Below are 56,739 nucleotides of genomic sequence, written 5' to 3'. Positions count from 1 at the left end.
CGCATTCATTATCCTTCCGAAGCTCTGATTAACCCAGAAACTGGTGTCCGTCGGCCGCGCCGCCACTACGGTGGCACAGCACTGAAAGGTGCCGTGCGTCCTGCTTGCATCGCTCGGCGGTAGCCTTCGCGCATGGCCGATCAGTCAACGCAGTCGATCTCCGTGGATGCGCCGCCGTCAGCAGTGATGGCGGTCATCGCAGATTTTGCCAGCTATCCGCAATGGGCGGGTTCGGTCAAGTCGGCGATCGTTACAGTTGCCGGCCCCGAAGGACGGGCACAGCAGGTCGCCTTCAAGATCGATGCTGGAGCGATTCGGGACGAATACGAACTTGCCTACACGTGGGACGGCGACCGTCAGGTTTCATGGACGCTGGTCAAAGGACAGATGCAGAAGGCACAGGACGGTTCCTATAGTTTAGCGGCCAACGGCGACCAGACTGAGGTCACCTACAGCCTGACCGTGGATCTGAGTATCCCGATGCTCGGCATGCTCAAGAGGAAGGCGGAGAAAGTCATCATGGACACCGCCCTGAAAGAGCTAAAAAAGCGTGTCGAAGGCCGTGGGTAGCCGAGTGGTGATGCTGAGGCGACCGCGGGTGAGCATCGACCGAGCGCTAGCGAGGGAGGAGCGGAGGCCGTGGGTAGCCGAGTGGTGATGCTGAGGCGACCTCGGGTGAGCATCGACCGAGCGCCAGCGAGGGCGCATGCGAATCATTCTCTTCACTGGTAAGGGCGGTGTGGGTAAGACCACCACCTCAGCCGCTACGGGTCTGCGCCTGGCCGATCGAGGCATGAAGACCTTGCTCGTCTCGACAGACGGCGCTCACTCGCTTTCGGATGCCCTCGGCGTTGGTCTATCTCGGGAGCCAACCGAGGTCGCACCAGGCCTGAAGGCTGTTGAGATCGACACTCAGCGGCGGTTCGAAGTCGCTTGGCGAGATGTCCAGCAGTATCTCCTCGACGTGTTGGCGCAAGGTGGCCTTGATCCGATTACGGCTGAGGAACTCACGGTCCTGCCGGGCATCGACGAGGTTCTGGCCCTGCTGGCTGTCCATGAGCTGGCTCAATCCGGCGAGTGGGACGTTCTGATTGTCGATTGCGCCGCGACTGCCGAAACCCTGCGACTGCTCGCTTTGCCCGAGGCTTTGGGGTGGTATCTCAGCAAGGTATTTCCGCTGCACCGCAACCTCGCTCGCGGGATGCGTCCGCTCGCTTCGATCCTGGGCCGCCGTGCGGCAATCCCTTCTGACGCTGCCTTCGGCGCGATTGTGCGGTTAGCCGAGGACCTCGCGGCGGTGCGCGAAATGCTCGCTGACCCGGCGGTAACGTCGGTGCGTCTCGTCCTGACACCCGAAGCCGTTGTCACAGCGGAAGCGCGGCGGATGTTCACTGCGCTCTCGCTTTACGGCTACCAAGTCGATGAGGTCGTGGCCAACAGAGTATTTCCGTTGCCAGAAGTGAGCGCGCGACAGCCTTCAGCGACGGGCGACGGACGGAGCCGCTCCAGGCTCGGGGAGCCCAACGCGTCGGATTGGCAACGAGCATGGGTAGCTGCCCAGCGCGAGCAATTGGACTTCATCGCGGACTCCTTCGCCGGACTATCGATACGCGAGGCGGCTTACCGTCCAGCCGAGCCGGTCGGGTTGGACGCGCTCAGGCAGGTTGCCGATGACCTTTATGACGTCTTGCCCGGCCACGATCCCGCGGCGCCGATCGCAGCGCGACCACTGCTCACCGTGACCGCAGTGCCCAACTCGACAGCAGCTAGTTCCGGGTCGCAGGACTCGCCGATGACCGACTCCACGCCGGTCGGCGCCGGTCGGGAGTTCGTGCTGACGATCTCCCTTCCCCTCGCTGCCAAGGGCCAGGTCGAGGCGAGCCGGAGCGGCGACGATCTTGTGGTCACCGTCTCCGGTCATCGGCGCGTTTTGACCCTGCCGAGTGCGCTTCGCAGATGTTCGGTGTCATCTGGCAGTGTGTCCGATGGCCTGCTCTCGTTACGGTTCGTGCCAGATCCGAATTACTGGCGGAGGCAATGATGGACGATCAGAGTTCTGGCCCCGAGCCAGATGCGGCCACGGCGGGATCTTCTGGCGGGACCGCACAGTCTGCCTCTGTCGGGTCCCTGGGAGACGAGGCTGCGAAGTTGATCGCGGCAGCGCAGGACTGGTTCCACACCAACCTGGGTGATTCCGCTGCCAAGATCGCCACCGGCGCGCCAGAGTGCGCACGGTGTCCACTGTGTCAGCTGATCAGCGTGATCCGCGGCGACCGTCCTGAGCTGGGCGAGCGGGTAACCGAAGTCCAGGGCGCATTCGCCGGCCTTCTGCACGCTCTGGGGGACGCGTTGTCAACAGCCGGGGCAACGAGCGAGCCGACCGATCAGAAAGCTGAGGATTCAGCGAGGCCACGTGTCCAAAAGATCAATCTCGACTCCGCAGCTGAGGAGCGCTGACGATGTCTCTTGCGATCGGCGTCGACATCGGGGGCACGAAGGTGCTCGCGGGCGTGGTGGATGAATCCGGTCAGGTCATCGAGACGACTCGGCGTCTAACGCCGGGCGATGATGTCGCCCAGACCGAAGCGGTTATAGCTGACGCGGTCACTGAACTCAGCAGCCGGCACGCTGTTTCGGCAGTGGGTATCGGCGCCGCAGGTTGGATAGCCAATGACCGAGCGACTGTGCTGTTCTCGCCGCATCTGGCGTGGCGCAATGAGCCGCTTCGCGATGCCCTGGCAGAGGCGATCGGAGTGCCGGTGGTTGTCGAGAATGACGCCAACGCTGCAGCCTGGGCCGAGTATCGGTTCGGCGCCGCCCGCGAACATCCGGTCGCGATCATGATCACACTCGGCACCGGTATCGGTGGCGGACTCGTGGTCGGTGGTGTCCTGTTTCGGGGTGCGTACGGGATCGCTTGCGAGTACGGCCATATGGCTGTCGTTCCGGACGGGCGTCGCTGCGCTTGCGGCAACAGGGGTTGCTGGGAGATGTACGCCTCAGGTCGCGCCCTGGCTCGGGACGCCCGAGAGTTGGCCGACGTATCGCCAGTGGCGGCACACCACCTGATGAGGCTGGCCGGAGGCGATCTCGATCGGTTGACTGGCGCTGTCGTGACGCAGGCTGCGCGGGAGGGTGATCCGTCGGCGATCGAGATCTACACGACGATGGGCCGCTGGCTGGGCCGCGGGATGGCAAATCTTGCGGCGATCATCGATCCGTCGGTGTTCGTCATTGGCGGAGGTGTGTCCGAAGCAGGCTTGCTTCTCCTGGAGCCCGCGAAGCAAGCCTTCGCAGAGTCGCTGACGGGCCGCGGGTTTCGACCCGTGGCCGCGGTCAGACTCGCTGAACTCGGACCGCAGGCGGGACTGGTAGGAGCAGCCGACCTCGCTCGTCGGGGTAACTAGGGATCGGTCCGCGCCATCTCGGCTATCAGCTAAGGCAAGCTATCGCCTCGCTGGACAACCCAGTCCGCCGTGATTGATCTCGAGGCGAAGTACTCGTCCTCCCGGTCCAGCCATCGACGCGCCTCATCGCCTAGTTCGCCGTCGCGGCGACGCCAGTGGAGCTCACGATCCTGCCGGCTGACGTCGATGAAAACGCCGTAACTTGACCACGATGCGCACGCCTCGATAGCCGAAACACCTTCGACGAACAGTGTTGGCACCACCGGCACCGTCACGAACTCGTTTTGGAACCGTCCTAGATTCCAGTCATAGCGTTGATAATGACCCGCGCGACCTGCTGCGAGTGGACGCAGGACCTGTTCGCGCAACCGTGACCAGAACCCGAACTGATCGGCCCAGCCGTTCAGCAAATCATCGGTATGCACGGTGGCGCTGGCGACGAATTGTTGTGCGAGCGCCGCGGCCAGGGTTGTCTTGCCCGATGCCGCGCCACCGTCGATGGCTACGACCGTGACCGCGCCGCAGCTCGGGCGAGCACGTCGGATCGCCAAGATGCGTCGAGCGAACTCCGTCGAGGAAGTGGGTTTTGTGGCGGCGCTGCCTGTTTGACCGCTGCCCGTTTGACCGCTGCCCGCTTTATCCATGACATGGACACCCTACGAGGGGGTTGTTCATGCAGCGATCTGGTCAGGCATCCGATCTGGTCAGGCAGCGATCTGGTCGGTGGGGCTGCTCAGGCGCCGACGGGTCGTACGGTGCGAACCGCACCAAGCCAACGCTCCAGGGGGAGCGACCCGCGCCTGGCCGCGGTTATGCCTGCGTCCAGCAGAACCGCGTAGGGCGTTTGGGCGAGCTCGGTCACCTGCGGTCGGGCGATGAAGGCCTCGCGCTCGTCGTCGCCGAAATCTGTGGGCTCGTTGCCGGTCAGCCGGCACCACAGGATAAACACCGTTTCTTCGGCAGTCATCATGGCTACCACCTCCGCGCTCCACATTCCGCGCGGCAGGTTTCAGGCCAGACACCATGAAGTGGACGTTAGGCGAACGGTGTGGGACGAGATGACTCACGTCACAGCAGCCTCAGACGACTGCTCCGTCATCATCGGAATCATCTCGCGGCTCTGGCCGCAACCGAAGAATCAGCAGGACGGTGCCGAAAAGAATCAATACGACGCCGGCGGGCAAAGGGAAATCGGTGGGGAGTCCCAGCGGGCCGCCGAAAGCGATCAACGCAATGCCGAGCAGAACCACCAACACTGCGAGGGCGGTACCGCCCGCCGGTCGAGGAAGTGGTGGTGGGACCGGCGGTACAAAGTGCTCGACCGGTTCTTCCCGATCGGTGTCGCCCACGGCGTGGGCAGCCGGCGAAACCGTGAATTCGAACAGCGGACGGTCAATATCGTTCAGGCCCGCGACAATCGCATTGAACTCGGCGTCGGTGTCGATGTCTTTCAACGGATCCGGTGGCGCCGATCGCTCTTCGAGCGGGTCGTCGTTCTCGCCAAAACCTTGATGACCGTGCCTCGCGACTTCGATGCCGAGTTCCGCCGCGATAGCTGCCAAGACCTCACGCGCCTCGGCCGTGAGCTCCGCGGCGACGTACAACCGGTCCGCGAGCGCGGGGCTCGTCGCTGGAGCTGGTTCGACATATGCGGGGACGTCGCGCAAACCGAGAACGTCAAGCAGGTGGTCTGCCAGTCTGGGATCGACGTCGGCGACCGGCGAGAACTTCTCCGAGTCAAGGCCGTTGTCTCGACGTCCACGATGGGCGGATGCGGAACCAGTCATAGTCGTTTCAGTTGCTCGTGTCTGCGCCCGCGTGGGCCTGGATGAAGTTGACACTGCCGGTGAAGATCGTTTCCGCATCGTGGTCGACTGTCGCAACGTGGTAGCTGTTGGGCAACGTCACTTCGGTGACGGTCGTCGACGTCGCCCGGGCGTGCAACAGTTTCGCCGACAGCGCATCAACCACGTGGTCCTCGGCACTGTGGAAGAAAAGAATGGGAGCAGTGACTTTGTGCAGGTCGGTAACGACGACTTTCCAGAGATCCTGTAAAGAAACGAAGGCTTTCAGAGGTGTCTTGTCGTAGCTTAGTTCGGCCGTACCTTGCTTCTTGATGTCACTGCCGATCCCGGGCCGTGATTTGATCGCCCAGCTGACGTAGCGGGCAAAGAGGGCATCTTTGCGCATCGTCCCATAGGCAGGATTGACGAGCACGAGGCCGGAAATGTCATCGCCGACCTCCTCAGCCAGCCTGGTCACCAGCGTGCCGCCCATCGACAGGCCGAAACCGAAAACCTGATCGCAGGTGTCGGCGAGTTCGGTGTAAGCGGCGCGGATCTCTGCGTACCAGTCCTGCCAGCGAGTCTTGTTCATGTCTTGCCAATTAGTGCCGTGCCCAGGCAGGCGAGGCAGCCGCACAGAGAACCCTTCCGCGGCCAGGTGCTCGGCCCAGGGGCGCATGCTCTGCGGGGTTCCAGTGAAGCCGTGGCTGACCAAGACGCCGATGCGCCCGCGGGCTCCGGCGCCGTTGGCCGAAAACGGCTCCGCACCTTCAAGGACGCGCAACGCCTTCTCCTCTGCCAATTGGTCTGCCTGACGGGCGGGTATTGCTTCAGCTTGACGGTCATCCGGGGGTCTCGGCAAGCTGATGTGGCTCGATGCCGACCGACATGCCAATCATGCCGTCCGTAGGGGCTCAGGGCTACTCCGGATGCCCAGATCGTTGCTGTTGCGCGAAACACCCGGGCGAACGGATCGTCGCAACAATTGTCTGTCGGCCGCTGCCGCGACTAAGGTCAAGCCACCGATCGCGCAGAGCATTCACTATGGAGGCCGCAAAGGTGCTGTATTGGTTCCTGAAGTACATCGGACTTGGTCCGTGGCTGAAGGGCATCTGGCGACCCTGGGTCGAGGGCGCTGAAAATTTGCCGGAATCCGGCGGCGCGATTCTTGCCAGCAACCACCTTTCGTTCTGCGACTCGTTTTTCCTACCGCTCATGGTCCGCCGGCGCGTGACCTTTCTCGCCAAGGCCGAATATTTCACTACCCCCGGCCTGAAGGGCATGTTCTCGCGGCTGTTCTTTTCCGGAATCGGACAGGTGCCCGTCGATCGCAACGATGCCGACGCTGCCCGTGGCGCGCTCACAGCTGGCATCCGCATCCTGAGCGCAGGCGATCTACTCGGCATTTACCCGGAGGGCACCAGATCTCCGGACGGACGGCTGTACAAGGGCAAGACCGGGGTTGCGCGGATGGCCCTCGAAGCAGGTGTACCGGTGATACCCGTTGCGATGATCAATACCGAGAAGATCCAGCCGACCGGACGCAAGCTCCCGAGGCTACGTCCCCGGCCTGGCATCAGGTTCGGTACGCCGCTGGATTTCTCACGGTACGAGGGCATGTCGGGGGATCGCTTCGTCGAGCGATCGATGACCGACGAGATCATGTACGAGCTCATGCAGTTGTCCGGGCAGGAGTACGTGGACACTTATGCGGCCAAGGTCAAGGGACAGAATGGCGGCGACGTGGCGTTCGGAGCAATTCGCGGCGTAGCCGCGGCTGATGCGGTCGGTGCCACCACAGCTGACCGCATGCCGGAGGAGCGCGCCGGGTAAGACTGTTCGAGCCGACAGCCTGAACCTTCTGAAGACGAATCCCGAAAGGCCGGACACGTGCGGTATTTCTACGACTGCGAGTTCATCGAGGACGGCAGGACGATCGATCTGGTGTCGATCGGCGTCGTCGACGAATCCGGTCGGGAGTTCTACGCGGTCTCCACCGAGTTCGACGAAACGCGGGCAATCGAATGGGTGCGTCGACACGTGCTCAACCAACTTCCATCGCCTTCGCACCCCGCTTGGCGATCCCGGGCCCAGATTCGCGACGACCTGCTCGAGTTCCTGCTCGCGCCGGGTGAACCCATTGAGCTGTGGGCGTGGATGGCCAGCTACGACCATGTCGTCCTGGCGCAACTGTGGGGGGACATGCGAGCTCTGCCGAGGCAGATCCCGCGATTCACTCATGAACTGCGTCAGCACTGGGAAGCTGTGGGATCACCGCCGTTACCGGCGGCAGGCGCGGACGCACACGACGCCTTGGCGGATGCGCGACACAACCTCGCCCGCTGGAACACGATATCGGCGTTGCAGCCGCAGCAGTGACCTGACCGATAGGCTCGCGCTCGGTGGCGGCTTGGGTCAAGAACCCGGCTCACCACCGAGCTGTGCTGTCCTGTTCGACCCCGACCGAGTCATAGTTTCATTGGGAGGCTTGCCAGATATGCGCATCGGTGTCCTGACCGGCGGCGGCGATTGCCCCGGACTGAACGCAGTGATCCGTGCCGTCGTCCGCAAAGGTGTCGGCATGTACGGCTACGAGTTCGTAGGCTTCAGGGACGGCTGGAAGGGGCCGCTCGAGGGCTTGACCATGGAGCTGGGAATTCCGCAGGTTCGTGGCATTCTGCCTCGTGGCGGCACGATTCTCGGCTCGTCGCGGACAAATCCGTTCAAGATAGACGGCGGCGTGGACCGGATTCGCGAGAACCTGCACATGTTTGGCGTAGACGCGCTGATTGCAATCGGCGGCGAGGACACTTTAGGAGTCGCAACCCAGTTGCACGACCTGGGCGTGAACGTCGTCGGCGTCCCCAAGACCATTGACAACGACCTGAACGCGACCGACTACACCTTCGGTTTCGACACCGCTCTGAACATCGCTATGGAGGCGATCGACAGGCTGCACACGACGGCGGAGTCTCACCACCGCGCGTTGATCGTTGAGGTCATGGGACGGCACGCCGGCTGGATCGCCCTGAATTCTGGCCTAGCTGGTGGCGCGAATGTAATCCTCATCCCTGAGCAGCGGTTCTCTGTCGGACGCGTTTGCTCATATGTTGAAAGCCGATTTCAGTCCCAATACGCCCCAATCATCGTCGTGGCCGAAGGTGCACAGCCAGTCGAGGGTGAGATGCAGACGCTAGAGAAGGGCGTTGACGCATTCGGTCACGTTCGTCTCGGTGGAATCGGCGAGTGGCTTGCCGGGCAGATCGAGGCCCGGACGGGGAAAGAAGCGCGGACTACCGTCCTCGGTCATATCCAGCGTGGTGGAACGCCCACCGCCTTCGACCGGGTGTTAGCCACTCGGTTCGGGTTGCATGCCATCGACGCGGTGCAGGCCCAGGATTGGGGAAAGATGGTCGCGCTACAGGGGACCGCGATCGTCCGCGTCCCACTCGCTGCTGCGACGACCACACTCAAGACCGTGCCGCCGGAGTTGTACGCCGAGGCCGAGGTCTTTTTCGGATGAGCGTCTCGACGGCGAAGACAAGTGATCGGATGAGCGTCTCGACGGCGAAGACAAGTGATCGGATGAGCGTCTCGACGGCGAAGACCAAATGATCGGATGAGCGTCTCCCGACTGGGGGCCAGTAACTATAGATTTGCCTCGCTGCCTACGCTGGACCGGTGACCGCGACCATTCATCCAGCATCCGACGCCGAACACGGAAAGGTCGCGACCGCGACCGGCCCGTCCGACGACTTGAACCTGGACGTTTGGCGTACGTTGGCCGCCGCCCAGCAACCGAACTGGCCCGATACGGACGTGCTCCGCGAGGTTGCTGCAACGTTGTCCGAACTACCCCCGTTGGTCGTTGCTTCTGAGGTTGACGCACTGACCTCCCGCCTGGCGCAAGTGGCTCGAGGCGAGGCGTTTCTACTCCAGGGTGGCGATTGCGCCGAGACGTTTGCGACCTCGTCCCAGGCCGATATCGCCGGCAAGGTTCGCATCTTGCTCCAGATGTCTGTGGTGCTGACTTACGGCGCGTCCATGCCAGTGGTGAAGCTCGGCCGGATGGCCGGCCAGTACGCCAAACCACGCTCGACCGACCTGGATGCGTTCGGGTTGCCGTCCTACCGCGGTGACATGGTGAACGAGCTGCACGGCGATCTGGCAGCTCGTACTCCGGATCCGCGGCGCATCTTGCGGGCCTACTCGACCGCTGCGTCGACTCTCAATCTTTTGCGTGCCTATGCCGGTGGCGGCCTGGCCGCGCTCGAAAAGGTCCATGCTTGGAACACGGCATTTGCCCGTAATACCGAGACCGGCTCGCGATATGAGCAGCTTGCTGCGGAGATCGATCGCGCGGTTCGCTTCATGCGGGCGTGCGGCGTGCATGACGCCGCCCTCGAGGGTGTCGAGCTGTATGCCAGTCACGAGGCGTTGATTCTCGAATACGAACGCGCTCTGACCCGTATCGAAGGCGGCCGTGCCTTCGATTTATCGGGTCACTTCGTGTGGGTCGGGGAGCGTACCCGGCAGATGGACGGCGCTCACCTCGACTTCGTATCACGCATCGCGAACCCCATTGGGGTGAAACTCGGGCCCACCACAAGCCCGGCCTTCGCGGCCGAGCTCGTCGAGCGTCTCGATCCGGACGGGATCCCCGGCCGGTTGACCCTTATCAGCCGGATGAGCAATTCGAAGGTCCGCGACGCCTTGCCTCCGATCATCGAGAAGGTTCAATCGACCGGGCATCTTGTTGTCTGGCAGTGCGATCCGATGCACGGCAATACCGAAGAGACCGCGGGCGGCATCAAGACCCGGCACCTGGACCGCATCATCGATGAGGTTGATGGTTTCTTCGACGTGCACTCGGCTCTCGGCACTCACCCCGGCGGACTGCACGTCGAGCTCACCGGCGACGACGTGACGGAGTGCATCGGCGGCACTGCGGACTTGACTGCCGCCGATCTCGGTCGTCGGTATGAGACAGCCTGTGATCCTCGGTTGAACATCGAGCAGTCCCTCGAACTCGCGTTTCGGGTGGCGGAGCGTTTGGTTGCCGATCGACGTCAGCGGGAGCTGCTCGAGGGGAACGCCTAGGTGTCCAGCCCTGTCACTGACGTACGCACGGTCGACCTGCGTAGCGACACTGTCACCCGGCCGTCCCAGGCGATGCGTCAGGCAATGGCTGATGCGGAGGTCGGCGACGACGTGTACGGCGACGACCCGACGGCCAACGAGCTCGAGGCTGAGGTCGCTCGCATGGTGGGATACGAGGCTGGTTTGTTCGTCCCGTCGGGGTCGCTGTCGAACCAGTTAGGTTTGCGACTGTTGGTGAAACCCGGACAGGAGCTGGTGTGTGATCACACCGCTCACGTCGTGCGTGCCGAGCTTGGCGCGGCTGCCGTCTTTTCCGGGATCACTACCAGGACGTGGCCGGCAAAACGCGGCTTGCTCGATCCGGCGATCGTGGCTGGCGTCATCACGCCTAACGCGGGCCCATATCTCGTGTCGACGGCAGCGATTGCAGTGGAGAACACGCACAACTTCGGCGGCGGCACGGTACAGCCGTTGGATGCGATCCGTGCGGTCCAGGACATCGGGCGCGAGAATGGCCTGGGATTGCATCTGGACGGCGCTCGGTTGTGGAATGCTCACGTTGCCTCGGGCCACAGCCTGCCCGAGCTCGCATCCGGCTTCGACACCGTTTCGGTTTGTCTGTCCAAGGGTTTGGGAGCCCCGATCGGCTCGGTGCTCGTGGCGGATTCGGCGCGAATTGCCGAGGCGCGGGTGTGGCGCAAGCGCTACGGCGCCGGAATGCGCCAGGTGGGCATTCTCGCTGCAGCCGGTCTCTTCGCCTTGCAGCACAACGTGAAACGGCTTGCCGACGATCATGCTCGGGCGGCCTGGCTTGCCGAACAGCTCGGTGCCGAGCCCGGCACGACGGAGACCAATATCGTGGTGCTCGACGTGGCAGACGCGGGTTCAGTCGCTGCTCGCGCTCGCGAGGCCGGTGTTTTGGTCTCAGCGCTCGGTCCGACCTTTGTGCGGCTCGTGACGCACCTCGATATCGATGATTCAGCAGTCGAGCGGGCAGCTGAGGTGCTCGTGCCCATGGTGCGCAGCTGAATCAACCACGCCCTAACGGCTCGCTGACGCTACGGCTGGCTGACACTGTGACGGCCCGTCAGCCAGCGCGATGGGCAGCTGACGTCCGACCGAGCAACGCTGGCAGTGTCGTGACGACCTGAGCCAATTCGTCCAGTGACTCACCGGTGAGCGCCTGCGCGCCGTCGACCAGCGCTGCTTCTGGATGTGGATGAACGTCCACCATGACACCGTCGGCCCCCGCGGCGATGCCCGCCCGCGCCAACGGCACGACCAGGTCCCGCCGTCCTGCCGCGTGCGATGGATCGACGATGATTGGCAAGTGCGAGAGAGCCTGCACCATCGGTACGGCTGAGACATCGAACATGTTGCGAATCGATGGTTCGAACCCGCGCACGCCTCGTTCGCAGAGGACGATGTCGAGGTTGCCGCGTTGGGCGATGTACTCAGCGGCCATCAACCATTCTTCGTAAGTGGCCGACAGCCCACGCTTGAGCATCACTGGCTTGCCGGCGCTTCCGACCGCCTGCAGCAGTCCGAAGTTCTGCATATTCCTCGCACCGATCTGCAACATGTCGGCGTATTCGGCGACATCGTCGACGTCGGTGACGTCCAGCACCTCGGTCACGACCGGCAGGCCGGTGGCCTCGCGAACCTCGGCAAGTATTTTCAAACCGGCGATGGCCAGACCCTGAAACGCATAGGGCGAGCTTCGGGGTTTGTAAGCACCACCACGCAGTATCGTGGCTCCCGCGCGCTTTGCCAGCATCGCGGATTCGTAGGTCTGTTCCGGCGTCTCGACGGCGCACGGGCCCGCTATCAGGGTGAAAGTGTCAGGTCCAATAGGCACCCCGGCGACTCGGACGGTGGTGCGCTTGGTGTGGTTGGCCGCCGAGACCAATTTGTACGGTGCCGTGATTCGCTTGGTGTCAGCCACACCAGGCAGTCCGTCCGCTTCGAGAGTCTCGAGCACTGCCTCCGTTCCCACCACACCGATAATGGTGCGGCTCACTCCGCGGCTGACAAACGCCTGACCGCCGTGCGCCTCGACGTGGGCGACCACGTTGGCGATTTCGGTGTCTCCGGCGCCCGGCGCCATCACGATGACCATGTGCGCAAGCCTAAAGGACGGCGAGGATGGTCATTTGACGCGCAGTATTACCGTGCTGCCTCGACGTACCTGCGTTCCAGGGCCGGGCTCGACCCGATCGACTTTGTAACTGCTGAAGTCCAGGAAAGCCTTCGATTTCTTGCTGACAACAACGACCAGCCCGAGACCTTCCAGCGCGGACTTTGCCTGATCGGGATCATCCCCACTGGCAATGTTCGGGATTGTCACGATGGCTTTGCCCTTGGAGATCACGACGCTGATTGTTGTGAACTTGACTGCGGAGGCTTTGGCGGCGGGGGAGGTGCTGATCACATCACCCTGGTCGACATCGTCGGAGAAGTCTTCGGTGAAAGTCGGCTTGAATCCTGCCTTGCTGAGTGCCTGCTGCGCATCGGCCCTGGTTCGTCCCGTGACATCTGGGACTGCGATGACCGGTGGACCGCTGGACACGTAGACGGTGATGACTTGACCGCGCTTGACTTGCGCGCCAGTCGGGGGATCAGTCCGCAGTACAAGGCCTTGAGCGACCTGACCGGTGGGGTCGGCGAGGCTGCTTGGTATCAGTTGGGCGTCGGGGATCACCAATTCAAGTGCATGCTTGGCGTCGGTGAGCGGTTTGTTCAGCACCGACGGCACCTTGTACCGTTCTGCTCCGCGCGAAACGATCAGCGTTATCTGCTTGCCCTTGATCAGATGCGCGCTGGCTTCCGGGTCGGTGCCGATTATCTGGCCTGACTTCACATCCTCGCTGTATTGCTGGTTCACTGCCGAGTTGATTGTGAAGCCATCGGCGCGCAGTTTTTGGATGGCAACCGATTGGGTCATTCCGGAGACATCCGGAACCTGGCGGTACCGCCCCACGGTCAACCACCATGTTCCGTAACCGGTCAAGAGACCGAGTAGGACGATGATGATCACGACGATTGCGGTGCGTCGACGAGCGCGCCGGCGCCGGCTGCTCGGTCTGCCAGCTTTGGGTGCTTTATCTCCCTTAGCAGGCTTTCCAGCTTTGCTGGCCGCTGCCGCTGCCGCTGCCGCTTGAACGGGGCGATCGCTGACGGCTGTCCGCTGCGTCGGGTCGAGTCCACGGGCAGCGTGCGTCGGAGTGGTCGGTTCCTCAGGCCTGAAGCCACTCGGGATGCCAGTACGGGGAGCTGTGCTGTTCCGCCGATCAGAGACCGGGGCGAAGACCTGCGTCGCGTCAAGGTCGTGGTTCGGCCTAGGTCTAGGGGGTACGGCCACGACCGGCAATCCGAGGTCGATCCGAACGTCGTGCAACTCCGCCAGCAGCGCCCCGGCGTCAAGCGGGCGGCCCGATGGCTCCCGGCGAGTTGCCCGTAGCACGACTTCATCCAACTGCGGCGGAATGCCCGGACGGCGTCGAGACGGCGGCGGCACGTCCGAGTTGACGTGTTGGTATGCGACCGCCATGGCGCTGTCGCCGACGAAAGGTGCCGACCCGGTCAAGAGCTCGAACAGCACGATACCGGCTGAATACACATCAGAGCGGGCATCTGCGGCGCCGCGCGCGATCTGCTCCGGCGGGCAGTAGGCGACGGTGCCCATCATGAGGCCGGTGCGCGTGCTGCTCGCGTCGGATTCCACGGCCCTGGCCAACCCGAAGTCAGCGACTTTCACGGCGCCGTCATCGGAGAGCAGGATATTTTCTGGCTTCACATCCCGATGCACGAGCCCGGCGCGGTGTGCGGCTGCGAGTGCCCCTAGAACCGGCTCCATGATCGACAGAGCCTGGGCCGGGTTGAGAACACCCCGTTCGCGCAGCAAGTCGCGAAGAGTTCGACCGCGGACGAGTTCCATGACGAGAAATACGTGCGAGCCGTCCGTGCCCTGGTCGTAGACCGAAACCGCATTTGGGTGCGACAACCTCGCCGCGACCCTAGCCTCTCGAGAGAACCGATCCGCGAACGCCGGATCCGTGGACAGCGCCGAAGACATGACCTTGACGGCGACGTCGCGATCTAACCGCTCGTCCAAGGCCGCATAGACCGTCGACATCCCGCCGCGCGCGAGGCGCTGCACGATTCGGTACCGGCCTTCGAGGACACGGCCGACGATCGGGTCATCCATGGCGGCCTGCACCCGGCAATTCTAGTTTGTGTCCGCCGATCGCAGGGGCACCGCACCGCACAATCGCACTGCGCACCGACCGCAGCCCGTCAGTAAAGTTGTCCGCATGTCGCAACCGGGCCCGGTGAGGCCCCGAATCGAGCTCATCGCGGACGACGATCATCCCGGCGGCAGCATGCTCGTCATGGACGCGGTGCGGCAGTCTTATGTCGACCTCAGCGACCCGACCTACCTGGATTTCGAGTACGTGCAGTTCTTCGCCAGCGTGCTCGGCGCGTGGAAACAGGGACCCGTTGCAACTACGCACATCGGCGGTGGAGCTCTGACGATGCCTCGCTACCTCGCCGCGACCCGGCCTGGCTCGCCACAGATCGTGCTCGAGCCCGACGCCGAATTGACCGAGCTGGTTCGCCGCGAATTGCCCTTGCCGCGCGGGCATCGGATCAGGATCCGGCCCGTCAGCGGCCGTGAGGGTGTGGCCGAACTCGCCGATTCGAGTGCCGATCTGGTCATCCTGGACGCCTACGCCGACGGCAAGGTACCCGCCGAGCTCACGACGCAGGATTTCTTCACCGACGTCTCGCGGGTGCTGCGGGCCGACGGGCTGTTGTTGGCAAACTTGGTGGACGAACCAGGGCTGCGCTATCTGCGGCGCGCGGTGGCGGGCCTGCAGGAAGTATTCGGCGCGGTGACTCTGGTCAGTTCGAATGACGTCCTGAAGGGCCGTCGATTTGGCAATCTGGTCCTCGCGGCCTCGTCCGTCCCGCTTGATGTCGACGCGCTGCGTCGTGAAGTGACGCGACAGCCTTTTCCGGCGGGTGTCCGTGACGATGCGTACTTGCGAACGAATTTCGGTAATGCCAAACCGTGGACCGATCAGGATTCTGCCGAGTCGCCCGAGCCAAATCGTGAAGGCTGGCGCATCCGGTAACGATGCGGCATGGCACCCTGATTGCATGCCTGACATCAGCCAACCTGCCCCCGCCGGCACCGACGCGCGCGCCGCGGACCCGGCGGAACCGATTTCGCTGCCGGCCGTTGCCGAACTGCTCGGCGTGCCGATCACTGCGGTGCATCAGTTGATCAAGGACGGCAAGCTCGTCGTGATATCGGACGCTCAGGGTCGCCGATCGGTGCCACGCGGGCTGGTCGCCGGCGGGGTAGTCGTGAAGCATCTCCCTGCCGTCATCACCTTGCTCCGGGACGCGCGTTTCAGCGATGCCGAGATTGTGGATTGGCTGTTCCGCGCCGATGACAGCCTGCCTGGCACACCCGCCCAAGCCCTGGCCGACAACCGAGCTACCGAGGTCAAGCGGCGCGCGCAGGCTGCTGGCTACTAGCGCCTCTTGCATTCCGTGCGGCACCTGACTTACCTCGCGATTCTTGCTTGCTGCGTTGTCGGCACGGCGCCGTTGGAGGTATTACTCCGTACCCGGGTATATCGCCGCTGGCGACGCCTTGCCTTGGCGCTGGTCCCGGGATTCGTGCTCGGCGTCAGCTGGGACTTGTACGCCGTGCGCTCGGGCCAGTGGACTTTTGATCATCGTTACCTGCTCGGGCTCTCGATCGCAGGCCTTCCGATCGAGGAGGTTTTCTTCTTCATCGCCATACCGGTGTGCGCCGTCCTGACGCTCGAGGCCGTACGGCGCAGGCGCCCGGCCTGGCTCATCGGCGACGAACCGGCAGCTGATCAGCCTTGAGTTACACAGCCCTGGTCGTGCTCGGCGTCTGTACTGCCCTAATGGTTGATCTCGTCATACTGCGAACGAACTTGTTGCGACGCAAGGCATATTGGGTGGCCTACGGCATCCTGTTTGCGTTTCAGCTTTTGGTGAATGGTCTTCTGACCGGTATACCGATCGTTTCGTACCGGCGCTCGACAATCTTGGGTCCACGGTTCTGCTACGCCCCAATCGAGGATCTCGGCTTCGGCTTTGCACTCATACTGCTGACCCTGTCGTGCTGGGTCTATCTGGGACGGCGGGCAGCCAGAGCTCCGAGATAGCCCCGCGAACCTACGGCGATCCGTCTTCGTCGCGGCACCTGTACGCGACGGCGCAGCACGTCGTAGTCAGCTTGCTCGATCTCAGTGAGTATGTCGCTGTACAGGACGAGAGCGGTACGAACGCAGTGGCGAGAATCAGGTGCCAGAAGAGCGATCCCCGCTAGCGCGCGTTCGTAGAATCCGCGAGCTCGGTCGATCTCGTCGGCAATCAGCGCCCGCAATTCCGGGCTGGCGGTCGGCGCCGAGAACATCACCTCCGTCACGCCGCGTTCGGTAATGCTCCGTTGAGGTAGGTAGATTCGGCCGCGGCTATAGTCCTCCCTCACGTCGCGAATGAAATTGGTCAACTGAAAGGCCACCCCGAGGTTGCTGGCGGCCGACTCGGCATGGCTCCGGTCACCCGTCACACCCAGGATCGGCAGCAGTTGCAACCCGATCACCGAGGCGCTACCCCACATGTAGGTTTTGAGTTCGGAGAAGCTCGCGTACCGCGTGACGGTCAAGTCCTGGGCCATCGAATCCAGAAAGTCCTCGATGTACCGGTGATCAATGTCAAAGCGCTGGACGGTGTCTGCCATCGCGCGCACCACCGGATGTCGTGCCGGGCGACCGGAGAGTGCGTCGGAAACCTCGTCCCGCAATTGACCTAGTCGTGCCGTGCGCTCAGCCAGCGCGGTAATCGACCCGGTGGCGACGTAGCTCGGACTCCCATCCAACAGCGTGGAGTCCGGACTCTGGTCGACGATGTCGTCTGCGAAACGGGCGAACCCGTACAAGGCATGGATTGGTGGTCGCTTGGACGCCGGGAGTAGCGCAGTAGCCAGGTAAAACGTTTTTCCGTGGCGAGCGTTCAGGCGCCGGCAGTACTGATAGGCGGCATGCAGTTCGGCCGTGTCCGAGGAGGTCACCGCGGCACGCTCACGCCCGGGGTCGCCCGTGACCTGTGCACCACGGGTCCGAGTAACGCCCGTGCGGCGAGGCCCGCGGCGACCACAGCAGGAACGTAGGGGGCGACTTCCAGACCCGAACCCATCGGGCTGATGAGGAAGGTCAACGCCACTGAGGCGGCGGCAACCCAGGAGACCGCCCGTGGGCTGACGATGAACAGGGCCGCGGGGGCGAGTGCCCAGGTGAAATACCAGGGCTGTACCGCCGGGCTGAGGATCACCACGGTGAGCAGGGCTAAGGCCAGAAGCTGGAGTGCGGACGTCCGCACCGCCCGGAACCAGAAATACGTGAGAAGTGCGGCTGCTGCGATCGACCCTGCCCGGCGGAAGCTCCTGATCGTGTGATCAACCAATGAGCCGGCGTGTGGTTGACCGGTGACCAACTTGTAGACCACGCCGAGCATGGTGGGGATAGACATGAAATTGATGACCGGAATAGCCGGGCTGATCTGCTTGGTCCAGCCATTGCCGTAGCCGACCAGATAGGTGATCAAGGCGAATACGGGAGCGGCTGCTGCCGCAGCCAGCAGACAGTACCGAAGCCAGTCCCGCGGGCGTAGGTCACTCCGCCCGGCGAGGTAAATAGGGACGATGAACGCGACCCCCACCGCCCCGGGGGCTTTGATCGCGGCGGCAAGCGACATCAGCGCCGCGCCTGCGGCGAGATGACGCCAATCGGCGTTCGGCATCAGCACGACCGCGAGGGCAGCCACCATGAAGGCGACCATCACCGCGTCGTTGTGGCCGCCGCCGACGCCGTGCACGAGAACCAGCGGATTCGCAATCGCCAACCACAGGGCCAGATCGCCCCGGCCGCCGAACCGGCGTGCGAGCCCTGGAAGCAGTCTTGCGGTGACCACGATTGCAGCGAATGGGATGAGGCGCAGAACCAGAACACTGAGCAGGGCGTGGTCGCCGGTTACCGCCGCCACCCAGCGGGAGACGGTCACCCAGAGCGGGCCGTACGGCGAGGGCGTGTCGACCCACTTCCAGGCGACGTTGTCGAGAAATTTGCCGGGCAGGTCCGCGGGCGTGAACGTATACGGATCGCGACCAAGCCTGGCCAACTGCGCCTGCGCGGCGTAGCTGTAAAGGTCCATGCTCGCCAACGGCATGCTTACCAGCAGCGGCAACATCCATCGGATCAGCGTTCGCCGTAAGACCCGGGGGTCGATGACCTCACGCTGCACCGCCGATTCGCCGCGGGTCGTTCCGGTGAGCAGCAGGCGGCCCAGCACCAACCAGGCAACGATCAAGACACTCAGCCCGATGTAATACAGCCCGAGCGCGACGTGTAGCCCGAGCCACCCGTGCCTGAGCAAGCCGATGATCGGAATCTGTCGAGTCGGGTCGTTGGCAGGTAGGGCGCCAGCACCGTAGCTTCCGACAGTGATCAAGATGGTGCCTGCAAGGCCTGCTAATCCGATGCGGCGAAAGTCCCAGCCGTCGATGAGGCGGGCGAACGGATGCAACAAATGGTGAGATCGCGGGCGGTCGTCCGTGAGCAGCGAGTCAGCTGCTGCCTCGGTACGGACCATCTGTCCATCGTCTCAGATGTCGGCTGAAGTGGTCGCCGTCGCGGTCACGCCAAGTTATCTGGGGCTCAGCCGGTCACTCGCTGCGCTGCAAGCTTGCCTGACAGCAGCACCGTCGGTATTCCGACGCCTGGTTGTACTCCGGCTCCGCAGAACAGCAGGTTGTCTACCTTCGGGTGCTGGGTGGGGTGTCGCATCGGCCCGGTCTGGGCCAAGGTGTGGGCCAGGGCGAACGGGCTACCGGCGGCAAGGCCGCCAGCGCGCCAGTCCGAGGGTGTCATCGTCCGGCTAACCTCGAGCCCGCTTGAGAATGCGCCCTCGGTGTCGAAACCTCGACTGGCGAGTACTTGCGCAATTTCCTCCACGTAGCGTGGCCCGACCCGGGACCAGTCGATGCTCGAGGTCGCCATGTTCGGCGACGGTGCCAGTACGAAGTACGTATGGCGGCCGTCTTCTGCCCTGCTCGGGTCGGTGACCGTGGGACTCGTGATCAGCAGTGACGGATCAGACATCAGTCGACCCTTTCCGATGATCTCTTCGAAGGTCTCCGACCACGCAGAACCGAACGAGATCGTGTGATGCGCCGGGTGGGGCAGGGGGGCGCGGGAGCCGACGTGCCAAACGAAGGCTGATGGGGAGTAACGCGGACGACGGTTACGCCACAGGCCTAGTTCGGGCGGCAGAAGATCACGGTATGCGGACTCAAGGTCGCAGTTGATGATCACGACGTCAGCGGCGATACGCTCGCCGCCGGCCGTCGTCACGGCTCTCGCCCGGCCATCACTGAATTCGACCGAGGTGGCGCGGTCGCCGTAGCTGAACTGGACACCATGCTTCTGAGCGGCTCCGGCGAGCGCGGCGGCAACCTGGTACATGCCGCCCTTCGGGAACCAGACACCCGAGATCGAATCCAGGTATGCGATCACGCCATAGATCGCTCTGGCACGCTGGGGCGCTACCCCGGCATAGAGCGACTGGAATGTGAACAGGCGCCGTAGCCGATCGTCGGTGAGGTAGCTGCCGATCGCGCGATCGAGGCTACGCAGGGCACCAAGTCGAAGCAGGGATAGCGCCTGAGGCCGGAACAGGTCAGACGGACTGTCCAGATTGCGATCGAGGTAGGTGTCGAATTCGGCTCGGTACAACGCCGTCAGATAGTCGACCAACCGAAGATAATTGTGCGCCTCGTACGGCCCGCACACCCTGGCGACCTCGTCCGCCATCTGGGTCACGTTTGAGAAGGATTGCAGCACCGAATCGTCGGCGAACTGAGCCCGATATGACGGGGTCAGCTCGATGAGATCCAGCCAGTCTGATCGATTTTCGCCAACGCATGCAAGTGCATCGTCGATCAGCTCTGGCATGGTAAGGACTGTCGGCCCGGTGTCGAATTGATACCCACCACTGCGCCAACGTCCCATCAGGCCGCCGGCTTCGGTGCCCGATTCGACGACCCGAACCGAACGTTGCGCTCCTGCCAGTCGCAGCGCCGCAGCCAACCCGCCGAGCCCGGCGCCGACAATCACGACCCGATCGGTGCGGGCGCTTACTCGCCTCCTGCGCCGCGACATCGAATCAGAAGGTGCGATGCGCGGCGGCGTGCGCAAGGTCAAGCAGCGCAGTGAGGGCAGCCGTACTTATCCGTCCGGCCCCGGATCCCGCCGCGTAGTTGAACTCATCCGCATCGGTGACCTGATCGGGCGTCAAGGAGCTGAGCACGTTTTCGGCCCGCCGGGCTTGGTCGGTTATCCGATCTTCAACAGCACGCCGCGCGCCGGTCGCTATGAGAATCGTCTGCAAGGACGCGACTCCAGCGGCGTCCAGGTCGGGGTTCCCGACTCCGGCGAGCAGTTGCGCGCGCTGCTCGTCGCTTGCCGCTCGCACCGCTAGTGCGACCAAAAGCGTCCGCTTTCCCTCGCGCAGATCGTCACCGGCGGGTTTGCCGGTCTGTGAGGGGTCTCCAAAGACACCTAGCAGGTCGTCCCTGAGCTGAAAAGCTTCTCCCAGCGCCCGGCCGTAGCCGGCGAGTACATCCAATAATTGCTGACTCGCTCCTGCGGCAGCTGCACCGAGTAGCAGAGGCCGTTGAATCGTGTACTTGCTTGTCTTGAATTCGATGACGCGCAACGCCTCGACAGGATCGAACGCGCCTCGGGTCTGCGCGAGGACATCGAGAAACTGGCCCCCCACGACCTCGGTGCGCATCAGGTCGAACTGCCGGATTGCCGGGGCCGAACGGTCCGTGGGAAGTTCGGAGATTGCGGCGGTGAACATCTCCTCCGCCCAAGACAGCAGAAGATCGCCGAGCAGAATGGCCCCCGCTGTGCCGAACGCAGCCGACTGCCCCGGCCATTTCTGACGGCAGTGTTCGCGGGCGAAGCGGATGTGGGCAGCAGGCTGACCTCGACGAGTGTCCGACGAATCGAGCACATCGTCGTGGACGAGTGCGCAGGCATGTAGCAGTTCAAGACTTGCCGCCGCCCTGATCAACGCCGTTTCGCCCGCTGCGTCCGGTTCCTGGCCGGTGCGCCAGCCCCAGTACACAAAAGTAGGACGCAGCCTCTTACCACCGAACATCACCGACGCTCGGCTTGCGTCGGCCAGCAGGCCGAGATCAGGGTGCAGACCAACGAGCAGTTTGGCGTGTTCGTCCAGGAAGCTCTCGAGCTCGGAGTTGAACCTTGAAACGAGCCACGACGCGCCTGGCAGCCCATCTTCAGAGGTACGGTCGGGCACTGCCACGACAGCGGACACTACGCTTGCGCCATGGCACGTTCGGTTCGGGACGCCTTCGCGGCGGGTAAGCCCACATTCTCGTTCGAGTTCTTCCCTCCGAAATCGGAGGCCGAGGAACGACTGCTCTGGACGACGATCCGTGAACTCGAGCAGCTTCGTCCAGATTTCGTGTCAGTGACCTACGGCGCGGGCGGAGCCACCCGCGATCACACGATTCAGATAACTGAGGGCATCGGCAGCGATACGACTCTGCTACCAGTCGCTCACCTGACGGCGGTAAACCATTCGGTCGCCGAATTGCGCTCTATCGTGGGACGCCTTGCCGATGCCGGCATCTCGAACGTGCTCGCGCTACGGGGAGACCCGCCGGGTGACCCGTTGGGGGACTGGGTCGCACACCCTGAGGGCCTGAGTTACGCGGCCGACCTGGTGGCTCTTGTCCGCGCGCACGGTGATTTCACAGTGGGCGTGGCCGCGTTCCCGTACAAACACCCCCGGTCTCGGTCTAGCGAAGAGGACACCGCTTGGTTCGTCGAAAAGTGTCGGGCCGGCGCTGACTACGCGATAACGCAGATGTTCTTCGACATCGAGGCGTACCTGCGGATGAGGGACCGGGTGAGCGCAGCGGGCAGCGCCGTCCCGATTCTGGCCGGTCTGATGCCGGTCACGAATATGGGCATCATCGCGCGCTCAGAGCAGTTCACCGGTGCGCCCTTCCCGACGAAGTTGGGCGCCCGGTTCGCCGCGATTGCCGATGACCCGAACGCTGTACGGGCTCTTGGCATCGAGGAGACCTCGCGGTTGGCGCAGCGGCTGTTGGACGAGGGCGTTCCCGGCATCCACTTTTACACGTTGAACCGATCGAAGGCCACGCGCGAGGTTTGGGCGAATCTGACAGGCTCAACGCTGGTTCGCTGAGCCAATACCAACCTTCGCTGAGCCAGTATCAGGCCGTACCTGCCCGAAACGCTTTGCTGACGGACGGATGCGCTCAGCGCAGGCCAAGGTCGAGCGGATCCTCGCTCGCCGCCCGTCCCGCAAGCGGCAGCGTTGCGCCCAAGACGCCGAAGGGCCGATGGTCGCCGGGAAACAGATGATTGCGTGCCAGGTCGACAAAACCCACTCGACGGTACAGCCGCCAGGCACGGTTCTCGCCTTCGGGCGTCGAGAGCACCATCGTCCGATGCGGCAGCCCATCCGACAGCGAATTCAGGATTCGTTCGCCTGCGCCCATGCCCTGACTGGCGGGAGAAACGTGTAATTCGGATAATTCAAAGGCATTGTCGAGCCAGCTGGCGCCCTGTTTACCGATGGCTTTACGAACCAGGTCGTGCCACCACTGTCCGGGCACGCTCGTGTAGCCATAACCGAAACCGATCAGGCGGCCATGTCCGTTGACCGCCGCGCGGAACCGAAATGACGAATACGTCGAGTGCTTGAGGGCGTGTGCGGCTCGTTGCTTACCGGTGGCTGGCAGGTAACCCATGGCGGCGACGTAAATGGCCATTGCCTCGTCGACTTTCGCCGGCAGGTCGGCAGGCGGCACGTCGATGATGACGAACCGTGCCGCTTCCGTGTCTTGGGTCACGACTGCAGATTAGCGCTCAACCAGAAATCGCACAGGAGGCGATAACGTCTGCCAGACCACATTTCCTTAGGCGGCCCTGGTCGATAAGCAGGCTCTCCTGACCGCTCCTCCCGGCTTTGGTGGCGTTCAGCCTTCTCGGACGGCAAACGGGGCGCTGGCCGAAGCGGTCTGCTCCACTAGGTAGGACTTCGTCACACGACCCCAGAACCTGATGGGGACGTGTTGGCGGCAGGTGAGCATCAGGCTGGTTCCGCCGGCGGAGAAACGGCCGGTCATCCGCGGGCGAACCGCGGCTGTTGAGTTGTCGAGGTACGCGTCGATCGCGCGGGTGAGTTGGTCGGAGGTTGCTGAACTGCCGTTCGATGACCCATGAACGTCGGCGATCGAGGGGACGGAGTTCGCAACCGCAACGGCAGCACTCTCGCAGATCGCCCGCAATCGAGCGTGTTTTGCTGCCGCATCCTTGCGGGCCACGGCGCCGCCGGCGCCGAGAAGCAGGATGAGACAAACACCGACCAGGAGCGAAAGACGAGCTCGCCCGCTGTTGACGCCACTGGCTCTGTCAGTCGTGTCTGTCGGCGCGATCGACGATGCAGTCGGTACGCCGGGTGGCGTCCCTGGCATGGTCGAATTCTTTCAGCCGAGGCTCGCGTTCGTGGGCGATTAGCCAATCTTCATGCGACGACAGCCGGCTCGGCGGAGGTGATGACCCGTAGGTCGTCATAGCTGATCGGAAAGATCGAATGTGCGATGCCGCCAGCCGCCCAGAGCTCGGCATATTGGGCGAGATCGAGGTCGATCAGCGTCCGGATCGGCGCCGGGTGTCCGATCGGTGAAACACCCCCGATCACTTGCCCAGTGACCCTGCGGACGAACTCGGGCTTGGCGCGGCTCAGAGCGGCTGTCCCGACGAGCGCCGCGACTTTGTCGGTGTCAACGCGGTGTGCACCGCTGGTGAGCACGAGCAACGGCGCACCTTCGGCGGTAGTGAAGATCAGCGAGTTTGCGATCGCCCCCACGTCACAACCGATGAGGCCTGCCGCTGCCGCTGCAGTGGGTGCTGCCTCGGTGAGGATCCGCACTCTGCCTGGGACACCTGCGGTCGCCAGAATGTTGTTGACCAGCACGCAGTTGGGATGCAGATCGGTCACGGGGAAAGCCTAGCGATCGGGTATCCGGGCGGTCTTTGCGGTGGTGCGCACAGTAGTTTTGATCGATGCGCGCGCGGCCGACGACCAACCACCCGGCGACGCTGTTAGCCGCGGCGTCCTTGCGTACCTGCGTGGGCAGGATTTTGGTCGGAATCTCAGCGATTTTGGCAGTGCTCTTTTCAGCTGCCGGGGATGCCGCATGGGCGGCGCCCAGTTCCCCCGAACAGATGCACGCCAATCTGACGTCAAGCTCGGGTAGTCCTCGGCCGAGCAAGCCGGCGGTCACCAAACTCTTCGACCTAGCGGATCCGCGGATTGACGAGGCCAGCGGCCTGGCGGTCGGGATCAGGTCGCCCGAAGTCCTATATCTGCAGAACGACAGTGGCGACAGCGCGCGCTTCTTCGCGCTGGATTCGAAAACCGGCCGCACAGTCGCCGTCTGCACCGTGCCCGACGCGACGAATATCGACTGGGAGGATCTGGCCGTTGCCCGCGACTCTGCAGGCACACCCTCAGTGTGGCTGGCCGACATCGGTGACAATGACGAGAACCGCGCCGACATAGCCGTCTATCGAGTCGACGAGCCTGCGCTCGCTTCGGACGGCCCAGCACGTGATCTCGTGACCGCCAGACCGGAGGTTTGGCGGCTTCGGTATCCGGATGGGCCGCACAATTCGGAGGCCCTCGTCGTGGACCCGAACACGCATCGCCTCTACATCTTTACGAAATCATTGTTTGGTCAGACCGTCGTATATGAAGCTCCACCGCGTGCCGACTCGGTCGCTGTTGCGACGCTTCAACGGGTGGGCAGCATTCAGTTCTCCCTCACCGGAACACCGGGAGGCCCGAATCTGGTTGGCGAACTCACTGCCACCGGCGCTTCGATGTCGCCGGACGGCAGCATCCTTGTGGTGCGCACCTACACCGACGCGTACCTGTGGCCGGTGCGCGGTGGCAACATCGGCGCCGCTCTGAGCAGACCGCCAGTTCGGATTGCGCTACCCGCCCAGCCGTTGGGCGAGGGTGTCGCAGTTCAGTCGGGCAATCTGATCATCGACAGCGAGCAGGCCGGTAGCGCGGTCTATTCGATTCGGATTCCGTCATTTGCTGTGATAGGTACTTCGGCCGGTAGCCCAGACAATCCGTCGGCCGGGGCCAATCCCGCAGCCTCGGCAGGCCCTACGCGTTCAGCGATCGAGCCAGCGGCTGCCAAACACAACGCCAGGAACCGTCTGATACTTGTCGTCTCATTGGCGGTGGCCGCGCTGCTCGTTCTGTCAGCCATCCGGGGTCTGATCTGGTTGATGCGGCGCCGTATCCGCTTTTGAGCAGGGTCGCTTTTGAGCGGGGTCGCTTTTGAGCTGGGTCGCTTTTTGAGCTGGGTGAATGATGCCCGGTCAGCCGTGCAGGCCGCACTCGGTCTTGTTAGTACCCGCCCATCGCCCCGCTCGCGAGTCCTCGCCGGGCAGCAGGCGCCGGGTGCAGGGCGCACAGCCGATCGACCCGTAACCGTCAGAGAGCAGCGGGTTCACCAGGATGCCGTTCTCGGCGACATAGCGGTCAACCTGTGCGTCCGACCAAGTCGCGATGGGATTCAGCTTGACCATTTCTCGCTTCGCGTCCCACTCGATGACCGGGGCGTTCGCGCGGGAAGCTGAATCTGCACGTCTAAGGCCGGACGCCCAAGCGCGATATGGGCCGAGGGCTCGCTCGAGCGGCTCGACTTTTCGCATTGCGCAACACAGATTCGGGTCTCGATCGTGCAACTTCGGCCCGAACTCGGAATCCTGCTCGGCAACGGACTTCAGTGGCAGGATCGTCCTTACCGAAACCGGCAGTACTGCAGAAACCGCGTCTCGCATGCCGATGGTCTCGGCGAAGTGGTAACCCGTATCGAGAAAGAGGATATCGACGCCGGGCCGAACTTGGGAGGCTATGTGCGGAAGCACAGCGTCAGCCATGGAGGACGTGACGCACCAGTCATCGCCCAACGTGCTTTGGGCCCATTGAAGGATCTCAACCGCCGACGCACCCTCGAGCCGAACCGCATCTCGCGCGACCAAAGCTCGTAGATCTGCGCGCTCTTCAACGGCGACGGTCATCGTTGCTGCTCTCCTGTCTGCGGTTCGCTCGTCCAGTCCGGCGCCATGCCCAGATATTTCAGCGAAAAGACACGCTGACAAGCTCCGCACCGCCATTGTCCATGCGTTTCACTGAATGGACGAATATTCTCGTCCGCACAGTACGGACAATGGAACGGCGCTGCGCGCTCAGTCATTCCCTCTCGGCCATTCCGCCTGGTCCGCCAAGCATCACTACAGCAGCCAGTCCTCATCTGCGCGAGTCACGTATGCGGCGAAGGACTCGTCTTCGACGCGACGTTCGAGATAACCCCGCAGAATTCGTTCGGCGTAGTCGGGGGCATCCTCGGCAGCGACCTTCAGACCGCGAAACTTCCGACCAAATGCAGCCTCGGAACCGAGCTGACCGCCAAGATGAATCTGGAATGCCTCAGCATCGATGAAGGTGCCGTCGTCTTGTTTGACCTTCTGCACTATGCCCTTGAAGCCGATATCGGCCACTTGGAATCGCGCGCAGGAGTTCGGGCATCCGTTCACGTTGATCGTGATGGGTGTGTCGAAGTCCGGGAGGCGTTTTTCGAGTTCACCGCGAATGACCTCAGCTCGCCCCTTCGTTTCGACGATGGCGAGCTTGCAGAACTCGATTCCCGTGCACGCGATTGTGCCGCGGTGAAACTTGGACGGTCGAGCGGAAAGGCCTAGCAACTCCAGCTCGTCTGCCAGTTCCTCAGCGCGAGCGGGTGTGACATCCAGAACCACAAGGCCTTGCTGCGCGGTCGTTCTGATTCGTCCGCCAGCCGTGCCGTACTCCGCGGCCAGCTCGGCGACCCGGCTGAGCACGGTGCCGCTCGTCCGACCGGATTTCGTGGTGGTTCCGACTGCCGTCTGACCGTCACGCTGCGTGATGAATCCGATGTGGTCGCGATGCGCCGGCGAGTTGTCCGGTGCCGGGCCATCGGGGAGGGCGCGGCCGAGGTACTCCTGCTCGAGGACCTCGCGAAACTTCTCCGGGCCCCAATCGGCCATCAGGAACTTGATCCGCGCATGGTTTCGCGAACGCCGGTAGCCGTAGTCGCGGAAAATCGAGCAGACGCCGCCCCAGACCTCGGTCACTTCATCTGGTCGTACGAAGACGCCCACGCGTTTCGCGAAGATGGGATTGGTGGAGAGGCCGCCACCCACCCACAGGTCGAATCCTGGCTCGCCGTCGGGTCCGACGACGCCGACGAACGAGACATCGTTGATCTCGTGATTGGTGCAGTGCTGCTTGCAACCTGAGATGGACGTCTTGAACTTGCGAGGCAGGTTTGAAAAGGCGGGATCGCCGACGTAACGCGCAGCGGTTTCTCGAAGCGCAGGACCGCCATCGATGATGTGGTCGGCTGCGACGTCCTCGAGCGGGCAACCGAGCATCACTCTCGGCGTATCACCGCAGGCTTCGGTCGTATCCAGGCCCACTGCCTCGAGCATGTTCCAAATCGTCGGAACGTCTTCAACTCTGATCCAGTGCAGCTGGACGTTCTGGCGGTCGGTGATATCGGCGACATCCCGGCCGTAAGTCGTGGAGATCTCTCCGATGACCTGCAGCTGAGCAGTGGTCAGCTGACCCCCGTCGATGCGGATACGCAGCATGAAGTACTTGTCTTCGAGCTCTTCCGGTTCCAGCACCGCGGTCCGGCCACCAGGGATGCCCGCGGCGCGTTGGGTGTACAGCCCGAACCACCGAAAGCGGCCGCGCAGATCGCCAGGATCTATGCCGTCGAATCCCGTGTGCTGGTAGATGTCGATGATCCGCTGCTTGACCAGTAGACCGTCATTGTCGCGCTTGCTGCGCTCGTTAGGGTTCAGTGGCTCGCGATATCCGAGCTTCCACTGGCCCTGTCCTTTTCCCGCTGCCATGCGCGGTCGATCCCTTCAATAGCTGCGTCGACCGAAGCCTCGGCCGAAATGTCGCTCAAATACCAATTGGTGGTGATCGGAGCGCTCAACAGGCGGCGCCGGCCACCCGAAGCAGATCGATGTGGCGGCGCGACGTCAGAACTTTTCGGGCCGGGCGCACGAACTCATGGTTCCACACCATCACCTCGGAGTCGAAAGCGCCCAACCAGTGAACGGGGAGCGTCGGCCATGAAACTCAGCGGGGCGAATCGGGATATGGCGGCTCGGGGTACTTCTGGGTCGGTTTTTGCGGATTTTGCGGATTCTGTGGATTCGGTGTGGGTGAGGGCGGCGGGTAGCTCTGGCCGAGATAGGGCTCGGCGGTTGGAGTCCCATCGGGGCCGTAGATCGGTCCGAAACCTGGGGTCGGAGGCTGGCCGTATTGGGGCTGGCCGTCTTGGGGCTGGCCGTATTGGGGCTGGCCGTATTGGGGCTGACCGTATTGGTCGGCCTGGCCGTAGCCGGGCGGCCCGACCGCTTGGCCGACGAGTTGGTTCGGTCCTTGCGGCGGCTGGCGGCGGCCACGACGCCGCAGGAGAAGGACCACGAGCGCGGCGAGGGCAAGCAGGATCAGCACAACGACGAGCCAGACGCCAGTGCCAAGGGAGTCGTGGGTATTGCTCCCGTCTGCTGCTGCGACGGTCTTGAAGTCGATCTTGCCTTCGGAGTTCGGCGTGAACGTCACAGTGTTACCGGAAATCGTTCCGGCGCTTGAAGTCACCTTGCCGGGAAATGTGAATGAGAAGGACACCTTCGCGCTGCTCAGTAGTGACTTCGGGTCAAGGCTCGGCAGGCTGGAGGCTCCGGGCAGCGCACTTGCTAGATCCGATGGGATCAAACTCGCGAGGTCCGAAGGCAACCCGGACGGAAGCAAGCTCGATAGGTCGGAGGGGAAGCCGGAGGGGAGCAGACTCGACAGATCCGAAGGCAGTCCGGACGGAAGCAAGCTCGATAGGTCGGAGGGGAAGCCGGAGGGGAGCAGACTCGACAGATCCGAGGGCACTCCAGAGGGAAGCGCGGTCGGACTTGGCGCAGCGGACGTGCCGCCTGGCGATCCGCTAGGGGCGGATCCGAGCGAGCCACTCGCTGAACTCGCGACATCACTGAGATCGAAAGTGCCGCTGAGCTGGAAATTGCTGCCGACTCGCTCCAATTTCGGCCCGGATGACCCATCGGAGGAGTTGCCCGAATTGAAGTCCGCGAGCGTCATCTTCGAAAAACTGCACTCGACCCCAATGTAGGTACCGTCGTCGTAGTCCTTTTCGGTCGTCTTCGCGCTGCCGAATTCGCACGGGTCATCGCTCTTGAGCTGCTGCAGGAGTCCGTCGCTGCCCCCGGCAAGTGACGCGATCGACTTCGAGATACCGATCCTGGTGGTCCCCGAAACGGTGTTGTCCGAGCTCACTGTGGCCTTCAACTCAATATCGACGCAGCCCGTGAGCAGCAAGGCAGAGATGGCCAGAACGCTCAGAACCGCGACCCGACGGAGAGGCAGCGCGTGCGGAGCGAACCGTGGGGAACGAGACATGCTGTGATCCTCTCCTAGCCGAGGCGCTCGCGCACCCTTCAAAGGCCGTCGGATGGTTCCTGGTATCGAGATCATCGTCTCTTTGAGACAAAGGGTTAGCTTGTGCGACACTTGATACATGTTCTCGGTCCCGTTGGTCGCTCGCCTGCATGTAGATCTGCAGCGCGTCGTCAGCGCGGCGTGTCGAATGCTCTGACGGCGCCCCCGGCTAGCAAGCCGCTCGCCCCAAAGACCCCAGCTGCGTGGGCGGCTCGCGAATGAACGCGGGAAGCCATGCGCCGCGATCATGTCGAAGATCTGGACCTGCCTACCGATGATCCGCCCAACCAGTACCCGTACGACTGGAGCCACCCTGTGGTTCACCGGTCTCCCGAGCGCCGGTAAGACAACCCTGGCGACCGCATTGGCGGTGCGACTTCGTGAATCAGGGCGCGCGGTAGAGATCCTCGACGGCGACGCAGTGCGGCCGGTCCTGTCGCCTGAGCTCGGTTACTCCCGGGACGACCGGGACGCGAATGTCGCGCGGATCGGCTGGGTCGCGGAGCTTCTCGCTCGAAACGGGGTACTGACCCTCGCCTCCGTGGTCTCGCCGTTCGCGGCCGCGCGAGAGGCTGTGCGGTCACGGCACGAGAGTTCGGGTGCTCCATTTTTTGAGATTCACGTGGCGACTTCGGTCGAGATCTGTGCCGAGCGCGACGTGAAGGGTCTCTATGCAAAGCAGCGGGCCGGGAATCTCGACGGTTTGACCGGCATTGATGGTGAGTACGAGCCACCCACGAGTCCGGAGCTCGTCATTGACACCGCAGACCGCACGGTCGACGGCGCAGTGGACGAATTGATCGCCCTGTTGGACAAGGAGGACCTGCTATGACTGCAGTTCTGCCCACATCCTCGGATTCGTTGGAGCGTGGTTGGCTCACTGATCTCGAGGACGAGGCAATCCACATCATCCGCGAGGTCTTCGGTCAATTCGAGCGGCCAGTGCTGTTGTTTTCTGGTGGCAAGGATTCGATTGTTATGGCTCATCTGGCGATGAAGGCATTCTGGCCGTCCCGGCTGCCATTCGCTCTGATGCATGTCGATACGGGGCACAACTTCGCCGAGGTCATCGAATATCGCGACCGCAAGGTGGAGGAGTGGGGTGTCAAGCTCATCGTCGCAAGCGTTCAGGACGCGATCGATTCAGGTCGGATTACCGAGACGCCGGGGCAGATCCGCAATCCGCTGCAAACGGTGCCGCTTCTGGACGGCATCGCTGCGAACAAATTCGATGCCGTCCTCGGAGGCGCTCGGCGCGATGAAGAGAAGGCGCGAGCAAAGGAACGCGTGTTCTCGGTACGCGATGACTTTGGCCAATGGGATCCACGCAATCAGCGTCCCGAGCTTTGGGACCTGTACAACGGCAGGCACCGTCCCGGTGAGCACGTTCGGGTTTTTCCGCTGTCGAACTGGACTGAACTCGATATCTGGGCTTACATCGAGCGAGAGGGTATCGAGGTTCCCAGCATTTACTACGCCCACGAGCGCGACGTTGTCGAGCGCGACGGAATGTTGCTCGCCATAACCGAGTTCACGCCGCCGCGCGAAGGAGAATCGGTTCGCAGAGAAACAGTGCGATACCGAACTGTCGGCGACGCCACCTGTACAGGCGCCGTGGCCTCGCGCGCTGCGGGGGTCGCCGACGTGATCGCCGAGACCGCAGCGAGCACCATCTCCGAACGAGGCGCAACCCGCGCCGATGACCGGGCCAGCGAGGCCGCGATGGAAGACCGGAAACGGCAGGGTTATTTCTAATGCCAGGTGGCTTACTGCGGGTTGTTACCGCCGGCTCTGTTGACGACGGTAAGTCGACCCTCGTGGGCCGTTTGCTCCACGATGCAAAGGCTGTTCTCGCTGATCAGATGACGGCGGTCGAGGCAGCATCAGAACGCCGAGGTTACGAGGGCACGGACTTGGCCCTTCTGGTCGACGGATTGCGTGCTGAGCGCGAGCAAGGCATCACCATCGATGTTGCCTACCGCTACTTTGCGACGGCGCACCGGACCTTCATCCTCGCCGATACCCCGGGACACGTTCAATACACGCGGAATACGGTGACCGGTGCGTCCACCGCGGACGTTGCCGTGATTCTCGTCGATGCTCGTTCGGGCGTGGTTGAACAGACGAAACGGCATCTGGCGGTCACCTCCTTGCTGCGGGTTGCGGAGATCGTTCTCGCGGTCAACAAGATGGACCTCGTGGATTTCTCCGAAAGCGTCTTTGACGGCATCGTCTCGGATTTTTCGAAGGCGGCGACGAGCCTGGACGTGCATCACTTCACGCCTATCCCGGTAGCTGCCCTGAGCGGCGCAAACATCGTCTCCAAGTCCGAGCGGATGCCCTGGTACGGCGGAAAGGCCTTGCTGGAGTTTCTCGAGACGGTGGAGCCGGCCGTTGATGCCGCGCTGCCGGCCCGTTTTCCCGTTCAGGTCGTGCTTCGCCCGCGTAGCACTGAGTATCCGGACTACCGCGGTTATGCAGGTCGGGTTGAGGCCGGCGTGCTCCACACTGGTGACAAGGTTCAAGTGTTGCCCTCGGGACGCGTTTCAGTCGTCGCCGGGATTGACACGCCAACCGGTCAACTCGCCGAGGCGGCCGCTGGCCGCTCGGTCACGGTTCGCCTGACTGATGACATCGACATCGCGCGCGGAGATTTGATTGTCGTCGATGGCGATCCTGCTCCGATGGTTACCCGCGAATTGCATGCGACCGTGTGTTGGTTGACCGACCGACCGTTGAAGGCGGCAGACCGGTATCAACTTCGTCACACGACCCGCGATGTCCGCGCGATCGTCGATGCCGTCGAGTCCAAGCTCGATGTCGCCACCGTGACGCCGATCGCTGCGACGGAGTTGACGCTCAACGACATCGGGACCGTCCGGATCAGACTCGCTGAGCCGATCGTGGCGGATCCGTATGCTCTGAATCGATCGACCGGGTCATTTCTACTTGTCGACGAGGCCAGTGGCGCTACGGTCGCCGCCGGTCTCGTTCGGTGAGTCGTCGGGTGGGTGGTCTGAGACGATTCCGATCCGGCGCGGCGAGAATCGCCATGGCGGGTGACCGGTTGCCACGTCCGCCCCACACGTGCGCGACACTGCTGGGGTGACCGGTTTACCTCTGCTTCTGGATCTCACGGGCAGGCGGGTGGTCGTCGTCGGCGGCGGTCAGGTGGCCAGTCGGCGCGCTCGTACCCTGATGGATGCCGGCGCAGCTGTTGAGATCATCGCGCCGGAGGTTGGACTGGAGCTCCGGCAATCTGCCCCGCGCATCGTCGAACGCGGCTTTGTGTCCAGCGACCTCGACGACGCGTGGTTGGTCGTAGCAGCGACGGACATCCCCTCGGTCAACGAAGCCGTGGCTTCGGAGGCCGAGCGGCGCCGAATCTTCTGCGTGCGAGCCGATCTGGCAGCCGGCGGGAGCGCCCGAGTCCCCGCTATCTACTCCACCGGAGACCTGACGATCGCGGTCAATGCCGGCGACGATCCGCGCCGGGCGATCGAATTGCGGAACCTGATCGCGGCTGCTGTAGATGCCGGCGGCCTACAAACGCGTCCGAACCGTCCGGCCGAATCGGGCACCGTGAGTCTCATCGGTGGCGGTCCGGGCGACCCGGAACTCATTACGGTCCGCGGCCGAAGGCTGCTGTTCGAAGCCGACGTGGTGGTGACCGACCGGTTGGCGCCGCGAGCATTGCTGGACCGCCTTGATGGCCGGGTGGAAATCATCGACTGCGGTAAGTCTGCACACCGGCACAACCTCACCCAGGACGAGATAAACAAGGTCATCGTGGAGCGCGCTCTGGCGGGCAAACGCGTCGCTCGCCTCAAGGGCGGCGATCCGTTCGTGTTCGGCCGCGGCGGAGAGGAATACGCCGCATGCGTCGCTGCCGGCGTTCCGGTGCAGGTGGTTCCCGGCATCACGTCCGCGATCGCCGCGCCGGCCGCGGCTGGGATTCCGGTGACCCATCGCGGCCTCGCGGCCGATTTCGCGGTGGTGTCCGGTCACCGCGATCCCGGTCGGGCCGAGGCTGGCTGGAACTGGCCCGAGCTCGCAGTCGGTCCGGCAACCCTGGTGCTGCTCATGGGGGTCGACACCATTGATGGAATCGTCGCGGAGCTGATCACTCACGGTCGCCCTGGCGACACGCCCGCTGCCGCCATCTACAAGGCGACCATGCCGGAGCAGAAAATTGTGCGCGCGACGCTTCGGGCGCTCCCAGAAGCGATGCGGGTTGGTGGCATCAAGGCACCAACAGTCGTGGTCATCGGCGCCGTGGCCGCCCTCGGCATCTAGCCGCAGTTGGCTGTGATGTCGTAGCCGTCGCCTATCTTCACCAGGACGAGGCCGTTTGAACTTCTGTGCGCGGCTGCTAAGCTCGAACAGACGTTCGATTTACGGAGAGAGGTGCAGCGATGTTCAGCCCGATCCCAGCCAGTGTGACTGTTTTGCTGTCCCAGGCGAAGACGACGTGGGCTGAGGCTGTGATGGAACCTCGAGCCGCCGAGAAGTATCGGGCCGCACATGTCGCTGCGTTGCGCGCCGCGGCTGCAGTGCTTGCCCTTCGCGCTCGGCCAGCGACCGCCGTACGGCGCCGGCCAACGAGTGCATGGGTGCTACTGGACGGTCTCGCGCCCGAGCTTTCGGAGTGGTCGGCCTATTTTGCCGACAGTGCCAGGCGTCGCGCCGCGATAGAAGCAGGTTCGGAGAGCATGATCAACGAGCGCGATGCCGACGATCTACTGCGCGCAGCTGGTGAATTCATAGCCATCGTCGAACGGATGGTCGGCGCGCTGCCGCTCGGGGTTGCCAGTTGACGGTCAGTACGCCGCTAGTGTTTGACGACGTGGGAACTTTCTCGTCTGCTTCAGAGACACCGCGTGGTCAATCGCCGCAGCTGTGGTCGACGCTCCGACGACTGCTCTCTGAGCACGAGGCTGCGGCGCCAGTCCGACTGCTCGACTGCGGCGGCGGTTCAGGCAGCCTGGCGGTGCCGCTCGCCCAGGCGGGGGCCGAAGTGACCGTGGTCGATGTGAGCATCGACGCGCTGGGCACGCTGGTCCGGCGGGCTAGTGAGGCCGGTGTGTCGGACCGGGTGATGGCGGTCCAGGGCGATGTCGAGGCACTGAGCGACCTACTGGCTCGAGCAACTTTCGACGTAGTGCTGGCACACGAGGTCTTGGGCAGTGTTGCCAGCCTGCCGGCGGCGATGGCTGAGATTGTCGCCGCGATCCGGCCAGGCGGGGTGGTGAGCATCGTCGTCGCGAACCCGGTCGCGGTCGTGCTGGGGCGTGCGCTTTCCGGCGACGTCGACGGTGCGCTGACGGCGCTGCACAAGTCATCTGAGAGTCAGTTTTCGTTGTCATCGCTGCAGGGGCTGTGCGAGGCCGCTGGCCTGGCGATCGAACAGGTCGACGGTGTGGGTGTGTTTTCCGAGATCGTTCCCGGCATTGAGCTGGAGCGTCCAGGTGCTATGACGGCCCTGGCTGAGCTCGAAGCTGCAGCCTCGGGACTCGCGCCGTACAGAGATATCGCGGCACGGTTGCACATTGTTGCTAGACGGCCAGTATCGAACCGGCCCGTCACCGAGATCTCGCAGTAGGCAGTCGCTTCGATGGGACGCAGCGCCGACCTACCTCGCTCGTCCGGTGAGATGGACGGCGACGACGACGGCTGCTACGTACTGCATGCGGATATGGACGCTTTCTTCGCCAGCGTCGAGATACGTGCGAGGCCGGAACTTCGAGGTCTGCCCGTGCTCGTCGGCGGAGCTGAGGGCCGCGGCGTCGTCGCTGCGGCCTCATATGAGGCCCGTCGCTATGGGGTGCGCAGCGCCATGTCGATGGGTCAGGCTCTGCGGCTGTGCCCCAAAGCCGTTGTCATCTCGCCGAGCAGGGGAGCGTACTCAGAGGCATCTGCGGCGATCATGAAGATATTTTCTGAGTTCACGCCGCTCGTCGAACCGCTATCACTCGACGAGGCCTTTCTGGACGTTTCTGGCGCAGTCGGCCTGTTTGGACGCCCCGCGGACATTGCGCGCCAGATCAGGCGTCGTGTCTTCACAGAGCAGGAGCTCACCTGCTCTGTGGGAATAGCGTCGATCAAATCAGTGGCAAAACTTGCCTCGGGCAGCTGCAAACCGGACGGCCTGCGAGTAGTCAGCAAGGCCGGTCTCCTCGACTTTCTGCATCCACTGCCGGTCACGGCCCTGTGGGGCGTCGGTCAGGCAACGGCCGAGCCTTTACGAAGGCTCGGCATCCGATCAGTCGGCGAACTTGCCGACACGCCGCTCGAAACGCTGCGCAGGGCTTTGGGAGCGGCCACGGCAGCGCATCTGTACGCGTTGGCGAATGGCCGTGACGATCGAGTGGTCAGCCCCCGAGAGGCTGAGAAGTCGATTTCGACGGATCGGACGATGCTGCACGACCTGCTCACCGAACAAGAGGTGAGCCGGGAGCTCCTGCGCGGCGCCGGAGAAGTCAGCGAGCGCCTGAGAACGTTGGGCCGCACGGCACGAACGGTGGGGATAAAGATCCGATTTGCGGACTTCGCAACGCTGACACGGGTGCGCACGTTGGCTGAGCCGACGGACTCCAGTTCGGTCATTTACGCTGCCAGCCTTGACCTATACCGTGCACTCAATCTAGATCAGCCGCGGGTCCGACTGGTCGGCGTCAAGGTCGAGAATCTACTGCCGGCTGGTGCGGCCACTCAACTGGCACTCGACCTCGACGGAAAAAACAGCAGAACGAACGTAGCCAGCGATGCGGCGACGGATCGCGCCGTTGACGCGCTTGCCGCTCGTTTCGGTGATGCGACGGTGCGCCCAGCCTCATTGCTCAAGACGCGTCCCGATCTCGACCACGCCAACCGGGCTGTGTCGAGCGGAATGGGTTCGGAATCGTCCCAAACGACCACCTCCGCGCCTCGCGGAGATAACAAATAGCCCCTAACGTCGCGCAATCCGTAGACATAACTTTCGCACTGACAATTCGCCTCGTATGCTCGACACAGGAGTCGCGGAGTGGGACGCACCACCACACCGCAATCCGCCGCGAAGGCACGGGACACTGAGGTGCGACAGGGATAGGAGGGCATTGTGCCGCTCTCCGAGCATGAGCAGCGCTTGCTCGAGCAGATTGAGCAAGCTCTTTATGCCGAGGATCCGAAGTTTGCTTCGTCGGTGCGTTCTGCGCGCCCCCGAAATCGAACGCGGTCCATGTTGGCACTGGCCGTCGTTGGCGTCATTTTGGGACTTGCACTAGTCCTAGTCGGGCTCGTCAAGATCGTGATCCCGCTTGCGGTCGTCGGCTTCGTACTAATCGTCGGTTCGTGCGTTGCTGCCGTCGGTGCCCTGCGAGGCCCGAAGCAGACAGGCCCGATTTCAATGTCCGGGCGGCCGAACGATTCGCGGCCAGGTTCGAAGCCAAATGGTCTGCGCAATAAAATGGAAGATCGCATGCGTCGTCGCTTCGACGACAACTGACTCGTTCTTGGCTGACTCGGCCGGCCCTGGCCTAGTCAGCCAATGGGACCGCTCACGCTGTGCCCCGCTATCTCCAGATAGCCGGGGCACGTTGCGTTCTCAGAGCAGTTCGGTCGGTTTTGGCACACCACCGGATGTTCGCACCGACTCGAGCAGAAGAAGCTGGAAGTACTGGGACCGATCAAATCGCTGTCAGCTTGCTACCGGCGCTCGTTCTCGCCGCGCCCGAGCACCGATCTGGGTAACCACCAGTTCAGCAGCCGCTGCCGTCGCTCTGCGCGGCGCGACCATCGACGCAGCGTCGCATCCAGACCCGCTATCGAATCGTCTGAGACCGTTCGGCCCGCCCCGTGCACGCTGAACCGTTCGCGTTCCACCTCCGCCGCTACTGATGCCAAGACCGCCGTCCCGCGGTCGTCCACACCGTGCTGGGCCAGCCAGTTGGGCACCTGTCTCACCGTGACAGTGTCAGGCCACAGGGACCCGCGATCTGTGGCTGTAGCCGCGAGCTCTTGCCAGAGCGGCTCCAGACTTCCACTTGATCTCGCTCGCCGGAGGCGACGTCGGCGCTGCCTCAACCGCAGCAGGTGGGGGCCGGCAAGCAACAAGCCGAGCACTACTAGCAGTGCCACAATGGCGAGCGCCGTACCCCAGTGAGCCGCAGTCGAGGACGGCTGGGACCCTGCCTGGACACCCTGCGCGGCCGCGCCTGACGGGTTATCGACTTTTGGTTTTGCATCGCTCGACGACGCGGCGGGCGCGCCGCTCGTGGTCGGGGTCGATCCGTGCGGTGCGTAGACAAGCGGGCTTACCCGACCGGCGTCTGCACCGCTCAGCGGCGTCGGGTCGAAAGGAACCCAGCCGATCCCGCTGAAGTACACCTCGACCCACGCGTGCGCATCGGCGGTAGTCACCGTGAATTGTCCGGACGTGTCGGGCGCCTGGTGTGTGTAACCGAGTACGACCCGGGTCGGCAAGCCTGCCACGCGCATCAGAACGGCTGCCGCCGCCGCGTACTGCTGGCAGAATCCGCGCTTCTTTTCCAAGAATGTCTCCAGCGCCGAGCGGCCGTCGCTGGGTGCAGTGTCGAGCGAGTAAACAAAGCCGTTCTTCGGGTTGGTGAAATAGTCGGAGACCGCGCGGGCCTTGTCGTAGGCCGTGGCTTGTGACTGCGTAAGGCTGCGAGCCAGATTGGTGATCGAGGCGGGTAGCGCAGGCAGGTCCAGATAGCGTTTGTCCAGAGTTGGACTTGCACCGCGAACGAAGTCGGGTGCGCCCCGCAGTTCGTCCTCGGAAGGGTTCGGCTGTTCGGCCTGCTCGACATACGTCGAGTTCGTGCGCAATCGAGCCGACGTGATCGTCGCGGTCTCGGGGTTCCACACACCGCCGCCACTGGTCTGCAACTCTGCGGGATTGGCCAGCAAAGGCAGCGCGTTGCCGCCGAGCCGCAATATCTTGATATCAGCCGTGATTTGCGAGACCTGACCGCTGTTCAATTCACCCAGCGTCGCGGCCGGCTCAATCGGAAACGCATCGTCGGAGACCGGAACCTGCGAGCTGCCACTGGACGAAGACTGGACCCAGCCCGAATCGGTGAACTGATCAAGCACGAGCTGGCGGAGGTAGAAGGGTTTGTCGTTCGGTGCTACCTGCACAGAGAAGAGATTGACCGGAGTCCCGATCTTCAACGATCCGCTCAAACTCGCCGCGCTGTTCAGCACCACTCGTTGACCGCTGGCTGCGTTGGTTCCAGAACCGCCGTGATGGGTCGCGCGCGCCAATAGGTTCACCGAGACCGATGGCAGCACCACCGGTACGACCAGCGCGACCGCGATGCCGATGACCGCCATCCGGCGGGCGCCGCCCAGCCGGCCCGCCGACCCGTCCACTGATGGTCCCCAGCTGCGGTCCTGAAGGCGCGTTCCCGCAAGCAGGATGAGGAGGAAGCCGATCGCGGCGCACGCGAAGATCACCGGGTTCGCAGCCTGAGACGACGTTGCCGACGCAACGGCGAGCACCTCCAGCAGCGGTGCCGCCGCTAGCAGCGGACGTCGAAGCAGAATGCAGAGCACGTCCGTAAGCGCGACCAAAAGCACGGTCGCGCCCGCCGTGAGAAGTCGTAACGCGGGGGTGGAGTGCACGGGTGCATGCTCAGCCTGCATCGTCTGATGCGCGTCCTGCAGCAGCTTGCTGATGTCAGAGAGGGACGTCGTCGTCGGCAGTATTCCGAGGAACAAGTGCTGTGGAATGAAAACCCAGGCCAGAGCCAACGCCGAAGCGAACAGACCCAACACAACGTGCCACCAACGCGGCGGCCCTTGAAGGCGGAACGCAAGTTGGACTGCAAGGTAGGGCAGGATGCAGCCGACGCTGGCGACAAGCCACGCCCAGTCGGTGAAGACCGATTTCAACGGCAACATCGTGAGCAGCGCTCCGCCAGCGACCACCGCCGTCGCTGCCGCGACGACTTGATGCTCGGCCAACGCGTTGGATACCGGACGCGGTTGCTGTTTGTCCCCGGCTGCTGGTGGTGGGGCCGGCGGCATGCCCGGCGCGGGCGGCATCTTGCTCCGTACTGGCGCACTCATCGCCGGATACCGTTCGCCGAAGCCAGCAGCTCGGGCCAAAGTGCCGGCAACTCGTCCCCGTAGCTTGCTGCGACTACCCGCCACCCGCTGGCTCGCAGCGCTTCGGCCGCAGCCTGCCACTGGCCTTCGAGCTCGATGGCCTCGGACTGTTCGGCAAGCGCCGTTCCGACAGTGGGGAAGGTCCAAGGCCTGATGAGGACTGCGACGGCCGACCCAGGCGCCCTAGGGCGTAGTGCGAGCTCGCCCAACGAACCTTGATTGCTGACAGACAAGACCGCAAAGACCGAAGCGTCCCGGCCAAGCTGATTCAGCGCGTCGGCAAGCGGCGAGGCGTCTGAACGCAGAGCAGGTTGGGTAATTGCCAGCAGGTCGAGCATGGTCTGGCTGTCATTATGGGCGACCCGACCCGACCCGTTCACCAGGACTACCCGTCGCCCGCGCTCGACCAGATGGCAGGCGATACTCGCAGCCGCGCTCACGGCCCATTCGAAGCTCGCTGACTCGGGATGCGCGTAATCGGCCGACTCGCTGATCGGGTACGCACCGACCCGGGTATCGAGCAATACGAGTGTTTGGCCATGCCACGGACGTTCCTCTTGCCGGACCATGATGGCGCCCGATCGCGCGGTGCTGCGCCAATGGACTTTTCGCAGATCGTCTCCGTAACGGTATTCGCGAACAGATGCATCGTCCGAGCCGCCAGAGCCGACCGAATGACTCGTACTAGAACCCCCGTCGCGCCAGGCCAACGGAAGGGTCACCGGTGCCAGCTGTTGACGGCTGGGCTGCACGATGAGTTGCGCAGTGTCGGCGGATCGGCTGTCGGCTACCGCAAGGCCGAACGGATCGCTGGCCGTTACAGCGGTTGGCCCGATGATGTATCGGCCTCGCTTGAGAGCTGGCAACGGGTAGGCGACAGTGCGCCGTTGGCGACCTTTGATACCAGAGACACTGAACCGCAGCGGACGGCCACCTGGTACTGATTCGGTTATTCGCAACGGTCCGGTGGCGAACGTATTGGGATTTCCGAGGACGAGGCGAACTTCGGCCCGGCCGCCTGCCTCGGCCCGCGTTGGTCGAACCGAGTGCCCGATACGCAACCCGGAGCGCGATTGCCGCACTGCCAGAAGCGCCGGAATCGGAAGCACCAACAGCAGCACTCCGACGCGCTCCAGGTCCGTGACGCCGAGAATGAGCCCAGTGATGGTCGAGATGGCCCCGACAGCGACGAAGGTCCGACCGCGGCCAGACAGTGTGACCCGCGGTGTTCCGTTCGGGTCAGATTGCGTTTTGCGGGTGACGATCTCACCACCGTCGGCGGACCGGGATCTCCCAAGGGCCATTGGAGACCTAGCCTGCTTGTGCCGCTGTTGGGATAGCGGTTTTGGAGACCACTTCGGCGATCAAGTCTTCTGGGCTCCGTCCGGCCACGGTTGTCGTCGGCATCAGAATGATCCGGTGCGCAAGTACCGGCAACGCCAACTGCTGCACGTCATCGGGGAGTACGAAGTCACGTCCGGCAATCGCTGCGGCAGCTTTGGCGGTGCGCAAGAGGTGCAGCGAAGCCCGAGGTGAGGCGCCGAGCCTGATCTCGGCATGCGCGCGGGTGCCCTCGGCCAAGGAGACAACGTAGTCCTTCACGCCCTCCGCGACGTGTACCGAACGAACCGCCTCGATGAGTCCGCGAACAGTCGCCGCGTCGGAGACGGCCTTCAACTCCTCGATCGGATCCGATGTGGTCTGGTCGCTCAACATCGCTATTTCGGCTCTGCGGTCGGGATAGCCCAGCGAGATCTTGGCCGTGAATCGGTCCCGCTGCGCCTCCGGCAGCGCGTAGGTACCCTCCATCTCGACGGGATTCTGGGTAGCGAGCACAAGGAACGGAGCCTGCAACTCGTAGCGAACGCCGTCGACCGTCACCTGCCGCTCGGCCATGCATTCCAGCAGCGCCGCCTGTGTTTTGGGGGAGGCTCGGTTGATCTCGTCACCGAGGAGGATGTTGGCGAAGACTGGGCCCGGCTTGAATTCGAACTCCGTCGTCTCGGAGTTGAAGATGCTCACCCCGGTCACATCAGAGGGCAACAGATCAGGTGTGAATTGGATCCGCCGGACCGTGCAGTCGATGGAACGGGCGAGCGCCTTGGCGAAGGTGGTCTTACCGACCCCTGGGACATCTTCGATCAGTAGATGACCCTCGGCCAGCAACACCGTTACACCCAAGCGGATGACGTCGTGTTTTCCAGCTATCGCCTTTTCGATGTTGTTCGCGATCCGCATCGCAGCCGGCCCGATGTCGGCGATCGGTATGCGAGGCAGTGAGCCGCTCGAGAAGGCGTCCGGCGAGGTGGCCTCTGCCCCGGCACTATCTGCCACCGGTGGAAACGAGGCTGAGTGAGTCACTTCGGGTCGTCCGTCCTGTTGTTGTCCTGGAAGCGGCACCCTGCCCGTTCCATACTCCAGCGTTGTCGAGAAGTTGCGATAAGTCGAGTTCTCTTCATGTGTAGCCCATCTGTGCCGAGTTGGCTCGGAGAGCTCGCGACTGGTGTGGTGACGCGCGAGCAACTGGACTCATAGCCGTTCACTTGATGGGTCATACGCAGCGCGGGCTCGTTCGGTTCCCAGCGACTGGGTCACAGGCGCCGACGAGCAACACAACCCCGCGGCACTGACTGGCCGTCGACGGCCTCGGGCCAGCCCGCATCGGCGCGCAACGGTGCCATTCCCCACCCATCGCAAGCCCGGAACTAGGCCGCTCAGGCGAACTTTTGGCCTCGATTTGAATTGACGGTGGTGAATGGTGGGGTATGGTGGGTCGAAGTGGGGAGCGTGTGAGTTAATAGAGGCATCCGGTCGACGAACGGGGGTGGGTGATGTTCCTCGGAACGCACACGCCGCGGCTGGACGACAAGGGCCGCCTCGCGCTGCCCGCTAAATTCCGGACGGAGATGGAGGGCGGCTTGGTGATCACCAAAGGCCAAGAACGTTGCCTGTTCGTTTTTCCGATGACGGAATTCACCCGGATAACGGGGCTGTTGCGCGAAGCTCCGGTGACCCAACGCAGCGTCCGTGATTTCAGCCGCGTCTTCTTCGCCAGCGCCTCCCACGAGGTGCCGGACTCACAGGGCCGGATCACCGTGCCGGCCTCTCTCCGCGAATACGCGGGACTCTCGAAGGACTGTGTCGTCATCGGCGCCAACAGCCGTGTCGAAGTCTGGGACTCCGCAGCGTGGCAGACCTATCTGGACGGTACCGAGCAGTCCTTTGCGGACGCCGAGGAGGTGCTTCCCGGCTTGCTCTGACATCGATCGAGTGTGGTCGCTCCGGTCGGCCTCCTCCCGCTCAGCTGTGACGTTTCCTGGCGCACTTCCCCGGTGCCAGGCAGCCGCACGGAGCGGGCGGGCGGGGACCAATTGGAGCGAACGTCGATCGAGGCGGTCAGCAGCCATGGATTACCTAATCGACGGCAGGGCATTCGGAGCAAGACGCCAGACCAACGCATCCACGAACGGCACACCGGATCAGGAGTAGGCAGCATGGGCGAACCGGAGGACCCGGCCCCGGACATTGCCGGTTCCGGCGATGCCCGGCACGTGCCCGTCTTGCTCGACCGGGTCATGCAGCTTCTGGGGCCTGCACTCGAAGCTCCAAACGCTGTCCTCGTTGATGCGACGCTCGGGCTTGGCGGGCACAGTGAGGCGTTGTTGTCGGCGCATCCCCACCTTCGGATCATCGGTCTGGATCGGGACCCAGAAGCCCTCCGGCGAAGTGGCGCCCGCCTTGCACCCTTTGCTGATCGCACGCACCTGATCCACGCCGTGTACGACGAACTACCCGAGGTGCTGGTCAGACTCGACGTGGGTCCGATCCAGGCAGCGTTGTTCGATCTCGGTGTCTCGTCCATGCAACTCGACCTTGCCGAGCGCGGTTTTTCCTATGCCCAGGACGCTCCGTTGGACATGCGCATGGATCCGACCGAGTCGCTGACCGCGTACGAAGTGGTCAACAGCTATCCCGTCTCCCAACTTGCCCGGGTTCTGCGCGAGTACGGCGAGGAGCGGTTCGCATTACGCATCGCACAGTCGATCGGGCGCCAGCGCGCGAACGCGCCGATTGAATCGACGGCGGTACTGGCTGAATTGGTTCGTGATGCGATTCCTGCGGCTACCCGCAGAACTGGCGGACACCCCGCGAAACGCACCTTTCAGGCGTTGCGTATCGAGGTCAACGGTGAACTGAATGCGGTCGCCCAGGCGATCCCGGCCGCCTTGAAGTCCCTCGGAGTCGGCGGCCGCCTCGTGGTGCTTTCTTATCAATCGCTGGAGGACCGGATCGTGAAGCGGGCGCTTGCCGCGTTGGCCACCGATCGAACGCCCGCGGGGTTGCCGGTGCCTCTCGATGACGCAGGTGCCGAAATTCGGCTGCTGACTCGGGGCGCGGAGACCGCGACCAAAGAGGAGATAGCAGCAAATCCGCGAGCCGCATCGGTTCGGCTCCGCGCGGCAGAACGAGTAAAGGAGGCCGCGTGAACGAGGCACACAGGGCGCGCGACCAGGCGCTTGGCGACGATGACCCGTGGGCGGACGCGCCAACGACCTACCGAGCAGGCGCGAGAGCGGGCCAACCCGGCGATCCGTTAGGTGCCCAGTCACGTCCTGCCCCACAGTCACGTCCTGCCCCACAAGCACGTCCTGCCCCACAACCTCGTCCTGCCCCACAAGCACGTACCCAGCTGCGACCGGCACCAGCACGTGCCCAGCCACGTCCGGGCACGGCAGGTGTCCAAGCCAAGGCCGACAAGCGGCGTCTAGCGCTACCGGTCGTGTTGGGACTGATGTTCATTGCCGGACTCTGCGCGCTGTTGGCCCTCAATACGGCCTCCGCTGCCCTCGAGGTCCAACAACGTGGCCTTACCGATGCCAACGCCAACCTGTCCGACAATGAGCAGCAACTGATACGTGACCTCGCGGCCAAGCAGGCTCCCGGCGCGCTCGCCGCCGCCGCAATCGCGCTTGGCCTCGTACCGAACCAGAATCCGGCTTTCCTGAAATTGGGCGCGAACGGCTCGGTCACGGTGCTGGGTTCCCCGGTGCCAGCTACGGCCCCGCCGAAACCGGCGCCTTCAGCCAGCAAGACCGCGCCCAAGCCGTCAGCGGCCGTGCCCAGCAAGCCCCCAAAAAAGACTCCGAAGGTGGCCACCGCGGTCACGGTGACAGTGACGAGGTCGGTACTGCCGAGCGCCACGAAGTCTGTCGCTAGACCTCCCGTGACGCCAGCCACTAGTCGGCCGCCGGTTCATCCCACGGCTACGCAGTCGGTAGGCCACCAGTGAGGCGGCCACCGGACGAACCGACGCGGCGCCCGGGCAGTTCGCGACATGACTTGCCACCCACGCCCAACACACGCCGCCCGCAGCAACCACGACCTCAGCGCAGTCAAGCAGGCAGGCCTGGGCCGACAACGCCCGGTCAGCGCGCTGCCCAGTCCCAAAACCCGCAGCAGCCCGGCCGCGCGGCCCCCCGTAGGTCGGCCGCGCGTAAGCCGGAACAACGTGTGCCGGTCCAGCGCAGGCCGATCCAGCGAAAGCCGGCCCAACGCAAACCGATCCGGCGGAACCGCACGATGCGCCTGGGCCGGTCCATCCGACGGCTGCGAACGACGATCGCCGTTGTGGCGGTGCTCCTGGCGGTGGTCTTCGGGCGCCTGGTCTGGCTGCAGGCGGTCGACGGCAGCAGCTACACCCTCGCCGCATCGCGAAACAGCCTGAGTGACGTCACCTTGCATGCCGCCCGAGGATCGATCGTGGATCGCAACGGAGTGCCGCTCGCATACACGGCCGACGCCAAGGACATCGTGGCTGATCCGACGATGATTCTCGCCGGTGACCGCCAGCAGTACGCGATGATGCTTGCGCCGTTGGTAAAGCGTCCGGTAGGTACCGTCCTCACCCTGATTTCGGGCAAGTCGCACTATGCACTCCTCGGAACGGCGCTGTCACCGGCCACTGCGAAGCAGGTGGAGGATCTGACCCTTCGCGGCGAGCCGTTGGCGGGCATCTTCAGCCAAGCCACGATGCAGCGGCTGTACCCAGGCGGCACCACGGCTGGCAATGTCGTCGGTTTGGTGCAGTCCGACGGTACTGGGGCGGCAGGCATCGAACAGAGCTATGACTCGATCCTCAAAGGTGTTGACGGCTCGGTCAGCTATGCCCTCGACGCTAACGGGAACATCAATCCCGCCGGGGTAATCAATCGCAAGAACGCACTAGACGGCGGCACGGTGCAACTCACGATCGATCAAGACCTGCAGTACACCGTTCAGAAGCTGCTCGACGACGCGGTCAGACAATCGGGCGCAAGAGACGGTCAGGTGGCGGTCCTCGACGTCAAGAGTGGCCAAGTCAGAGCGCTCGCCTCCACGGGCACATTCAATCCCCAAGATCCTTCGACGATCTCAGCCGGCGCATCTTTGGACCCCAACGTCCAGCAGGTCTTCGAACCTGGTTCGGCGAACAAGATCGTCACGATGTCGGCCGCGATCGAACACCACGTCATCACACCGACCACCGTCCTGTCGGTGCCCGACAGCATCGACACCGGTGGGGTCACGGTTCACGACGCCTGGTGGCACCCCGTTCAGAACTTCACCGCTACCGGCGTGCTGGCGGAATCCTCGAACGTCGGAACTCTCGAGATCGCCCAGAAGGTCGGCCCACAGCTGTTCGACAGCTATCTCCAGAAGTTCGGATTGGGCCAGCAGACCGGGGTCGAACTGCCTGGTGAGAGTGCTGGGATCCTTCCGGACATCAAGACTTGGTCGCCCTCGACTTTCGCGAACCTGCCCATCGGACAGGGGGTCGCGATGACCTCGCTGCAACTTGCCTCGATGTATCAGACAATCGCTAATGGTGGGCAGCGTATTGCGCCGCGGATAGTCCAGTCGGTAACGAAGGCTGACGGGACCGTGACGACCACGGCGCAACCGACCCCGGTGGATGTGGTGTCTCCCAGTACCGCACTCGCCGTCCGTACGATGCTCGAATCGGTGACCCTTCAGGGCGGCACCGGCACGAAGGCGGCGGTGGCGGGCTACCGCATAGCGGGCAAGACGGGCACTGCTCAGCAACCCGATCCCAAGACCGGCGGCTATTCGGACTCGGTTTACTGGGACACCTTTGCGGGCATGGCGCCTGCGGACAACCCACAATTCGTGGTTTCCATCATGATCGACAACCCTGCGCACGGACTCGAGGGCGGCGATGTTGCCGCACCGCTCTTCCATCACATTGCCGCCTACGAGCTGGCCGCAGCAAAGATCCCGCCATCGGGCTCACAGTCCAAACTCGTTCCGCTGACCCTTCCGTAGGCTTGCTCAGATGTCGACTGCTGCGCGAATACCGCTCGGTAGGGTGGTGGCATATGGCTGAGTCGAGCACGCGTTCAAGCCCGGACCGTGGAGCCGGGACCGTGACTTCGGCAGTCTCTCGGCCTTCGCGAGTTGTACCGCGCCCGCTTGCGGAACTTGCGCAGTCGATCGGTGGTCGACTCACTGGAGAGTCCGTTTCGGTAACGGGGATCAGTTCGAATTCCACGCTTGCCGAGCCAGGCGACCTTTTCGCGGCATTGCCGGGCGCCAGCGGTCACGGTGCGCGATTCGTGAGCGAGGCCAGGGCCTCCGGCGCTGTGGCCGTACTGACCGACCGTGCAGGCGAGGCAGCGATAACGGGGCTGCCCCTGATCGTGGTCGATGATCCGCGGGGAATTCTTGGTCGCATTTCTGCCGATATATACGGCCATCCCTCGCGTGCCCTACCCGTGTTCGGAGTCACCGGAACCTCCGGAAAGACCACCACGACCTTTCTTGTTCGGGCCGGGCTCTCGGCGGCAGGCATGTCATCCGGATTGATCGGCACCGTCGGGGTATTCGTCGGTGACGAGGTATTGAAGACTCCCTTCACCACGCCCGAAGCCCCGCAGCTCCAGGCCCTGTTGGCACTGATGGTCGAACGAGGCATGAGGTTTGTCGGCATGGAGGTCTCTTCGCATGCGCTGCGGATGGGTCGAGTCGACGGCGTCGATTTCGAAGTTGGTGCCTTCACGAACCTCTCACAGGACCACCTGGATTTTCACCGTGACATGGAGGATTATTTCGCGGCCAAGTCCTTGCTGTTCGATGGTCGCGCCAAACACGAGATCGTGGTCACCGACGACGAATGGGGACGGCGGCTGGTGCAAAGCCGGTCAACGGCGAGTACCGGCCGAACGATCACGGTCGCAACCGGCAAGCAAGCGAGTTGGACGGCGAGTTCGATCGAGTTCGATCGCTACGGAGGCAGCAGCTTCACGGTGACCGGTCCGGCCGGGACGTTTCCGGCAGGCTGTCGGATACCCGGCGCCTACAACGTCGCGAACGCCTTGCTCGCCCTCGCGATCCTGGCCGAATTGGGGCTGGACCCACGGGCCAGCGCATCGGCGGTCGCGCAGGCCCAGGTCCCGGGCCGGATGGAACGTGTCGACGGCGATCAGCCTTTCCTTGCTGTGGTCGACTACAGCCACAAGCCAGCCGGCGTGACAGGTGCGCTACAAGCGCTCCGACCGCTGACCGCAGAAAAGTTGATCATCGTCCTCGGGTGTGGCGGCGATCGCGATCGGGGTAAACGCCCCGTGATGGGCGAGGTGGCGGCCCGTCAGGCCGACGTGTTGATCGTCACTGACGACAATCCTCGCAGCGAGGACCCAGCCGCCATCAGAGCGGCGATGTTGCAGGGCGCGCGTGCAGTTCCCGAGGCCGAGTCGGCCGTGATTTTGGAGGTCGGCGACCGCCGTTCGGCGATCGAGGCAGCTATCGGGCGGGCCCGCCCCGGCGATACCGTGCTCGTCGCGGGCAAGGGCCACGAGACGGGCCAACTCATCGGCGACGATATGCTGCCCTTCGATGATGTCACCGTGGTACGCGAAGCCCTTCTGTCACAAGGATTCTCCGTGGCGGCCGCTGTGATCGAAACCGATGGGCCGAACGAGCATGCTGGTTCTGGCCCAGCGTCGAGCGTTGCGCCGGGCGTGGTAGACCGATGATGCCTCTGACGGTCAATGAGATTGCCGCCATCGTTTCGGGCGCCGTCGTCGGAATCGAACCGAGCCTGTTGGTAACCGGCAAGGTGGAGTTCGACAGTCGGCGCGTACAACCCGGCGACCTGTTCCTGGCATTCGTCGGTGAGCACGCCGATGGCCATGAGTTCGCAGCGGCAGCACTCGCGCGCGGCGCGGTCGCAGTGCTCTCGACCCGCACCGTGCCGACGGGTTCGATCGTGGTCACCGATCCGATCGCCGCGATTACCGCGCTCGCCGATCACAACGGGCATCGGCTGCCCGCGATGACCATCGGGATTACCGGATCTTCTGGCAAGACGTCCACGAAGGACGTCCTTGCTCAAGTGCTCGCACGCCACGGACGGACGGTAGCGACGCCCGAATCGTTCAATAACGAACTCGGCTACCCATACACCGTGCTGCTTGCCGACGCTGATACCGAGTTCTTGATCCTCGAGACGTCGGCCAGGCGCGTAGGCGACATCGCACATCTCACCCGGATCGCGCCACCGAAGATAGGCGTCGTGCTGAATGTCGGGTCTGCGCACCTGGGGGAGTTCGGGTCCGTGGCAGCGATTGCACAAGCCAAGGGTGAACTCGTTGAGGCATTACCGGCCGCTAGCGACGGTGGGATTGCCGTGCTGAACGCGGATGATCCGGTAGTGGCGGCGATGGCCGGCCGGACTCACGCGAGGGTGATCGCTTTCGGCGAGAACCGTAACGCCGATGTACGGGCTGAGAAGGTGCGCATCGACGATGTCGGGCGAGCCGCCTTCGAGCTGGTTGCTTCCACCGGGCGCGCACCGGTGGTATTGGGGCTCTACGGCGAGCATCACGTTGGGAACGCGCTTGCTGCAGCCGCGGTCGCGCTCGAGTGTGGACTGTCCATCGAAGACGTCGGCGCGGCATTGTCGGCGGCCCGTCCTCGCTCGAAGTGGCGGATGGAAGTGACACAGACTGCGGACGGCATCACAGTCGTCAACGATGCCTACAACGCCAATCCGGAGTCGATGCGAGCAGCGCTCAAATCGCTGGCGATCATGTCGCGCGGCAGGCGGTCGATAGCCGTGCTCGGCCACATGGCAGAACTGGGCGCTGATTCGGCTGCCGAGCACGATTCACTCGGGCGACTGGCGGTCCGCTACGACATCGGCAAGGTCATCGCGGTGGGCGAGCCTGCCCGGCCAATTGCGCACGGTGCAGCTCTTGAGGGCTCGTGGGATGGCGAGTCCGAGTGGGTTGCGACGACAGCTGAGGCAACTTTGCGGCTGAGCGAGGTTCTTCGTGCCGGAGATGTGCTGTTAGTAAAAGGCTCACGTGCAGCCGGCATGGAGGCCGTGGCCGCCTCGGTCATCGCGGCGCGCGGCGTCGACCAAAGCAGCGGGCCCGCCTGATGAAGTCCATTCTCGTTGCAGCCCTGTTCGGGCTGATCTTTTCGATTCTCTGTACGCCCTTGGTCGTGAAGTATTTCCGCCGCCAGGGATTTGGGCAGGAGATCCGTGAAGATGGACCGCAATCGCATCTGATCAAGCGCGGGACGCCGACCATGGGCGGTGTCGCGATCATCGGGTCGACTATCGTCGGCTATTTCGCTGCCCACGCCGTCGGCTTCATCCGTGACGACCGCGGGCCCACGGCGTCTGGCCTGCTGTTGCTGTTCTTGATGGTCGGATCGGGTGGCGTCGGATTCGTGGACGATCTCATCAAGCTACGACGGCGACGGAGCCTCGGCCTCCGCGCTCGCGCGAAGTTCCTTGGGCAGCTCGCTGTCGCACTGATATTCGGCGCCGGAGCGATGATGTTCAAGGACTCTCGTGGTCTGACGCCGGCCTCGCGGCATCTGTCCTACGTACGAGATATCGCGCCGATCTCGATCGGGGTCGTCGGTTTCTTGGTGCTTGCATATCTGATCGTCACTGCAACGACGAATGCCGTAAACCTGACGGATGGGCTCGACGGCCTGGTGGCGGGTAGCGCAGCGATGGTGATGGGTGCCTATACCTTGATCACTTTCATTCAATTCAAGAACATCTGCGGGGCGCGCAGTCCGGCGGGCTGTTATGTCGTACGAGACCCTCAAGACCTCGCGTTGATCGCAGCTGCCGCCATGGGCGCTTGCTTCGGATTTCTATGGTGGAATGCTTCGCCGGCGCAGATCTTCATGGGAGACACGGGTTCGATGGCGCTCGGCGGCCTGATGGCCGGCCTGGCCATCTTGTCCCGGACCGAGCTACTTCTTGTAGTGCTCGGCGGGCTGTTCGCCGTCGTAACGCTGTCGAGCGTGATCCAGACCGGGTGGTTCAAGTACACCAGGATCACTACCGGCACCGGTAGACGGGTCTTTCGAATGGCACCCTTCCATCACCATTTTGAGCTCGGTGGTTGGGGTGAGGTGACGACGATTGTGCGGTTTTGGATCGTGTGTGGCCTTGCCGTGGCATTCGGAATGGGCCTGTTCTACGCCGAATTCATCTCCTACGGCTGAGATTCATGTCGGAATTCTTGGCTCGCAGCGACTTCGCTGGGCGCACTGTGCTCGTATGCGGGGCGCGAACGGCGGGAGCGTCGGCTGCGCGGGCTCTGGCCACGCTAGGCGCTACCGTCCTGGTGACTGACCGAGGACCGGTCGCCGCAGGGCTGCCGGCTGGCGCCAGGTTCCTCGGCGATATCTCAGCGATACCGAGTGGAACCGATGCCCTCGTCACGTCGCCGGGTTGGCGGCCGGATCACCCGCTGCTCATCGCGGCTGCCGACGCCTGTGTGCCGGTTTTTGGTGAGCTCGAGTTTGCCTGGCGAATCAGGGACGAGGCCGCTGCGCTTTGGCTGATGGTCACGGGCACCAACGGCAAGACCACGACCGTTCGGATGCTTGAGTCAATCTTGGTCTGCGCCGGTCGGCGTGCCTTGGCGGTAGGCAATGTCGGCGTCCCGATCATCGATGCCGTTATGGCAGAACCTTCCTACGAGGTCCTCGCTGTGGAAGCCTCCAGTTTTCAACTTCATCATTCGTCGACGATCCGCCCGCACGCCGGAGTGTTACTCAATATCGCGCCCGACCACCTCGACTGGCATGGTTCTATGTGGAACTACTCGACAGAGAAGGCCAAGGTCTGGGCGGGGCATCGGGCGATACGAAATGCCGACGATGTCGCTGTCAGTGAACTGTTCGCCCGAAGTGGCGCGAGCGTTTCTAACGTCATGGACAGCTTCACGCTTGGCGAGCCCGACGCTGGTCAATACGGTGTGCGCGCCGATGTCCTGGTCGACGGTCAGGGCCGAGCGCTGTTGCCGACCGCTGAGGTCCGTCCGCCCGGCTCGCACAATGTGGCGAACGCCCTTGCGGCGGCTGCTCTTGCCGAAACAGTAGGCGTCGAGCCAGCGCAGGTCGCTGTCGGCTTGCGGGCCTTCGTTCCGGATCCGCATCGCAACCATCGCGTCGCATCGGTCGGTGGCGTCGACTTCATCGATGATTCCAAGGCGACGAACGCCCATGCGGCCGCAGCGTCAATGTCAGGGTATGACCGCATCGTATGGATCGCAGGCGGCCAGCTGAAGGATGCGCCAGTTGATGAACTGGTCGCAGAGTTCGCGCCTCGAATGCGGGCGGCGGTCCTGCTAGGCGTAGATCGCGAGTTGATCGCCGCCGCGTTCGCACGACACGCGCCGGATCTCCCGGTGATCATCGTGTCGAGGACGGACGATAGGGCCATGTATGACGTGGTCGCTGCTGCTGCGTCGCTGGCAGCGGCCGGCGACGTGGTCCTCCTTGCGCCCGCCGCGGCGTCCTTGGATATGTATTCCAGTTACTCAGCTCGTGGCAAGGCTTTCGCCGACGCGGTGGCAGCTCTGAACGAGCAAGGCTCGTCGCCGATGACTTCGGAGCCGCAGGCTTGATCACCGAACTGAGGTCCCGAGTCGGTGGTACGCGGGTCATGCGCGCGTCGGGCCGGTATCTGGAGAACCCGTTCGCTTCCGTGCAGCTGATGTTGGCAGCAGGAGGAGGCCTTCTCTTCTTCGGTCTGATGATGTCCGCGTCAACCACAATCTCGGCGTCGTTGCATACCACCGGTGATGACATCTGGTCTCAGCTCATCAGAGAATTCGCTTTTCTGATCTTGAGCATTCCGGTTTTCTGGATTGCCGTCCGCATGCCACCTGCCGCCTACCGGCGGTTGGCCTATCCGGCGTTGGCGCTTGCGTTGATCCTGCTCGTCGGAGTTTTGGTGCCGGGCATCGGCGCGACCATCAATGGGGCACAGCGATGGATGCAATTCGGCCCGCTCACACTGCAACCTTCAGAGTTCGCCAAGCTCGCGGTTCTGCTCTGGGGTGCGGATCTGCTGGCACGGAAAGAGTCTCTGAAGACGCTCAAGTCGGCCAAGCACGTCATGCTGCCATTGGTTCCCGGGTTCGTCGCGATCATTGCCCTCGTCATGTTGGAGCCCGACCTCGGCACCAGCCTGTGTTTTGTGATGATCTTGATGGGCTTGTTGTGGATGGTCGGTTTGCCCTACCGCTACTTCATGCTTATTTTTCTGGGGCTTGCCGGGGCAGTGACGGCACTCGCGGTCACGGAGCCATATCGGCTGCAGCGCCTTACGACGTTCCTGCACCCGAGCGTCGACGCGCAAAGCCATGGCTATCAGGCTCTGCACGGTCTCTGGGCGTTGTCCTCCGGTGGGGTGTTCGGAGTTGGCCTCGGCCGAGGCACCCTGAAATATGGTTGGGTGCCCAACGCCAACACCGACTACGTATTCGCTGTTGTCGGCGAGGAGTTGGGCCTGCTGGGCACGACTGCGGTGCTGTTCCTATTCGGGCTTTTCACGTATGCAGGTATGCGGATCGCGTTCCGCAGCAAGGATCCTTTCGTTCGCCTCGTCGCCTCCGGTGCCGGAATCTGGATCGCGGGTCAGGCTTTGATCAATATCGGTTACGTGACGGGTCTCTTGCCTGTCACCGGCATTCCGCTGCCGTTCATCTCCAGCGGTGGCACATCGCTCATTTTGACCTGCGGCGTACTGGGCATGCTCGTCTCCTTCGCTCGTCACGAGCCAGCTGCGGTGAAGGCGGCGCAGCGAGCAGCTGAAGCCGGTAGCACGACGAGGTGGGTGCGAACACTTTGCCTGGGTACGCCCAAGACCGCGCAGCCAAAGGTCAGGTCTAACTCCAAGGCTGCCACCGGCACGTCGGCCAAGCCACCGGCGAAAGCACCGACTAAACCACCGGCGAAACCACCGGCAGGGCGGCAACCGCATCCAGCCCGTGGCCGGCCCGTCCATCAGCCAGCAGCCAACTCGTCGAGACAGCCAGCCAGGCAACCGGTTACCCATACAGCGCGCCAGCCAGTGACGCGCACGCCTACTCCCAGCCGAGTGGCGCCAGCGGCCGGTCGGCTACGTTCAGCAGCTCCAGCGTCGCAGGGTCTTCGCCCAACTGGTTCGGATTCCGCGGGCCGGCGCCCGAGATGATTTCGGCTGAACCACCTAAACCGGTGTCGATAGTTATTACCGGTGGGCACTCGGCTGGTCATATCGAGCCGGCAATGAACGTTGCAGACGCAATTCGGAAGCTAGCGCCCGAAACGCGAATCACCGCATTGGGCACCGAACGGGGGCTGGACACGACGCTCATCCCGGCGCGTGGCTATGCACTCGAACTCATCCCGCCTGTCCCGTTGCCCAGGAAGTTCAATCTCGCTCTCCTCAAGACGCCTGGTCGGGTCGCTGATGCCGTCCGAGCTGCAGGTGCGGTTCTGGACCGCGTGGGTGCAGATGTGGTGGTGGGCTTCGGGGGATACGTCGCGGTTCCTGCGTACCTGGCGGCCCGAAAGCGACACATTCCTATCGTTGTTCACGAGGCCAACGCGCGCCCGGGTGTCGCCAACCGCTTGGCGGCGCGGCTCACCCGGCATGTCTACACGGCCTCGGATGCGGTCAAGATCAGGCACGGAAAGCCAGTCGGAATCCCGTTGCGGCCGGCCATCACAGAATTGGATCGTGACTCGGCCCGTCTGGCTGCGCGTCAGAAGTTCGGCCTGAATCCCGATCGGGTGACGCTGCTTGTAACCGGCGGGTCCCAGGGCGCCCAACGTCTGAACGCCAGCGCGCTTGGCGCTGCTGAGGCATTGGCTGCGGCTGGCGTACAGGTATTGCACATTGCGGGCTCGAAGAATGTGGTGACCGCACCATCTCGCTCACCGGGCCAAGCGCCGTATGTCGTACTGCCGTATCTCGAATCGATGGCCGACGCGTACGCCGCGGCGGATTTCGTGCTTTGCCGATCTGGCGCGATGACGGTGGCTGAGCTAACCGCAGTCGGACTGCCGGCCGCTTATGTCCCTTTCCCGCTACGTGGTGGCGAGCAACGCTTGAACGCGGAGCCCGTTGTCGCGGCTGGCGGCGGATTGCTTGTTGCCGATGAGGCGTGCACCCCGATCTGGGTAGCGCAGAATGTAGTCAAGGTAATGGTCGATCAGCCTCGGCTGGCTGCCATGACCGAGGCGGCCCGGCGTTCGGGTGCCCGTGATGCGGGAGCGATTCTCGCGCGTGAAGTTCTGGAGGTTGCTCGTGACAGGCGAGGCTGACGATTCGCCCCAGGCCTGGCTGCCGGAAGCAGCGACCCGGTCGCAGTCGAGCTACGACCGGCCGGAGGACTGGTCAGCTCCCGGAGCCGCGCTGGTGACCTCGGCCGCGACCGAGGAGATACCGTCGGCCGAGGAATTGGGTCGGGTCCACATCATGGGCATAGCCGGGGCCGGAATGAGCGGCCTGGCCCGGATCATGCTTGCCCGCGGTCTACAGGTCTCGGGCTGTGAAGGACGAGAATCGGTTACGGTCACGGCGCTTCGAGCTCTCGGTGCCGATGTGGCGATCGGGCATTCGTTGGATCACCTGGATGACATCGACACGCTGGTTTACACCACAGCCATCAGTCCGAAGAACTTCGAGCTCGTCGCGGCTCGGCAACGTCCGCTTCGGGTGTTGCGCAGGGCCAGCGGTCTCGCCGCGATGATCACCGGTCGTCGCGCAGTAGCTATCGCGGGGACGCACGGCAAGACGACCACGACATCGTTGCTGACGGTGGCAGCTCAAGCGTCCGGGCTTGATCCGTCTTTTGCCATCGGTGGAAACCTTTATGAATCCGGGCTCAACGCACACGCCGGAAGTGGCGATCTGTTCATCGTCGAGGCAGACGAGAGCGACGGATCGTTCTTGTTGCTTCGTCCGGAACTAGCGATCATTACCAACGTCGAGGCTGATCATCTCGAGAATCACGGCGACCTCGAAGGCATCTTCAGGGCTTTCGAGCTGTTTGTGGATCGGGTAGCTCCGCACGGTCTGCTGCTGACCTGCGCTGATGATGCGGGCGCTCGACGGGTAGCTCAATACGCTCGGGAGAAGGGCCTGGACGTACGCAGCTATGGCACCGCCGACGATGCCGATATCAGGGTTTCCGACATCCTGGAGCATCCAGATTCGGTGGAGTTCACGGTTCAGGGCTCGGCGGTGCCCACGAGCACCGTAAGTGATGTGG

The 56,739-nt window shown here is 63.5% G+C and carries 55 protein-coding genes (1 of these 55 cut by a window edge); 35 read left to right on the top strand and 20 right to left on the bottom strand.

What is annotated here, in order from left to right:
- The first annotated feature begins 132 nt into the window (after positions 1-132).
- The 4 genes from ACSMXN_RS16330 to ACSMXN_RS16315 all read left to right on the top strand — a co-directional run bounded on the left by ACSMXN_RS16330 (position 133) and on the right by ACSMXN_RS16315 (position 3,407).
- Positions 133-570 carry an SRPBCC family protein gene (locus tag ACSMXN_RS16330; protein WP_022912721.1) on the top strand — a complete coding sequence of 146 codons (438 nt, stop codon included), beginning with the start codon at positions 133-135 and terminating at the stop codon, positions 568-570.
- Positions 571-706: 136 nt separating this feature from the next.
- Entirely contained in the window at positions 707-2,041 is a 1,335-nt protein-coding gene (locus ACSMXN_RS16325) for an ArsA family ATPase (RefSeq protein ID WP_022912722.1), read from the top strand.
- On the top strand, positions 2,041-2,457 hold the full coding sequence (locus ACSMXN_RS16320; protein ID WP_022912723.1) for a hypothetical protein: 417 nt from the start codon (positions 2,041-2,043) through the stop codon (positions 2,455-2,457). Before ACSMXN_RS16325 ends, ACSMXN_RS16320 begins: the two co-directional genes overlap by 1 nt.
- A 2-nt stretch (positions 2,458-2,459) precedes the next feature.
- A complete protein-coding gene (locus ACSMXN_RS16315) occupies positions 2,460-3,407 on the top strand; it encodes an ROK family glucokinase (protein ID WP_022912724.1) in 948 nt (315 codons plus the stop codon).
- Positions 3,408-3,436: 29 nt separating this feature from the next.
- On the opposite strand, the gene ACSMXN_RS16310 is transcribed toward ACSMXN_RS16315, so the two are convergent.
- The 4 genes from ACSMXN_RS16310 to ACSMXN_RS16295 all read right to left on the bottom strand — a co-directional run bounded on the left by ACSMXN_RS16310 (position 3,437) and on the right by ACSMXN_RS16295 (position 5,975).
- Entirely contained in the window at positions 3,437-4,051 is a 615-nt protein-coding gene (locus ACSMXN_RS16310) for a hypothetical protein (protein ID WP_022912725.1), read from the bottom strand.
- An 89-nt stretch (positions 4,052-4,140) separates the two neighbouring features.
- Complete coding sequence (locus ACSMXN_RS16305; RefSeq protein WP_155958314.1) at positions 4,141-4,377, bottom strand: hypothetical protein; 237 nt, start codon at positions 4,375-4,377, stop codon at positions 4,141-4,143.
- A 109-nt stretch (positions 4,378-4,486) separates the two neighbouring features.
- Entirely contained in the window at positions 4,487-5,194 is a 708-nt protein-coding gene (locus ACSMXN_RS16300) for a hypothetical protein (protein ID WP_022912727.1), read from the bottom strand.
- Positions 5,195-5,201: 7 nt separating this feature from the next.
- Entirely contained in the window at positions 5,202-5,975 is a 774-nt protein-coding gene (locus ACSMXN_RS16295) for an alpha/beta fold hydrolase (protein ID WP_027139305.1), read from the bottom strand.
- Positions 5,976-6,250: 275 nt separating this feature from the next.
- Between ACSMXN_RS16295 and ACSMXN_RS16290 the strand changes: the two genes are divergently transcribed.
- From ACSMXN_RS16290 to ACSMXN_RS16270, 5 genes are all read left to right on the top strand, one after another.
- On the top strand, positions 6,251-7,024 hold the full coding sequence (locus ACSMXN_RS16290; RefSeq protein ID WP_027139306.1) for a lysophospholipid acyltransferase family protein: 774 nt from the start codon (positions 6,251-6,253) through the stop codon (positions 7,022-7,024).
- A gap of 57 nt (positions 7,025-7,081) precedes the next feature.
- Complete coding sequence (locus ACSMXN_RS16285) at positions 7,082-7,570, top strand: polyadenylate-specific 3'-exoribonuclease AS (RefSeq protein WP_027139307.1); 489 nt, start codon at positions 7,082-7,084, stop codon at positions 7,568-7,570.
- A gap of 118 nt (positions 7,571-7,688) precedes the next feature.
- A complete protein-coding gene (locus tag ACSMXN_RS16280; protein WP_022913025.1) occupies positions 7,689-8,714 on the top strand; it encodes a 6-phosphofructokinase in 1,026 nt (341 codons plus the stop codon).
- A gap of 158 nt (positions 8,715-8,872) precedes the next feature.
- Positions 8,873-10,291 carry a class II 3-deoxy-7-phosphoheptulonate synthase gene (locus tag ACSMXN_RS16275; protein WP_022912729.1) on the top strand — a complete coding sequence of 473 codons (1,419 nt, stop codon included), beginning with the start codon at positions 8,873-8,875 and terminating at the stop codon, positions 10,289-10,291.
- Entirely contained in the window at positions 10,292-11,320 is a 1,029-nt protein-coding gene (locus tag ACSMXN_RS16270; RefSeq protein ID WP_022912730.1) for a GntG family PLP-dependent aldolase, read from the top strand.
- Positions 11,321-11,378: 58 nt separating this feature from the next.
- On the opposite strand, the gene aroF is transcribed toward ACSMXN_RS16270, so the two are convergent.
- Together aroF and pknB are read right to left on the bottom strand one after the other, a co-directional pair.
- Positions 11,379-12,410 (bottom strand): 3-deoxy-7-phosphoheptulonate synthase, encoded by a 1,032-nt coding sequence (gene aroF / locus ACSMXN_RS16265; RefSeq protein ID WP_022912731.1) that lies wholly within the window; start codon positions 12,408-12,410, stop codon positions 11,379-11,381.
- 30 nt (positions 12,411-12,440) lie between these two features.
- Positions 12,441-14,510: a Stk1 family PASTA domain-containing Ser/Thr kinase gene (gene pknB / locus ACSMXN_RS16260; protein WP_155958315.1), complete on the bottom strand. Its 2,070-nt coding sequence runs from the start codon at positions 14,508-14,510 to the stop codon at positions 12,441-12,443.
- 94 nt (positions 14,511-14,604) lie between these two features.
- On the opposite strand from pknB, the gene ACSMXN_RS16255 reads away from it, so the two are divergent.
- From ACSMXN_RS16255 to ACSMXN_RS16240, 4 genes are read left to right on the top strand one after another with little or no spacing between them, the layout of a single operon-like run.
- Positions 14,605-15,429: a fused MFS/spermidine synthase gene (locus ACSMXN_RS16255; protein WP_022912733.1), complete on the top strand. Its 825-nt coding sequence runs from the start codon at positions 14,605-14,607 to the stop codon at positions 15,427-15,429.
- A 25-nt stretch (positions 15,430-15,454) separates the two neighbouring features.
- Entirely contained in the window at positions 15,455-15,838 is a 384-nt protein-coding gene (locus ACSMXN_RS16250) for an Rv2175c family DNA-binding protein (RefSeq protein ID WP_051148844.1), read from the top strand.
- Positions 15,839-15,853: 15 nt separating this feature from the next.
- The gene (locus ACSMXN_RS16245; protein WP_022912735.1) at positions 15,854-16,198 is read left to right on the top strand and encodes a lycopene cyclase domain-containing protein; all 345 of its coding nucleotides are present in this window, start codon (positions 15,854-15,856) and stop codon (positions 16,196-16,198) included.
- Entirely contained in the window at positions 16,195-16,503 is a 309-nt protein-coding gene (locus tag ACSMXN_RS16240) for a lycopene cyclase domain-containing protein (RefSeq protein WP_022912736.1), read from the top strand. The genes ACSMXN_RS16245 and ACSMXN_RS16240 overlap by 4 nt, the downstream gene beginning before the upstream one ends.
- Here the strand turns inward: ACSMXN_RS16240 and ACSMXN_RS16235 are convergent.
- The 4 genes from ACSMXN_RS16235 to ACSMXN_RS16220 form a co-directional block, all read right to left on the bottom strand.
- Positions 16,467-17,411, bottom strand: coding sequence for a phytoene/squalene synthase family protein (locus tag ACSMXN_RS16235; RefSeq protein WP_022912737.1), 945 nt, complete (start codon positions 17,409-17,411; stop codon positions 16,467-16,469). The genes ACSMXN_RS16240 and ACSMXN_RS16235 overlap by 37 nt on opposite strands.
- A complete protein-coding gene (gene mptB, locus ACSMXN_RS16230) occupies positions 17,408-18,988 on the bottom strand; it encodes a polyprenol phosphomannose-dependent alpha 1,6 mannosyltransferase MptB (RefSeq protein WP_022912738.1) in 1,581 nt (526 codons plus the stop codon). The genes ACSMXN_RS16235 and mptB overlap by 4 nt, the downstream gene beginning before the upstream one ends.
- 65 nt (positions 18,989-19,053) lie before the next feature.
- Positions 19,054-20,556 carry a phytoene desaturase family protein gene (gene crtI / locus ACSMXN_RS16225; RefSeq protein ID WP_022912739.1) on the bottom strand — a complete coding sequence of 501 codons (1,503 nt, stop codon included), beginning with the start codon at positions 20,554-20,556 and terminating at the stop codon, positions 19,054-19,056.
- Positions 20,557-20,560: 4 nt separating this feature from the next.
- Positions 20,561-21,727 (bottom strand): polyprenyl synthetase family protein, encoded by a 1,167-nt coding sequence (locus tag ACSMXN_RS16220; RefSeq protein WP_155958317.1) that lies wholly within the window; start codon positions 21,725-21,727, stop codon positions 20,561-20,563.
- A 24-nt stretch (positions 21,728-21,751) separates the two neighbouring features.
- Between ACSMXN_RS16220 and metF the strand changes: the two genes are divergently transcribed.
- Complete coding sequence (metF, locus tag ACSMXN_RS16215; RefSeq protein ID WP_022912741.1) at positions 21,752-22,639, top strand: methylenetetrahydrofolate reductase [NAD(P)H]; 888 nt, start codon at positions 21,752-21,754, stop codon at positions 22,637-22,639.
- Positions 22,640-22,712: 73 nt separating this feature from the next.
- On the opposite strand, the gene ACSMXN_RS16210 is transcribed toward metF, so the two are convergent.
- The 3 genes from ACSMXN_RS16210 to ACSMXN_RS16200 all read right to left on the bottom strand — a co-directional run bounded on the left by ACSMXN_RS16210 (position 22,713) and on the right by ACSMXN_RS16200 (position 24,451).
- Complete coding sequence (locus tag ACSMXN_RS16210; RefSeq protein WP_022912742.1) at positions 22,713-23,309, bottom strand: GNAT family N-acetyltransferase; 597 nt, start codon at positions 23,307-23,309, stop codon at positions 22,713-22,715.
- 126 nt (positions 23,310-23,435) lie between these two features.
- On the bottom strand, positions 23,436-23,933 hold the full coding sequence (locus ACSMXN_RS16205; RefSeq protein WP_022912743.1) for a hypothetical protein: 498 nt from the start codon (positions 23,931-23,933) through the stop codon (positions 23,436-23,438).
- 50 nt (positions 23,934-23,983) lie between these two features.
- Positions 23,984-24,451, bottom strand: a complete 468-nt coding sequence (locus ACSMXN_RS16200) for a YbaK/EbsC family protein (protein WP_027139310.1) — start codon at positions 24,449-24,451, stop codon at positions 23,984-23,986.
- A 74-nt stretch (positions 24,452-24,525) separates the two neighbouring features.
- Between ACSMXN_RS16200 and ACSMXN_RS16195 the strand changes: the two genes are divergently transcribed.
- Positions 24,526-25,788, top strand: a complete 1,263-nt coding sequence (locus ACSMXN_RS16195; RefSeq protein ID WP_022912745.1) for a hypothetical protein — start codon at positions 24,526-24,528, stop codon at positions 25,786-25,788.
- Positions 25,789-25,857: 69 nt separating this feature from the next.
- On the opposite strand, the gene ACSMXN_RS16190 is transcribed toward ACSMXN_RS16195, so the two are convergent.
- From ACSMXN_RS16190 to ACSMXN_RS16175, 4 genes are all read right to left on the bottom strand, one after another.
- Positions 25,858-26,562, bottom strand: a complete 705-nt coding sequence (locus tag ACSMXN_RS16190) for a phosphoadenylyl-sulfate reductase (RefSeq protein WP_022912746.1) — start codon at positions 26,560-26,562, stop codon at positions 25,858-25,860.
- A gap of 213 nt (positions 26,563-26,775) precedes the next feature.
- On the bottom strand, positions 26,776-28,440 hold the full coding sequence (locus ACSMXN_RS16185) for a nitrite/sulfite reductase (protein ID WP_022912747.1): 1,665 nt from the start codon (positions 28,438-28,440) through the stop codon (positions 26,776-26,778).
- Between the two features lie 85 nt (positions 28,441-28,525).
- Positions 28,526-28,621: a putative leader peptide gene (locus tag ACSMXN_RS16180; RefSeq protein WP_022912748.1), complete on the bottom strand. Its 96-nt coding sequence runs from the start codon at positions 28,619-28,621 to the stop codon at positions 28,526-28,528.
- 54 nt (positions 28,622-28,675) lie between these two features.
- Complete coding sequence (locus ACSMXN_RS16175; protein ID WP_022912749.1) at positions 28,676-30,007, bottom strand: LppM family (lipo)protein; 1,332 nt, start codon at positions 30,005-30,007, stop codon at positions 28,676-28,678.
- Positions 30,008-30,125: 118 nt separating this feature from the next.
- Here ACSMXN_RS16175 and ACSMXN_RS16170 point away from each other — a divergent pair, with 118 nt between their 5' ends.
- The 9 genes from ACSMXN_RS16170 to ACSMXN_RS16130 all read left to right on the top strand — a co-directional run bounded on the left by ACSMXN_RS16170 (position 30,126) and on the right by ACSMXN_RS16130 (position 37,532).
- A complete protein-coding gene (locus tag ACSMXN_RS16170; RefSeq protein WP_455407780.1) occupies positions 30,126-30,203 on the top strand; it encodes a putative leader peptide in 78 nt (25 codons plus the stop codon).
- Between the two features lie 90 nt (positions 30,204-30,293).
- On the top strand, positions 30,294-30,878 hold the full coding sequence (cysC, locus tag ACSMXN_RS16165; RefSeq protein WP_022912750.1) for an adenylyl-sulfate kinase: 585 nt from the start codon (positions 30,294-30,296) through the stop codon (positions 30,876-30,878).
- A complete protein-coding gene (cysD, locus tag ACSMXN_RS16160) occupies positions 30,875-31,801 on the top strand; it encodes a sulfate adenylyltransferase subunit CysD (protein ID WP_022912751.1) in 927 nt (308 codons plus the stop codon). Before cysC ends, cysD begins: the two co-directional genes overlap by 4 nt.
- Positions 31,801-33,045: a GTP-binding protein gene (locus ACSMXN_RS16155; protein ID WP_022912752.1), complete on the top strand. Its 1,245-nt coding sequence runs from the start codon at positions 31,801-31,803 to the stop codon at positions 33,043-33,045. The genes cysD and ACSMXN_RS16155 overlap by 1 nt, the downstream gene beginning before the upstream one ends.
- A 106-nt stretch (positions 33,046-33,151) precedes the next feature.
- The gene (gene cobA, locus ACSMXN_RS16150; protein WP_027139312.1) at positions 33,152-34,342 is read left to right on the top strand and encodes a uroporphyrinogen-III C-methyltransferase; all 1,191 of its coding nucleotides are present in this window, start codon (positions 33,152-33,154) and stop codon (positions 34,340-34,342) included.
- A gap of 119 nt (positions 34,343-34,461) precedes the next feature.
- A complete protein-coding gene (locus ACSMXN_RS16145) occupies positions 34,462-34,863 on the top strand; it encodes an SAV_6107 family HEPN domain-containing protein (protein WP_022912754.1) in 402 nt (133 codons plus the stop codon).
- 29 nt (positions 34,864-34,892) lie between these two features.
- Complete coding sequence (locus tag ACSMXN_RS16140) at positions 34,893-35,648, top strand: class I SAM-dependent methyltransferase (RefSeq protein ID WP_196811232.1); 756 nt, start codon at positions 34,893-34,895, stop codon at positions 35,646-35,648.
- Positions 35,649-35,660: 12 nt separating this feature from the next.
- A complete protein-coding gene (dinB, locus tag ACSMXN_RS16135) occupies positions 35,661-36,992 on the top strand; it encodes a DNA polymerase IV (RefSeq protein WP_022912756.1) in 1,332 nt (443 codons plus the stop codon).
- A 153-nt stretch (positions 36,993-37,145) separates the two neighbouring features.
- Positions 37,146-37,532: a DUF3040 domain-containing protein gene (locus tag ACSMXN_RS16130; protein ID WP_022912757.1), complete on the top strand. Its 387-nt coding sequence runs from the start codon at positions 37,146-37,148 to the stop codon at positions 37,530-37,532.
- 200 nt (positions 37,533-37,732) lie between these two features.
- On the opposite strand, the gene ACSMXN_RS16125 is transcribed toward ACSMXN_RS16130, so the two are convergent.
- From ACSMXN_RS16125 to ACSMXN_RS16115, 3 genes are read right to left on the bottom strand one after another with little or no spacing between them, the layout of a single operon-like run.
- Positions 37,733-40,120 carry a DUF3488 and transglutaminase-like domain-containing protein gene (locus ACSMXN_RS16125; protein WP_155958318.1) on the bottom strand — a complete coding sequence of 796 codons (2,388 nt, stop codon included), beginning with the start codon at positions 40,118-40,120 and terminating at the stop codon, positions 37,733-37,735.
- Positions 40,117-41,463 (bottom strand): DUF58 domain-containing protein, encoded by a 1,347-nt coding sequence (locus ACSMXN_RS16120; protein ID WP_022912759.1) that lies wholly within the window; start codon positions 41,461-41,463, stop codon positions 40,117-40,119. Before ACSMXN_RS16120 ends, ACSMXN_RS16125 begins: the two co-directional genes overlap by 4 nt.
- 7 nt (positions 41,464-41,470) lie before the next feature.
- Positions 41,471-42,436, bottom strand: a complete 966-nt coding sequence (locus tag ACSMXN_RS16115; protein ID WP_051148846.1) for an AAA family ATPase — start codon at positions 42,434-42,436, stop codon at positions 41,471-41,473.
- 554 nt (positions 42,437-42,990) lie between these two features.
- Here ACSMXN_RS16115 and mraZ point away from each other — a divergent pair.
- From mraZ to murC, 11 genes are all read left to right on the top strand, one after another.
- On the top strand, positions 42,991-43,419 hold the full coding sequence (gene mraZ, locus ACSMXN_RS16110) for a division/cell wall cluster transcriptional repressor MraZ (RefSeq protein ID WP_022912762.1): 429 nt from the start codon (positions 42,991-42,993) through the stop codon (positions 43,417-43,419).
- Between the two features lie 234 nt (positions 43,420-43,653).
- On the top strand, positions 43,654-44,646 hold the full coding sequence (rsmH, locus tag ACSMXN_RS16105) for a 16S rRNA (cytosine(1402)-N(4))-methyltransferase RsmH (protein WP_035943587.1): 993 nt from the start codon (positions 43,654-43,656) through the stop codon (positions 44,644-44,646).
- Positions 44,643-45,449, top strand: a complete 807-nt coding sequence (locus ACSMXN_RS16100) for a hypothetical protein (RefSeq protein WP_022912764.1) — start codon at positions 44,643-44,645, stop codon at positions 45,447-45,449. The genes rsmH and ACSMXN_RS16100 overlap by 4 nt, the downstream gene beginning before the upstream one ends.
- Positions 45,450-45,739: 290 nt before the next feature.
- Positions 45,740-47,482, top strand: a complete 1,743-nt coding sequence (locus ACSMXN_RS16095; RefSeq protein ID WP_022912765.1) for a peptidoglycan D,D-transpeptidase FtsI family protein — start codon at positions 45,740-45,742, stop codon at positions 47,480-47,482.
- Between the two features lie 53 nt (positions 47,483-47,535).
- Positions 47,536-49,191, top strand: coding sequence for a UDP-N-acetylmuramoyl-L-alanyl-D-glutamate--2,6-diaminopimelate ligase (locus ACSMXN_RS16090; RefSeq protein WP_022912766.1), 1,656 nt, complete (start codon positions 47,536-47,538; stop codon positions 49,189-49,191).
- Positions 49,188-50,600, top strand: a complete 1,413-nt coding sequence (locus tag ACSMXN_RS16085) for a UDP-N-acetylmuramoyl-tripeptide--D-alanyl-D-alanine ligase (protein ID WP_022912767.1) — start codon at positions 49,188-49,190, stop codon at positions 50,598-50,600. Before ACSMXN_RS16090 ends, ACSMXN_RS16085 begins: the two co-directional genes overlap by 4 nt.
- Positions 50,600-51,691, top strand: coding sequence for a phospho-N-acetylmuramoyl-pentapeptide-transferase (gene mraY / locus ACSMXN_RS16080; RefSeq protein WP_022912768.1), 1,092 nt, complete (start codon positions 50,600-50,602; stop codon positions 51,689-51,691). The genes ACSMXN_RS16085 and mraY overlap by 1 nt, the downstream gene beginning before the upstream one ends.
- A 5-nt stretch (positions 51,692-51,696) precedes the next feature.
- On the top strand, positions 51,697-53,100 hold the full coding sequence (gene murD, locus ACSMXN_RS16075) for a UDP-N-acetylmuramoyl-L-alanine--D-glutamate ligase (protein ID WP_022912769.1): 1,404 nt from the start codon (positions 51,697-51,699) through the stop codon (positions 53,098-53,100).
- A complete protein-coding gene (gene ftsW / locus ACSMXN_RS16070) occupies positions 53,097-54,674 on the top strand; it encodes a putative lipid II flippase FtsW (protein WP_155958319.1) in 1,578 nt (525 codons plus the stop codon). Before murD ends, ftsW begins: the two co-directional genes overlap by 4 nt.
- On the top strand, positions 54,671-55,789 hold the full coding sequence (gene murG, locus ACSMXN_RS16065; protein WP_022912771.1) for an undecaprenyldiphospho-muramoylpentapeptide beta-N-acetylglucosaminyltransferase: 1,119 nt from the start codon (positions 54,671-54,673) through the stop codon (positions 55,787-55,789). Before ftsW ends, murG begins: the two co-directional genes overlap by 4 nt.
- Positions 55,773-56,739: the 5' portion of a UDP-N-acetylmuramate--L-alanine ligase gene (gene murC, locus ACSMXN_RS16060; protein WP_022912772.1), read on the top strand. Its footprint extends 623 nt past the window's final position; the window shows 967 of its 1,590 coding nt (coding positions 1-967); its start codon is at positions 55,773-55,775; the stop codon falls past the right edge of the window. The genes murG and murC overlap by 17 nt, the downstream gene beginning before the upstream one ends.

This window comes from Parajatrophihabitans canadensis, from assembly GCF_053764775.1.
This window is presented reverse-complemented; position numbering and strand designations above follow the sequence as displayed.

What these genes read in the sequence shown, in the direction of transcription:
- ACSMXN_RS16330 (WP_022912721.1), top strand. Translation starts at nt 133, where the DNA reads ATGGCCGATCAGTCAACGCAGTCGATCTCCGTGGATGCGCCGCCGTCA.
- ACSMXN_RS16325 (WP_022912722.1), top strand. Translation starts at nt 707, where the DNA reads ATGCGAATCATTCTCTTCACTGGTAAGGGCGGTGTGGGTAAGACCACC.
- ACSMXN_RS16320 (WP_022912723.1), top strand. Translation starts at nt 2,041, where the DNA reads ATGGACGATCAGAGTTCTGGCCCCGAGCCAGATGCGGCCACGGCGGGA.
- ACSMXN_RS16315 (WP_022912724.1), top strand. Translation starts at nt 2,460, where the DNA reads ATGTCTCTTGCGATCGGCGTCGACATCGGGGGCACGAAGGTGCTCGCG.
- ACSMXN_RS16310 (WP_022912725.1), bottom strand. Translation starts at nt 4,051, where the DNA reads ATGGATAAAGCGGGCAGCGGTCAAACGGGCAGCGGTCAAACAGGCAGC.
- ACSMXN_RS16305 (WP_155958314.1), bottom strand. Translation starts at nt 4,377, where the DNA reads ATGATGACTGCCGAAGAAACGGTGTTTATCCTGTGGTGCCGGCTGACC.
- ACSMXN_RS16300 (WP_022912727.1), bottom strand. Translation starts at nt 5,194, where the DNA reads ATGACTGGTTCCGCATCCGCCCATCGTGGACGTCGAGACAACGGCCTT.
- ACSMXN_RS16280 (WP_022913025.1), top strand. Translation starts at nt 7,689, where the DNA reads ATGCGCATCGGTGTCCTGACCGGCGGCGGCGATTGCCCCGGACTGAAC.
- aroF (WP_022912731.1), bottom strand. Translation starts at nt 12,410, where the DNA reads ATGGTCATCGTGATGGCGCCGGGCGCCGGAGACACCGAAATCGCCAAC.
- ACSMXN_RS16255 (WP_022912733.1), top strand. Translation starts at nt 14,605, where the DNA reads ATGTCGCAACCGGGCCCGGTGAGGCCCCGAATCGAGCTCATCGCGGAC.
- ACSMXN_RS16250 (WP_051148844.1), top strand. Translation starts at nt 15,455, where the DNA reads ATGCCTGACATCAGCCAACCTGCCCCCGCCGGCACCGACGCGCGCGCC.
- mptB (WP_022912738.1), bottom strand. Translation starts at nt 18,988, where the DNA reads ATGGTCCGTACCGAGGCAGCAGCTGACTCGCTGCTCACGGACGACCGC.
- crtI (WP_022912739.1), bottom strand. Translation starts at nt 20,556, where the DNA reads ATGTCGCGGCGCAGGAGGCGAGTAAGCGCCCGCACCGATCGGGTCGTG.
- metF (WP_022912741.1), top strand. Translation starts at nt 21,752, where the DNA reads ATGGCACGTTCGGTTCGGGACGCCTTCGCGGCGGGTAAGCCCACATTC.
- ACSMXN_RS16205 (WP_022912743.1), bottom strand. Translation starts at nt 23,933, where the DNA reads ATGCCAGGGACGCCACCCGGCGTACCGACTGCATCGTCGATCGCGCCG.
- ACSMXN_RS16195 (WP_022912745.1), top strand. Translation starts at nt 24,526, where the DNA reads ATGCGCGCGCGGCCGACGACCAACCACCCGGCGACGCTGTTAGCCGCG.
- ACSMXN_RS16190 (WP_022912746.1), bottom strand. Translation starts at nt 26,562, where the DNA reads ATGACCGTCGCCGTTGAAGAGCGCGCAGATCTACGAGCTTTGGTCGCG.
- ACSMXN_RS16185 (WP_022912747.1), bottom strand. Translation starts at nt 28,440, where the DNA reads ATGGCAGCGGGAAAAGGACAGGGCCAGTGGAAGCTCGGATATCGCGAG.
- ACSMXN_RS16180 (WP_022912748.1), bottom strand. Translation starts at nt 28,621, where the DNA reads ATGGTGTGGAACCATGAGTTCGTGCGCCCGGCCCGAAAAGTTCTGACG.
- ACSMXN_RS16175 (WP_022912749.1), bottom strand. Translation starts at nt 30,007, where the DNA reads ATGTCTCGTTCCCCACGGTTCGCTCCGCACGCGCTGCCTCTCCGTCGG.
- ACSMXN_RS16170 (WP_455407780.1), top strand. Translation starts at nt 30,126, where the DNA reads ATGTTCTCGGTCCCGTTGGTCGCTCGCCTGCATGTAGATCTGCAGCGC.
- cysC (WP_022912750.1), top strand. Translation starts at nt 30,294, where the DNA reads ATGTCGAAGATCTGGACCTGCCTACCGATGATCCGCCCAACCAGTACC.
- cysD (WP_022912751.1), top strand. Translation starts at nt 30,875, where the DNA reads ATGACTGCAGTTCTGCCCACATCCTCGGATTCGTTGGAGCGTGGTTGG.
- ACSMXN_RS16155 (WP_022912752.1), top strand. Translation starts at nt 31,801, where the DNA reads ATGCCAGGTGGCTTACTGCGGGTTGTTACCGCCGGCTCTGTTGACGAC.
- ACSMXN_RS16145 (WP_022912754.1), top strand. Translation starts at nt 34,462, where the DNA reads ATGTTCAGCCCGATCCCAGCCAGTGTGACTGTTTTGCTGTCCCAGGCG.
- dinB (WP_022912756.1), top strand. Translation starts at nt 35,661, where the DNA reads ATGGGACGCAGCGCCGACCTACCTCGCTCGTCCGGTGAGATGGACGGC.
- ACSMXN_RS16125 (WP_155958318.1), bottom strand. Translation starts at nt 40,120, where the DNA reads ATGAGTGCGCCAGTACGGAGCAAGATGCCGCCCGCGCCGGGCATGCCG.
- ACSMXN_RS16120 (WP_022912759.1), bottom strand. Translation starts at nt 41,463, where the DNA reads ATGGCCCTTGGGAGATCCCGGTCCGCCGACGGTGGTGAGATCGTCACC.
- mraZ (WP_022912762.1), top strand. Translation starts at nt 42,991, where the DNA reads ATGTTCCTCGGAACGCACACGCCGCGGCTGGACGACAAGGGCCGCCTC.
- rsmH (WP_035943587.1), top strand. Translation starts at nt 43,654, where the DNA reads ATGGGCGAACCGGAGGACCCGGCCCCGGACATTGCCGGTTCCGGCGAT.
- ACSMXN_RS16095 (WP_022912765.1), top strand. Translation starts at nt 45,740, where the DNA reads ATGCGCCTGGGCCGGTCCATCCGACGGCTGCGAACGACGATCGCCGTT.
- ACSMXN_RS16090 (WP_022912766.1), top strand. Translation starts at nt 47,536, where the DNA reads ATGGCTGAGTCGAGCACGCGTTCAAGCCCGGACCGTGGAGCCGGGACC.
- ACSMXN_RS16085 (WP_022912767.1), top strand. Translation starts at nt 49,188, where the DNA reads ATGATGCCTCTGACGGTCAATGAGATTGCCGCCATCGTTTCGGGCGCC.
- mraY (WP_022912768.1), top strand. Translation starts at nt 50,600, where the DNA reads ATGAAGTCCATTCTCGTTGCAGCCCTGTTCGGGCTGATCTTTTCGATT.
- murD (WP_022912769.1), top strand. Translation starts at nt 51,697, where the DNA reads ATGTCGGAATTCTTGGCTCGCAGCGACTTCGCTGGGCGCACTGTGCTC.
- murG (WP_022912771.1), top strand. Translation starts at nt 54,671, where the DNA reads ATGATTTCGGCTGAACCACCTAAACCGGTGTCGATAGTTATTACCGGT.